Source organism: Bradyrhizobium sp. (genome assembly GCF_004799405.1).
Taxonomy (GTDB): Bacteria; Pseudomonadota; Alphaproteobacteria; order Rhizobiales; family Xanthobacteraceae; genus Bradyrhizobium.
The window spans coordinates 1-45334 of the sequence record NZ_SSMW01000026.1 but is presented as its reverse complement, the minus strand read 5'-3'; the positions used below and the strand labels follow the sequence as shown (position 1 = coordinate 45334).

The window sequence follows — 45334 nt, the reverse complement described above, 5'->3', positions numbered from 1 at the left end:
TCCGCCGCGGCGCGTGCGGCAGGCCGAGCGTGGTGACCAGCCCCTGCAGCAGCCGGCTTTGGGTCGCGGTATCGGCCAGTTTGCGCCCCAGCGCCTCGCGCGCATTGGTCAGCGCATGGGCGATCAACTCCTTCTTTTCGCCGCGCCGGGGTGTCGCGACCTCGACCTTGAACCCGGCCTTGATGGAAAGCGCGTTGGCCAGCAATTCGGCTTCCTCGATCGCATGTGAAAGCAGGATCAGCTTCGGCGGCGGCTTGTCGTCGTAGAATTGCGCCAGGAACGAGCCCAGCACTTCCTCCGGGGTGAACGACTTCTCCGCCCGCGGAAAATAGGCGCGGTTGCCCCAGTTCTGCCCGGTGCGGAAGAAGAACACCTCGACGCAGGAATAGCCGCCCTCCTGGTGGATGGCGAACACGTCGGCTTCCTCCACGGTGTGCGGGTTGATGCCCTGCTGCGACTGGATCGCCGACAGTGCCGCGAGGCGGTCGCGGTAAAGTGCTGCGGTCTCGAACGCGAGCTCGGCGGAGGCCTTCTCCATTTCGCCGGCCAATTCCTGCTTCACCAGGCGGCTGCGGCCGGACAGGAAATCCGTCGCCTCGCGCACCAGTTCGGTATAGCCGGGAAAATCGATCTCGCCGGTGCAGGGCCCCGAGCAGCGCCGGATTTGATAGAGCAGGCAGGGTCGGCTGCGGCTTTCGAAAAACGAATCGGTGCAGGAGCGCACCAGAAAGGCGCGTTGCAGCGCCGTGATGGTGCGGTTGACCGCGCCCGCCGAGGCGAACGGCCCGAAATACCTTCCGGGCCGCGACTGTGCGCCGCGATGCTTGAGGATCTGCGGCGCCCAGTGATCGCCGGTGATCAGGATATAGGGAAACGACTTGTCGTCGCGCAGCTGGACGTTGAAGCGCGGGCGCAACTGCTTGATCAGGTTGGCCTCGAGCAGCAGCGCCTCGGTTTCGGTCGTGGTGGACACGATCTCGACCGCCACCGTGGCCGCGATCATGCGCATGATGCGCGCCGGCTGGACCGCGGTAATCCGGGCATAGGACGACAGCCGCTTGCGGACGTTCTTGGCCTTGCCGACGTAAAGCACGTCGTTGGCCGCGTTGAGCATGCGATAGACGCCGGGCGAGGTCGGGGCGAGCCGCACCGCGCGTTCGATCGCGGCATGGCCGATCGCCAGCGGCCCTTCCGCTACCGCCTCGCCGGCTTCCTCGGGGAGTTCGGGCAGACGTGCCTCGTCATCCTCCTCGGCGCCTGAGGTCGCGGGGTCGATATCCGGCGAACCTGGCTCTGGCGCCTGATCCTGCGGCGGCAGGTCCGGCTGCAGGGAACCCGGCCCGGAACCGCGCCGCGCCATTGGCGCGGACGGCTTCGGGCTATCGGTAGAATCGTGGTCCATGGGCCAAACTTAAGCGCTGGCATCGCGCCTCGCCAGCGCGGCGCAGTGACGGGGCCGGCGAGGGCGGGATGCGCCCGCAACGTGCCGGGTTTTCCTTGGTAACACTTTCTTAAGAACGCGCAGCGGCAGGCGGAAGGTCTTAAGAAGCCCTTAACTTAAAAGTCTCGATAAATCCTACCGGTAAAAAGTGGAATTCCGTAACCATGCGGGTTCGCGCCACGCTCGAAGCGCGGACCGGCGGTCGCGGCAGTTGCGTCGGGAGAGTAGCGATGAGCAGGATCGTTTTGGGTGCGGTGGCGTTGATCGCCGCAGGCTGGACGCAGGCCACGCAGGCCGCCGACCTTCCTTACAAATCGCCCGCTCCCTACACCGTCAATCAACCGCTCAATGCCTATAGCTGGGCCGGCCCCTATCTCGGCGCCAATCTCGGTTATGACTGGGGTTCCGTCGCCAACAACCCGGCCAAGCCGTCGGGTTTCGAAGGCGGCGTCCAGGCCGGCTACAACTGGCAGTCGGGTCCGTGGGTGTTCGGCGTCGAAGGCGACATCGAGGCCACCGCCGCCGACGATACCTTTGCGCCCTGGAAGTTCTCCAATCCGTGGTTCGGCACCGCGCGCGGCCGGGTCGGCTATGCCCTCAACAACATCTTGTTCTATGGCACCGGCGGTCTGGCGTTCGGCGAATTGCGCGGCGAGACCTTCGGCCTGTCGGAATCCCATACCACCGTGGGCTGGACCGCCGGGGTCGGCACCGAGTTCGGCCTCACTCAGAACCTGAGCGCCAAAGTCGAATATCTCTATGTCGATCTTTCCGACAGCCACTTTGTCGTCACCGGCGCCTCGAACGGCTATCGCTTCGGACTGGTGCGCGCCGGCCTGAACTATCACTTCTAGAATCAACAAGAAAACATCCTGCCGCAACCTTCCGGCCGCGATCTGCGGCCGGAATTTTTTTATGTCAGGATGAAATCACGAGGTTGACCGCCTTGGGGCCCTTGCCCTTCTTGTCCGGTTCGACCTCGAATGTGATGCGCTGTCCTTCCGTCAGGTCCTTCAATCCGGCCCGCTCCACCGCGGTGATATGAACGAACACGTCGCGGCCGCCGTCATCCGGTTTGATGAAGCCGTAGCCACGTTCCGCGTTGAAGAACTTGATCGTCCCAGTCATGGCCATCGGGAAACCCCCGTGCTTTCGCCGCTACGCCCCCTGCGTATCGGCCGACCGGACATTCGCTGCCGGAAAGCATGGCCACCACAGCGGACGAGGCAGGCTGCCGATCCGCTTTCAAACTATTCGAGGCCTTGTCACTCCGCCGCTACCATTCGCGGAAGCGGAACGTAAAGCCAGTCCCAATGGGCTGAGCATAATACGGTTCCCGGCAAATTGACTACGGCCGAAATCGGACTTTTCGCTGTTAGCCTAGGGTTTAGGCGTCTCGAGCCTGAACCGGCCGGCGCCGCCCTGGCCGAGCGGCTTTTCGAGTTCGGGAAGGATGCTTCGCAGTTCGCCCGCCAGCGTCCATGGCGGATTGACCATCAGCAGGCCCGCCGAGGTCAGGCCGTCCCCGGTGACTTGCGGCGCTACGCTGAATTCCAGCCGCAGGCATTTCGCCGCCGGCGTGCCGGTGCCGGCCACCGTCGCGACATGCCGCGCCAGGCCGTCGGTGGCCCGGCGGCTTTTCACCGGATACCACAGCAGGTAGCTGCCGGTCGGCCATTTCGCGAAGGCCTGCGCAAAGCCGTCGGCCAACCGGTCGAACTCGTCTTTCCGCTCGTAAGGCGGATCGATCAGGACCAGGCCGCGCCGCTCGTTCGGCGGCACAAAGGCCCGCAGCGCCATCCAGCCGTCGAGGTCGACCACGCGGGCCTGGGTGTCACGGCGCAGCGCCTCGATCAGGCGCTTGCGGGCTTGCGGTTCGACCTCGCACGCCGTCAGCCGGTCCTGCGGCCGCAACAGCGCTCGCGCAATCAGCGGCGAGCCGGGATAGGCGTGCAGTTCTGGTTGTGGATTGAAGGCCCTGACGATGTCGAGATAGGGCGCAACCAGCGGCAAGGTCTTTTCCGAAAGACGCGCCTGCATCAGCCGCGCGATGCCGGTGAGCCACTCGCCGCCGCGGCGCGCTTCATCCGACGTCAGATCGTAAACCCCGGCGCCGGCATGGGTGTCGATGAAACGAAACGCCGCCGGCTTGTCCTGCAGATAGACGAGAATGCGCACCAGCACGATGTGCTTGATGACGTCGGCAAAGCCGCCGGCGTGAAAGGCGTGACGGTAGTTCATGGCTTCAGCACTACGCTACGGTGACCTATTGAGCAAAGTGTGCTGGGGTTGCGTGTCCCGGACGCGGTGCAGCGTCCTTCACGCTGCTCCGCAGAGCCGGGACCCAGATGTTGTGCGACCGTGGGCCCCGGATCAGCAGCGCACCACGCCGCAAGGGCGGCGCGTTGCACTGCATTCGGGGCACGCGACGTCGCGCTACCCGCCACGCATGGGCGGCATCGTCACTTGGTCGCGCCGGCAGCCGCGGCGGTCGAGTTCCTCGCAGGCGCGGAACTGCAGATCCTTGCTGAGGCAGATGCGGACTTCGCTCAGCCGCGTCCTGTTGCAGGTCACCGAGATCGCTGAGTTGCTGAGGCCCGGATTGACCTTGATGAAGGCGTCCTCGATGTCGCCGGGCGCAATGGTTTTCGGATCCGCCAGTTCGAGAAATTCGGGGGGAATCTTCACCGCCGCGCGCGCCTTGCGGATGGTTTCGAAATAACCCCGCGCGCCCAGTCCCGAGCAGGTACCGTGCTTGTCCCACTCGTTGTAGATCAGCCCGGGCGCCGGCATCACATCCAGCATCGAGGTCATGATCCGGTGATCGAGGCGGGGCGAGGGCCGCTGGCAATATTCGGGAAAGCCGTGCTCGTATTGGGGCCACAAGCCGTGGACCACGAAGGAAAACGGCCGCCCGCCGCACTGGGCCTGCGAACGTCCGCCGCTGCCGCGTTCCGATGCCGCTTCGCAGAACGACGGCGACCATGACAGCGACAGCACGTAAAAATCGAATTCACCGGGCGCGCTCTGCCGGCCATCTTGTGCTGACGCCGTCGCGATGCCGGTCAGTGCGGTGAAACCGAGCACGCCCAGCGGCATCAAGAACCGCAAAATCCAAGATCGAAAACCAGACATCGACGCCCCCCAAACCGAGAATGCCCGGAAACCTATCAGGCGACCGGAACATTTCAAGAACAAAAAGCCGGACAAGCTAGAAGGGGCTGACGGAGCCCCAACATCGCGTGCCAAAACCTGTTCGGAAAATCAGGGCCGGGCGGCCTTGCAGCCGGGATTATAAGCCCAGTTGCGGTCGAGCCCGGTCACGCACCATTCCACGCCCTGGCCGAAACCGGCAAAACCGGCGTCCTCGATGATCGAGTAATGCACGGTGCGCTGCACGCCGTCGTTCAGCATCACGTCGGCGCTGCAATAGCGGCGCGGGATGTTGTCGGATTCCCAGGGCCGGAACGCGGTTTCATGGACGTCGCTATAGGCCGTGATCTTCAGCCTCGAATTCCAGTAGGTGCTCTCTTTGTCCTGGAACTGCGCGGTGATGGTCCCCAGCGCCGCTTCGCAAGGCTTCACCCGCCCGTCATAGCGCGGGCCGGACAGCCAGAAGTTCAGCTCCCACGGATAGGCCGCCTCGGCCGGCTGGCCAAATGCGAGCAGGCCGAGCACGACGCCGAGCGCCGTGCCAAGAGTTGCGCCATTTTTCAACGAGGTAGAGGGGTGACGCATGGGCGATCCGCCGGATAATCCAACGCGTGGACGGTGCCGCGAAGCCCGGACGAGGTCAAGTGCAACGCGGCAACACTTGCCAACCAGTTGGCGATAAGTCCGCGCCGGACCGCCGACCGTTCTTTTCATGGCGGCGGATGCGCTTTAAGGTGCCCCAGCCAAAGGGAGTCCAGCGATGCGAATGATTGGGGCCGCGAGCCTGGTTGCGATATGCGGAATGCTGGCGTGCGCGCCGGCCCGGGCCGACAGCGTGCGGTCGTTCAAGGGCAACGACACCGGCGGCATCATCGCCTGGTCGCTGACGGCCGAGACCGATATCCGCTCCATGGCGATCGATCATTGTGCAAGGTACGGCAAGGTGGTGAAATTCCTGGCCGTGGAGCCTCATGAAGGCGGCTACATTTCCTTTGCCTGCCGCTGGGTGCCCTACAATCAGCCGGTGGTGCGGGCTGATTACTGAGCGGACTCGCCTGTCTTGAGCAGGAGATGGCGGGACTGCGGCGCATGACGCGACGGCTTCTCTCAGTTGGTTTGGCGTGTTGTCTGCTGGCGTTGCTGCCGGCGCCGGCATCCCGTGCCGACGAACTGCCGCTCCGCAAGGCCGGGCTTTGGGAGATAAAGGTCGTAAGGGTCGGCTCGCTGCTACCGCAGATGACGATGCAGCACTGCACCGACGAGACCACCGACAAGGAAATGAGCACGCTGTTTGCGCCGATGTCGAAGGAGGTCTGCTCCAGGCGCGACACCCGCAAGACCGAGACCGGTTACGTCAGCGATTCCGTGTGCAGCGTCGGCGGCTTGTCGCTGGCGTCGCATTCCGACATCACGGGCGATTTCAATTCCGCCTTTACGGTCAAGTCCACCTCGCATGCCGAGTACGGTTCGGGCGGCGCGCCGCATGACAATGTCGTGACTTTCGAGGCGAAGTGGCTGGGGGACTGCAAACCCGATCAGAAGCCCGGCGACGTAGTGATGCCGGGCGGCTTCAAGATCAACGTCAAGGACGCCCAGAAGCTGAAAAGCTTGCTGCCGAAATAGCCGGGCGCATCCGCGCCGGACGGGCCTACACCGGTATCCGCACCGTGGCGCGAAGTCCGCCCATCGGGCTGTCGCCCAGCGTGATGTCGCCTCCATGCGAGCGCGCGATGTCGCGGGCAATCGCAAGCCCGAGGCCGGTGCCGCCCTCATCCTGGTTGCGGGCGTCGTCGAGCCGCAGGAACGGCCTGAACACTTCCTCGCGCATATCTTGCGGAATCCCCGGCCCGTCGTCGTCGACCGTCACCGTCAGATAGCGGTGATCGCGGTGGCCGGTGATCGAAATAGCATTGGCGTGCCTTGCGGCGTTCGACACCAGATTGGCGAGGCAGCGCTTGAACGATGCCGGCTTCACCGTCACGACAGGCAATCCGTGGAACGTCACGGTCGCGGCGTGGCCGTTGCGCTCGGCGTCGCTGCGCAGTTCCTCCAGCGCCTGCGCCATGTCGGTCGGCTGCGCCTGCTCGCCGGTGTCGCCGCGCGCGAAGGCGAGATAGTCCTCCAGCATGCCGGACATCTCGTCGACGTCCCGGCGCATGCCCTCGACCTCCGGACTGTCGCCGATCAGGGCCAGTTCGAGCTTGAAGCGGGTCAGGATGGTGCGCAGGTCGTGCGACACGCCGGCGAGCATCGCGGTGCGCTGCTCGATGGAGCGCTCGATGCGCGACTTCATCTCCAGGAAGGCGTGCGCGGCGCGGCGTACCTCGCGGGCGCCGCGCGGCCGGAAGTTCGGCGCTTCGCGGCCCTTGCCGAAACTATCCGCGGCATCGGCGAGGCGCAGGATCGGCTTGATCTGGTTGCGCAGAAACAGCACCGAGACGATCAGCAGGATCGACGAGGTGCCCACCATCCAGAAGATGAAGATCTCCGAATTGGACGCATAGGCCGCACTGCGCTGGGCGAAAATCCGCATCACGGCGTCGTCAAGCTGAATCCGGATTTCCACCAGGTTGGAGCGGCCGACGGTATCGATCCAGAACGGCTTGCCGATCTGGCGGCTCAACTGCACCGACAGCGTCTGGTCGAGCAGCGAGAAGAACGGCTTGGGGCCGGGCGGCGGCATGTCGCCGACCGGGAGGAAATCCACCACCAGCTGCAGCCGGTCCTGGGCGATGCGGCGCAATTGCGCCCGGTCCTTGTCCTGCGGATATCCCTTGTAGACGTCGATCAGGCCGGCGATGTCCTGCACCACCGACTGCGAGAGCCGGCGCGTCACCGTGTTCCAGTGCCGCTCCATGAACACGAAGGCGACCACCGACTGCAGCACCACCATCGGCACGATCATGATCAGCAGCGCGCGGGCGTAAAGCCCCGTCGGCATCCAGTCCTTGAACGCGTTGCCCATCCAGCTATTGACCGCGGAGACGCGGCCGGCGGCGGAGCGGATCAGCGTGAGGCCGGTGTCGAGGGTGCTCATGAAGACCGGCTCAAGGCGATGCCACCAGGCGATAACCGATGCCGCGCACCGCCTGCAGGAACAAAGGATTGGCCGGATCGCGCTCGATCTTGCGCCGCAGGCGGTTGATCTGCACGTCGACCGCGCGCTCGTTGGCGGTGCCGTCGCCGCCGGTCAGCGCAGCCCGCGGCACGGTCTCGCCCGGGGTTGCGGCGAGGACGCGCAGCATGTCGCGCTCGCGATCGGTGAGATGGATCACCTCGTCGCCCTGGCGCAACTCGCCGCGCGCCAGATGAAAGACGTAAGGCCCGAACCCGATCGACTCCAGCGCCTCGACCGGCGGCGGCGCGGTGCGCTTGAGGATGTTGCCGATTCTCAGCACCAGTTCGCGCGGCTCGAACGGCTTGGCGACATAATCGTCGGCGCCGATCTGCAGGCCTTCGATGCGGCTGTCCGCTTCATGGCGCGCGGTCAGCATGATGATCGGCACCGACGACGAGGCGCGGATGAAGCGGGCGAGGTCGAACCCGGTCTCGCCGGGCATCATCACGTCGAGGATCAGCAGGTCGAAATGCAGCCCGAGCAGCTTGGCGCGGGCGTCCTTCGCGCTCATCGCCGTGGTGACGCGGTAGCCTTCGCCGCCGAGGAAGCGCGATAGCAGATCGCGGATGCGGCGGTCGTCGTCGACCAGCAACAGATGCGGGGCGTCGTCGGCCGGTTGCGGCGGGGTTCGGGCGAGGGTTGCAGCCTGGGCCACGATCATTCCTTTGCCGTTGCGGTTGACCCTCTGGTGTCCAGGATGGTTTCCAGCACCTTATCGGGATCGTCGTGGTCGATCATCGCGCGCAGGAACTGCCGGACCGCCTCCGTGCCGGATGGACCGAGCTCGCGCAGCGCGCGGTTGATGCGGTCGGTCTGCAGGCCTGCGAGTTTCGCCACCAGCGCCTCGCCCTTCGCGGTGGCGAAAAGAAGGCGCTGCCGGCGGTCGCTGTCGCCGGCTTTCTGCACGATATACCCTTCGCCGAGCAATTGCTTGAGAACCCGTCCCAGCGACTGCTTGGTGATGCGCAGCACGTCGAGCAGGTCGGCCACCTTCAGGCCGGGATAGCGGTGGACGAAATGCATGACGCGGTGATGCGCCCGTCCGAAGCCGAACGCCTCCAGTTCATGATCGGCGTCGCCGACGAAGTCCCGATAGGCAAAGAACAACAGCTCGATGATGTCCCAGCGTGATTCGCCGGCCCGCGGGGCAGGCGAGCGCAACTCGGTCGGCTTCGAATCCGGACTGGTGGCCGGACGAGAAAAATTTATGTCAGTCATATTGACATATCTTGGGTTCAATGTTACAAAACTGACGCTCGCCGCGAAATATTAGGTCGTTTCGCTGGCGATCACGTACCGAACGGCGGAACAGCCCAGCCAGGCCAGAGGCCGCCGCCAGGAGTGCGAATTCTACGACCGTGCGATTGTCGAGCGGCATTTCGGCAAACATACTGGACTTCGCGCATTCCGCCAAAGCGGAAACCGGCCTAAAACACCGGCGTGAGCGAGGGTCAGGCGTCAAATCATCAACGCCGCCGCGCGGGACGCGGACGACGTCAATCCGGGGAGATAGGCGATGGGAGTTTCGTTCGACAAAATCGATGGCGTCTCCTGGTTGAAATTCGAGATCCAGCCGGCGGCCAATCCGGCGTCCGAGAAAGATCGCGCGGCCAAGCTCAAGGACCCCGGCTTCGGCCGGGTTTTCACGGATCACATGGCGGTGGTCCGCTACAACCAGACCGAGGGCTGGCATGGCGCGCGGATCGAATCCCGCGCCAATTTCCCGCTCGATCCGGCGGCGGCCGTTCTGCACTATGCGCAGGAGATTTTCGAAGGCCTCAAGGCCTACAAGCGCGACGACGGCGGGGTGAACCTGTTCCGCCCCGACGCCAATGCCCGGCGCTTCCGAAATTCGGCCGAACGCATGGCGATGGCGCCGCTGCCCGAGCCCGTGTTCATCGAAGCGGTCGAGCAGCTCGTGCGCATCGACCGCGCCTGGATCCCGGGCGGCGAGGGCAGTCTTTATCTGCGGCCCTTCATGGTCGCGAGCGAGATCTTCCTCGGCGTCAAGCCTTCCGCCGAATATATCTTCGCGGTCATTGCCTCGCCGGTCGGCTCCTACTTCAAGGGCGGGCCTGCGCCGGTGTCGATCTGGGTGTCGGAGAATTACACGCGCGCCGCGATCGGCGGCACCGGTGCGGTCAAATGCGGCGGCAACTACGCCGCCAGCCTGCGCGCGCAGGCCGAGGCCATCGACCACGGCTGCGACCAGGTGGTTTTCCTCGATGCGGTCGAGCGCCGCTACATCGAGGAACTCGGCGGCATGAACATCTTTTTCGTGTTCGACGATGGCTCGCTCTCGACGCCGCCGCTCGGCACCATCCTGCCCGGCATCACCCGCGATTCGATCATCGCGCTGGCAAGGGATTCCGGCACGCGGGTGCGCGAGGAGCCCTACACCGTCGGCCAGTGGCGCGCGGATGCCGCCAGCGGCAAGCTGAAGGAGGCGTTCGCCTGCGGCACCGCGGCCGTGATCTCGCCGATCGGCAAGGTGTGTTCGGCGAGCGGCGATTTTCTCGTCAGCGGCGGTGCTGCCGGCCCGATCGCGATGGGGATGCGCAAGAAGCTGGTCGACATCCAGTACGGCCGCGCGCCCGATCCGCACGACTGGATCAGAAAGGTGCTGTGAGCGGCGGCGGAGTTTCCTCCATCGCGCAAGTTGCACTGCTCTAGCGCTCCCTCGCCCCGCTTGCGAGCAGACTCGCCGAGAGTCCCCCTCACCCGAAATTCGCTGGCACGAATTTCGACCTCTCCCCGCAAGCGGGGCGAGGTTAAGTAGAGATTGCCGCGTCGCGCCTGCGCTGATACCAACGCGCCACCATGGCCGACAAACCCAAAAAACCGCAGAAACTGAAGGCCCGGCTGCCGCGCGGGCTCGCCGATCGCGGCCCGGCCGAGATCGCGGCGACGCGGGCGATGGTCGAAAAAATCCGCGAGGTATTCGAGCGCTACGGCTTTGAGCCGGTGGAAACCCCGGCGATGGAATTCACCGACGCGCTCGGCAAATTCCTGCCCGACCAGGACCGCCCCAACGAGGGTGTGTTCTCGTTCCAGGACGACGACGAGCAGTGGATCAGCCTGCGCTACGACCTGACCGCGCCGCTGGCGCGCTATGTCGCGGAGAATTTCGATCACCTGCCGAAACCCTATCGCAGCTACCGCGCCGGCTACGTCTACCGCAACGAGAAGCCGGGACCTGGACGCTTCAGGCAGTTCATGCAGTTCGACGCCGACACCGTAGGCTCGGCTTCGCCCGCGGCCGATGCCGAGATGTGCATGATGGCGGCGGACACGATGGAAGACCTCGGGATTAGACGAGGTCAGTACGTGGTGAAGGTTAGTAGTCGCAAGATTCTCGACGGCTTGCTTGAGTCCGCTGGAATTGAAGAAGGCAAGCGGTTGGTCGTTTTGCGCGCTATCGATAAGCACGATCGATTGGGTGACGGCGGAGTTCGAGCGCTACTTAGTAAGGGACGCAAGGACGATAGCGGAGATTTCACGCCAGGCGCTGATTTGCCTGACACCGCCATAGACAAGATTATCGACTTCATTACAGGCGAAGGCGAAACTTGGGCGGATGTAAATCAGTATCATCCGCCGACAGACGATGAGTGGTTCAGAACCGCGGCGGAAATGGCCGCTGTCACTGGGTTGCCAGAGAAATCAGGCAGATTTTTCTATTGGAATTCACGTTTGCTTACCCACTGGTCTGAGATTCTATCTACGTCGGAGATAGGAATCGAAGGCCTTGCTGAACTGAGGCAGGTGCTCACGTTGATGGAATCTGCTGGCTACGGCTCTATGCGATTCCGCATATCTGCGGAGACTGTCCGCGGTCTCGAATACTACACCGGCCCGGTCTACGAAGTTGAATTGCTCCTCGATACCAAAGACGATAAAGGTCGCCCCGTTCGCTTCGGCTCGGTCGGCGGCGGCGGACGCTACGATGGCCTCGTCTCGCGCTTTCGCGGCGAGCCGGTGCCGGCGACAGGTTTCTCCATCGGCGTGTCGCGGTTGCAGGCGGCACTCACGATGCTCGGCAAGCTCGACACCACGCCGGCATTCGGCCCCGTGGTCGTCACCGTGTTCGATCGCGACCGCGTCGCCGATTACCAGAAGATGGTCGCCGCCCTTCGTAACGCCGACATCCGGGCCGAGCTCTATCTCGGCAACCCCAAGAACATGGGCAACCAGCTCAAATACGCCGACCGCCGCAACTCGCCTTGCGTGATCATCCAGGGCTCGGATGAGAAAGACGATCCGGCGGGGCCGCAGGTTCTGCTCAAGGACCTCATTCTCGGCGCCGAGCTTTCAAAGCTCGAAAAGGACCGTGACGAATATCTGCAGAAACAGGGCGAGGCACAGACCAAAGTGCCGCAGGCGTCCCTGGTCGATGAAGTACGCAAGATACTTTATAAGCACGGGGTGAAGTGGAAAGACTGATTTCGTCATAGGCGGGCTTGACCCCGCATATCCATCTTCCAGATGATGGATTGCCGGATCAAGTCCGGCAATGACGGTTCGGTGAGCAACAAGAGCAAAGGGAGAGACCCAAATGCCCGAGATTACCATCAGCATGGCCGCCGGCCGCACCGATGACCAGAAGGCCGGCATGATGCGCGACATCACGCAGGCGCTGGTGAAGAACCTCGGCGTCGACGCCGACGCCGTCGTGATCCAGATCAACGAGGCGCCGCTGGCCCACAAGATGAAGGGCGGCAAGACTTTCGTGGAGCGCGCCGCGAAGAAGTAGCGCGGGTCTGTCGTCCCTGCGAACGCAGGGACCCATAACCCCAGATCTTTCCAATGAAACACGGGGCGGGCCACAAGCGCTTTGCCCTAACGTTGGCATCACGCGGTATGGGTCCCGGCGTTCGCCGGGACGACGCCGTGATTTAGTCTCGGACGATCCCCATGGATGCACGCGACGTCATCAAGGTCGGCATGAGCGCCGAGCGCACGCTGGTGGTGACGCCCGACCGCACGGTCCGGCATGTGATCCCGACCATGCCGGCGGTGTTCGGCACGCCGATGATGATCTTGGAAATGGAGATGACGTCAGCCGACGCCGTCAACCGCTATCTCGAGCCGGGCTGGGTCACGGTCGGCACCGAGGTCGATATCCGCCATCTCGGGGCGTCGCCCGTCGGCGCGGTGGTGCGGACCACGGCGAAGGTGGTCGCGGTGGAGCGCCGGGTGATCCGCTACGAGGTCGAGACCTTCGAGGGCGAGCGCCGCATCGGCGAAGGCCGTCATGCCCGCGGGCTGGTCAATCTCGAGAGTTTCAACAGGCGGCTCTCATCGTCCTCAGGATGAGGAGATCGGATTACTTCGCCAGCTCCTTCGATCGCTTCGTTGCCGCGGCGACCGCGCGGGTCAGCAGCGATTGCATGCCGTCCGGTCCCATCAGCACTGCCAGCGCCGCGGCAGTGGTGCCGCCGGGCGAAGTCACGTTCTGGCGCAGCGTGGCGGAAGGTGCATCCGAGCGATGCAGCAATTCGCCGGAGCCTGCGACCGTCTCGCGCGCCAGTTTGGTCGCAAGCTCGGCCGGCAGGCCGGCTTCAACGCCGGCGCGCGCCAGTTCCTCGGCGAGCAGGAAGATATAGGCGGGGCCCGAGCCGGAGACGGCGGTCACCGCGTCCATCAGGATCTCGTCGTCGACCCACTCCACCGATCCGGTGGCGCGCAGTAGCGCATCGGCGACCGCGCGCTGCGAAGCGTCGACGTTCCTGGCGGCCACCGCAACCGTGATGCCGCGGCCGATCGCGGCCGGCGTGTTGGGCATGGCGCGAACCACGCTGCCGCCGCAGACCTGTTCGATCGAGGCAATGGTCGCGCCCGCCATGATCGAGACCACCAGGGTGGAAGCCCCGGTGAACGATTTCAGCATCGCGCCGGCGTCGCGAAACGACTGCGGCTTCAGCGCGACCACCAGTGTGGCGACCCCGCCGAGTTGTTTCGGCGATGGGTTGAGGCGAATGCCTCTTGTGACCAGCGCGCTGATCTCGGGCGACGGATGCGGCTCGATCACGCCGACGCGCCCGGCATCGAGCCCCTGCGCCAGCCAGCCCGACAGCATCGCCCCGCCCATCTTCCCCGCGCCGGCGAGGACGATGGTGCCCGTGATGTTTTGCAAGGCGTTAGTCGTGCTAGAGGCTGTCACCGCAAATACTCTCGTCGTCCCTGCGAACGCAGGGACCCATAACCACCAATGCTTCTAGTGAAGCACGCAAAGGGCGACAAGCATTTTGCTTGAACACTGGTATTGCGCGGTATGGGTCCCTGCGTTCGCAGGGACGACACCAACCCTACGCCTCGCCCTCGGTGTCGAACATCGCCGCACTCATGGCTTGCTCCGCGGTCTTGCCGGCCCAGACCACGAACTGGAACGCCGGATAATAGCGTTCGCAGCCGTGGATGGCGCCGACCAGCATGGTCTCGCATTGCGCGGTCGAGGCATTGAGGCCGCCGGGCAGCACCAGCGCCTGCCGGTACATGATCATGCCGGTGTGGGTCCAGATGTCGAAATGCCCGACCCATAACTGCTCGTTGATCGCCGCGATCAGCCGCTGCACCTCGGCGCGGCGCGGTGCGGGAATCTTCATGTCGAAGGCGCAGGCCAGATGCAGCGCCTCGATCTCGGCCATCCAGGTGAAGGACAGTTGGTAATCGGTCCAGTCGCCCTTGGAGACGATCGTCACTTCGTCTTCGCCGGAGCGTTCGAACGACCAGTTATGATCGGCGGCGACGTCCTCGACCACCGCGAGCGGGTTGTTCCGGGAATCGATGATGCCTTCGAGCAGGGACATGCCGTCTCGACCCTCGCCTTTTTCATTGTGTTGATACGCACGTGGGGACCGGCACACGCTGGTCTGGTGCGTCCGCCGGCTGCAATCCCTTGGTTACCTTTGGGTCCCCCCGGGGCCTGCCGGGATCAAGTGATGTGATTTGCGGAATCCGCGCAACCGCGTCACGAGTCCGTCCACAGCGAAACCACCCGCAAAACACGCTCGTCCACAGTTCATCGCGTGTCACAATTATTAATTTGAGAACAAACCGGAATCGGACTCGCGCCGCACGAGTCCGATGCCTCGAATTCGTCCACCGCGCGTCCAAAAGTTAACGATTAAGGCGCCGGTTCCGGGCCGCTTTTTCCGAACTCCGGCGCTGCGGGTCCGCGCCGGAGTCCGGCTTCAAAGTCATTGGGGACATGCAGATTCTGCTGGCGAAGGTGCTTGCTGAGGCCCCGTCCCTTGGTCATAGTTGTCCGCAGGCCGTTCATGTCGGGCGGCCGATGTTCTCAGGGCGGGGTGAAAGTCCCCACCGGCGGTAAGGGTGAGATAGCCCAAGCCCGCGAGCGCCTTCTTCTCATCGGATTCCCTTCGCCGGGTTCCCTTGGAAGAAGGGTCAGCAGATTCGGTGTGATTCCGAAGCCGACGGTTAAAGTCCGGATGAAAGAGAACGGTTGCGACAGCCGCACCCAGGTAGCACTTGGCGGCGCGTCGTTCCGTATGCCCTGATTCTGGTCCTGAAAGAGGAAAGCCATGAATCAGATGCTGCAAGACTCCGAAATAGGAGCCTCCGAAATAAAAGCCTCCGAAGCCAAAGACCCTCCCGAAACCATCGATCGTCCGCCTGTTCCTGCCTATCCGCGATTCGCCAAGCCGCAGCGGGTGGCGTTCGTGCAGTCGTCCTGGCATCGCGAGGTGGTGGAAGAATGCCGCATTGCCTTCCTCGAGGAGATCGGGGTGCGCGGCATTGCGCGCGCGCACATCGACCTGTTCGAGGTGCCGGGGTCGTTCGAAATCCCGCTGCATGCGCAACTGCTCGCCAAAACCCGGCGCTACACCGCGATCGTGGCAGCGGGGCTCGTGGTCGATGGCGGCATCTATCGCCATGAATTCGTCGCCGACACGGTGATCAAGGCGCTGATGGACGTGCAGTTGCGCACCGAAGTGCCGGTATTCTCGGCGGTGCTGACGCCGCAGCAGTTTCACGAGAGCGCCGTGCACGTCGATTTCTTCCGCAAGCATTTTGCGATCAAGGGCATCGAGGTCGCGGAAGCCTGCGCCAACACCCTGCTCAGCCTCGAGCGGCTGCGCGGCCAGGTCGCGGCGGGGATCGTGTAGACAGAAGCGAGGGTCGCGCGAACTGCTTCACCTCGCCCCGCCTGCGGGGAGAGGTCGAAATTCGCGACTGCGAATTTCGGGTGAGGGGGAATCTCGACGAGTCCGCCTGTCGAGATAGCCCCTCACCCCGCAAGAGCGGAGAGGGAGAAGTTCGCTGCCGCGATTCAAACTCTGCCTCATGACCTCCCCAAAGGCAGAGCGGTTGTCATTTCCGCCGCCGCGCCTGTAAACTCGGCGGCGGGAGGAGGCACGCCCGTGGTGACGGGCGGCCGAGACGATCATGTTCGCAGGACACGATCCCTATCTCGTCGCGCTCTCGGTGGTGATCGCGATTCTGGGTGGTTACACCGGCTTCGGCCTCGCCGCGCGAATCCGCGGGACGCCGGGCGTTGGCCGTCGCGTGCTCTTGGCCGGCGCCGCGGTGTTCCTGGCGGTCGGCATCTGGACCATGCATTTCGTCGGCATGCTGGCCGCGCCGATCCCGTCGGACACAGTGTATCTCGTGCTTCCCACCATCATCTCGTTCCTGATCTGCGCCTTGGTGGTCGGCATATCGCTGTTCTTTGTCAGCATCGGCGAGCCCTCGCTGTGGCGCGTGGTCTCCTCGGCGGTCCTGCTCGGGGTCGGCATCGTCAGCATGCACTATGTCGGCATCCACGGCCTTGCCGGCAATTTCGCCATCCAGCACGACGATTCGATGGTGTTGCTGTCGGTTCTGGTCGCGATCGTCGCCGCCTATGGCGGGTTGCGGGCATTCCTCGCCCGGCAGGGCGGCGTCCGCCTGATCGCAAGCTCGATCGCATTCGGCGTCGCGGTGTCGGGCATGCACTACACCGCGATGTACGGCATGCACTTCATGCCCTTGTCGGGGGAAGCGCATCACCATGGCGGAGGGTTGGCGGCCTCTCAGCAAGTGCTCGCGCTGGTGGTCACGCTGCTCTGTTTTGTGATAGCGGCCGGCTTCCTGCTGTCTCTGGTGCCCGATCCGCGGCGGCAAACATCTTTGGCGGCAGCCGAACTGGTTGATGTTCCGGAAACGGCCACCGGCAGCCTGCTCGCTTTATGGCGCGAACCGGCGGCAGGCCCTCGGGCGATATCGGCGCCGCTCGGCGGAGTGGGCCAGCCGCCCCGCGCCGCGCCGGTTGTTCGTCTGCCGGTCGAGGGCGCCGACGGCACCCATTTCATCGACACCGCCGATGTCCGCAGCGTCCGGGCCGATGCCCATTACACAAGGGTGCATGACGGCACCCGCGAGCGGATGTGCCCATGGTCGATTTCGGAAGCCGAAGCGCAGCTCGATCCCGGCCTGTTCGTCCGGGTCCACCGCAGCCACATCGTGGCCATTCCCCATGTCAGCTTCGTCCGCAAGGAAGGCGACGGGGCCGTCATCGAGCTTGACGGCCCGGCGCCGCATCGCGTGCCGGTCAGCCGTGCCAAGATCGCGGAGGTCAAGGCCCGGCTGGGGCTAGCCCGGCGGCACGCTTAAGCAGGCTCTCGGTTTACCTCTCCCCGCGCGCGGGGAGAGGGAGTGGAAGTCCGGATTAGGTCGCTAGGCCTGACGCATTTCGTGCGGACGCCTACGCATTTCGTGCGAATTCCCGGACCTTGTGACGCGGCGGGCGCCGCTGCCTTGCGCGCGTAAAATTGCAGGAACAGCCTGCCCCTCAATAGTTGCGTCAAAAAATGCGCAATACGAGGGAGGAAAGCATGATTCCTGGACCATTCAGCTATCACCGGCCTGCGACCGTGGCCGATGCGGTCAAACTACTGTCCACATTAGGCGACGAAGCGCGTCCCCTCGCCGGCGGTCACAGCCTGCTTCCGATGATGAAGCTTCGGCTCGCCACCCCCGACCACCTAGTCGACCTGCACGGCATCGGCACGCTGAAGGGCATCCGCCGCGACGGCAACAAGGTCGTGATCGGCGCGATGACCACCCAGCACGAGTTGCTGGCCTCCGACGAGATCGCAAAATCGCTGCCGATCCTGCACGAGACGGCACTTTTGATCGCTGATCCGCAGGTGCGCTACCGCGGCACCCTCGGCGGCAACGTCGCCAATGGCGATCCCGGCAATGACATGCCGGCGCTGATGCTGACGCTGGGCGCCAGCTACCGGCTCGAAGGATCCGGCGGCGGACGCGACATCGCGGCGTCGGAATTCTACCAGGGCGCCTATTTCACCGCACTCGAGCCTGGCGAAATCCTGACCGCGATTTCAATTCCGGTGCCGGCCGCCGGCGCCGGTTACGCCTATGAGAAACTGAAACGCAAGATCGGCGATTACGCCACCGCTGCCGCGGCGGTCGTGCTGACGATGTCGGGCGGCAAGGTCGCCAGTTGCGCGATCGGCCTCACCAACCTGCACGAAACGCCGCTGCTCGCGACCGACGCGGCAAAGGCCGTGATGGGAACCAGCCTCGACGATGCGGCGCTCAAGAAAGCCGCCGCGGCCGCGGTGGCGATCATGTCGCCGGCCGCAGATGCCCGCGGGCCGGTCGAATACCGCAAGCATGTCGGCGGCATCATGGTGATGCGGGCGCTGACCCGCGCCGCCGCGCGCGCAAAGTAACGGGGAGGGACCAATAATGGCAAAGACCCAAAAGACCCATGTGACCATGAAGGTGAACGGCGCCGAGGTCGAAGGCCTGGTCGAGCCGCGCACGCTGCTGGTGCATTTCATCCGCGAGAACCTGCAGCTCACCGGCACCCATATCGGCTGCGAGACCACGCATTGCGGCGCCTGCACCGTCGACATCGACGGCATGTCGGTGAAAAGCTGCACCATGTTTGCGGTGCAGGCCGCCGGCTCCGAGATCACCACCATCGAAGGTGTCGCCAATGCCGACGGTTCGCTGTCGGCGCTGCAGGAAGGTTTCCGGATGATGCACGGGCTGCAATGCGGCTTCTGCACGCCGGGCATGATTTTGCGCGCGCAGCGGCTGCTGCAGGAAAATCCCTCGCCGACGGAGGCGGAAATCCGGATGGGCATTTCAGGCAATATCTGCCGCTGCACCGGCTATCAGAACATCGTCAAGGCAATCCAGTACGCCGCCGCCAAGATCAATGGCGTCGAATTCCAGGAGGCTGCGGAATGAACGACATGACTCCCACGCGGGAACAACGCGAAGCCAAACTTGAAGGCATGGGCTGCAAGCGCAAGCGGGTCGAAGACGCCCGCTTCACCCAGGGCAAAGGCAATTATGTAGACGATCTGAAGCTGCCGGGCATGCTGCACGGCGATTTCGTTCGCTCGCCGCATGCGCATGCGCGGGTCAAATCGATCAACGGCGACGAGGCGCTGAAGGTGCCGGGCGTGCTGGCGGTGATCACCGCCGAGACGCTGAAGACCGTCAACCTCGCCTGGATGCCGACCCTGGCCGGCGACGTGCAGATGGTGCTGGCCGACGGCAAGGTGCTGTTCCAGAACCAGGAGGTCGCCTTCGTGGTCGCCACCGACCGCTATGCCGCGGACGACGGCATCAACAAGGTTCAGGTCGAATACGAACCGCTCCCGGTCGTGATCGATCCGTTCAAGGCGATGGACGCCGACGCCCCGGTGCTGCGCGAGGACCTCGCGGGCAAAACCACCGGCGCGCACGGCCCGCGCAAGCACCACAACCACATCTTCGAATGGACCGTCGGCGACAAGGATCTGACCGATGCCGCCTTCAAGAAGGCGGATGTCACGATCAAGGAGATGATCTCCTATCATCGCACCCATCCCTCGCCGCTGGAGACCTGCCAGTGCGTGTGCTCGTTCGACAAGATCAAGGGCGAACTCTCGATCTGGGGCACCTTCCAGGCGCCGCATGTGATCCGCACCGTGGTGGCGCTGATCGCCAAGATTCCGGAGCACAAGATCCATGTCATCTCGCCCGACGTCGGCGGCGGCTTCGGCAACAAGGTCGGCGCCTATCCGGGCTATATCTGCGCCGCGGTCGCCTCCATCGTCACCGGCAAGCCGGTGAAGTGGGTCGAGGACCGCATCGAGAATCTGACCGCGACCTCGTTCGCGCGCGACTATCACATGACCACCGAAATTGCCTCCACCAAGGACGGCAAGGTCACCGGGCTTCGCGTCCATGTGCTGGCCGATCACGGCGCGTTCGACGCCTGCGCCGATCCGTCGAAATGGCCGGCCGGCTTCTTCAACATCGTCACCGGGTCGTACGATTTCCCGGTCGCGCATCTGTCGGTCGATGGCATCTACACCAACAAGGCGCCGGGCGGCGTCGCCTATCGCTGCTCGTTCCGGGTCACGGAAGCGGCCTATTGCATCGAGCGCGGCATGGACATCCTGGCGCAAAAGCTCGGCATGGATCCGGCGGAATTGCGCCTGAAGAACTTCATCAAGAAGGAGCAGTTTCCCTATCACTCGGCATTGGGCTGGGAATACGATTCCGGCGACTATCACACCGCCATGCGCAAGATGATGGAGAGCGTCGACTACGCCGGCCTGCGCAAGGAGCAGGCGGCGAAACGCTTAGCCTTCAAGCGCGGCGAGACCCGCGAGATCATGGGGCTCGGCGTCTCCTTCTTCACCGAGATCGTCGGCGCTGGCCCGTCGAAGAACTGCGACATCCTGGGAATCGCGATGTTCGATTCCTGCGAGATTCGCCTGCACCCCACCGGCGCCGGCATTGCCCGGGTCGGCACCAAGAGCACCGGCCAGGGCCACGAGACCACCTGGGCGCAGATCATCGCCACCGAGATCGGCATTCCCGCCGACGACATCATGGTCGAGGAGGGCAATACCGACACCGCGCCCTACGGGCTCGGCACCTACGGCTCGCGCTCGACTCCGGTGGCGGGGGCAGCGATCGCCATGGCCGCGCGCAAGATCAAGGCCAAGGCGCAGATGATCGCCGCCTACAAGCTCGAGGTCCACGAGGACGATCTCGAATGGGATATCGACGGCTTCCGGGTCAAGGGCCTGCCGGAGAAGACCATGTCGATGAAGGATATCTGCTGGGCGGCCTATAATTCGGTGCCGCCGGGCATGGAGCCGGGGCTGGAGGCGGTGAGCTATTACGATCCGCCCAACATGACCTATCCGTTCGGCGCCTATATCTGCGTGATGAACATCGACGTCGATACCGGGGTCTACAAGATCAGGCGCTTCTATGCGCTCGACGATTGCGGCACCCGCATCAACCCGATGATCATCGAGGGCCAGGTCCATGGCGGGCTGACCGAAGCCTTTGCCATCGCGATGGGCCAGGAGATTCGTTACGACCCCGAGGGCAACGTGGTGACCGGCTCGTTCATGGATTTCTTCATGCCGACCGCGGTCGAGACCCCGCATTGGGAGACCGACTTCACCGTGACGCCGTCGCCGCATCATCCGATCGGCGCCAAGGGCGTCGGCGAAAGCCCGAATGTCGGCGGCGTGCCGGCGTTCTCCAACGCCGTCAACGACGCCTTCTCGTTCCTGGGCTCCACCCACATCCAGATGCCGCACGACTACTGGCGCAACTGGAAGGCGGCCAAAAGTCTGGGAGTGTTCGCGTAGTAGCGGTTCCCCTCCCTCCACGCGCATCGCGCATGGCGGAAGGGGAGAATGATCAGAGCGAAGAGGAAAACACTCTGACGATGAAAACCCGGGACGAGATCGCGCAAGCGCTGGCAGCCAGCGGCTATATCGCCGATAGCGAGCTTGCGACCGCGATCTCGCTGATGCAATTGCTCAAGCGGCCGCTGCTGCTGGAAGGCGAAGCCGGCGTCGGCAAGACCGAGGTGGCGAAAGCGCTGGCCAGCGTTTACGGCGCCGAGCTGATCCGGCTGCAATGCTATGAGGGCCTCGATCAATCGGCCGCGCTCTATGAGTGGAACTACCAGCGGCAATTGCTGGCGATCCAGGCGCATCGCGGCGACAATGCCGGCGCCATCGAAGAGCAGATTTTCTCCGAAAAATACCTGCTGGAACGGCCGCTACTGGCCGCGATCCGCCGCAGCAAGCCGCCGGTGCTGTTGATCGACGAAATCGATCGCTCCGACGACGAGTTCGAGGCGTTCCTGCTCGAGCTATTGTCGGATTTCCAGGTCTCGATCCCCGAACTCGGGACCATCGCCGCAACCACGATCCCGCATGTGATCCTGACCTCGAACGGCACCCGCGAACTCTCCGACGCGCTGCGCCGCCGCTGCCTCTATCACTACGTCGATTATCCCGACGTCGACCGCGAGGCGCGCATCATCATGGCGCGGATCGAGGGCGCCGGCACCTCGCTGTCGCTGCAGATCGCGCGCATGGTCGAGAACATCCGAAAAGAGGAACTGCGCAAGGTCCCCGGGGTCGCCGAGACGCTGGACTGGGCGGCGGCGCTGGTCGGGCTAGGCGTGCCCGATCTGCACGATACGCCCGAGCTGGTGCACGAGACGCTGATGTGCCTGCTCAAGACCCATGAGGACAAGTCGCGGATGACGCGCGAGGTGACGGAACGGCTGTTGGGGAAGGTCGCATGAGCTGCTGCGGCGTCGATCCCGGTTACGAAGAGATCGACGAGGTCTCGCGCCTGGTCTCGGCCAGGCTCGCGGCGTTTCTCAGGACCCTGCGCGACAATGCCTTTGCGGTCGGCCTGCACGAAGGCCGCGATGCCGCCGCCTTGATGGCGGCAGGCTATGCGGCGCGGCCCGGTCTGTTGCGGTCCGCCTTAAAGCACCTGTTCTCGGCGCGGAAATCCGACTGGGACCGGTTCGATGGGTTGTTCGATGCGTTCTGGCTCGGCAAGCGGGTGCGATCGCGCTCGACGACGATGGGTTCGGCCAGGAGCGCCAACAGCCCGTCGCTCAAGAGCCTGCAGAATAACAAACCCGAGCGAGGCGGCAGCGAAGCCGCCTCCGACCAGATTCCATCCGCCGACGATGCGCCGGACGAGCGCGCCGGCGAGGGCCGCATGGAAGGGGCTTCACGCGCCGATAATCTTTCGGAGATCGATTTCCGCAAGATGGCCGACCCTGACCAGATCGCGCAAGCCCACGCGGTCGCGGCGCAACTTGCCAGGACCATGCGCACGCGGCTGACGAGGCGAGACCTCGCGCGGCGTCGCGGCTACCGGCTCGATTTGCGACGGACGATCCACAAGAACATCAGCCATGGCGGCGTGCCGATCAGCCTGGTCAAGCGCCGGCGCAAGGAAAAGCCGCTGCGTCTGGTGATGCTGCTCGACGCCTCCGGCTCGATGAGCATGTATACCGGCGTGTTCCTGCGCTTCATCCACGGCGTGCTGGACGAGTTTCGCGAGGCCGAGGCGTTTTTGTTTCACACCCGGCTGGCCTACGTGTCCGATGCGATGAAGGAAAAGGATGCGGGCCGTGCGCTCGACCGCCTGTCGATCATGGCGCAGGGCGCCGGCGGCGGCACCAGGATCGGCGAGTCCCTGCAGACCTTCAACCGCTGGCACGCCGCGCGCGTGCTGCACTCGCGCAGCTGCGTGATGATCGTGTCCGACGGTTACGAGACCGGCGACGCCGCGTTGCTCGGCCGCGAGATGGCGGCACTCGGCCGCCGCTGCCGCCGCATCGTCTGGCTCAATCCGATGATGGCGTGGGAGGGCTATGCGCCCGAGGCCGCCGGCATCAAGGCCGCGCTGCCGCACGTCGATCTCTACGCGCCCGGCAACACGCTGAAAAGCCTGACCGAGCTTGAACCCTATCTGGCGAAGCTGTGAGGATTAACGGGATTGAGCTTTTCGCGACAACGAAAGTGCACTCCCTCTTCCGCTTGCGGGGGAGGGTTGGGGTGGGGGTCTCTCCGCGGGCACCGTGCTTGCGGAGGCGGTTCCCCCACCCGCCGTGCTCTGGCGCGCAAGTGCGCTGCCGAGCGCGTCGACCTTCCCCGCAAGCGGGAGAGGTGAAGTAACGTGTGTCCGAAGGAAACGGCCATGACCAAGCATGTCGAAGTGATGGAGCTGGTGGCCCGGCTCAAGGCCGCCGAGGAAACCTTCGTTCTCGCCACTGTCGTGCGCACGGTGTCGGTGACCGCGGCGAAGGCGGGCGCCAAGGCCATCATCCGCCCCGACGGCACCATCGTGGCGGGGTGGATCGGTGGCGGCTGCGCCCGCGGCGCGGTGCTCAAGGCCGCGCGCGAGTCTCTCGTCGACGGCGAGCCGCGCATGGTTTCGGTGCAGCCGGAAAATCTGCTGGCCGAGCTTGGCGTCAAGCCCGGCGAGAATCGCGACGGCGTGCGCTTTGCGGAAAACATGTGCCCGAGCAAAGGCACCATGGATATTTTCGTCGAGCCGGTGCTGCCGCATCCCTCGCTGGTCATTCTCGGCGCGAGCCCGGTGGCGCTGTCGCTGGCGACACAGGCGCGGCAACTCGGCTATCACGTCACCGTCGCAGCCCCCGTCGCCGACCTGCCGGGCGCGCCCGACGCCGATATGCTGATCGACGGCTACGCGCTCGGCGAGCTCCACGAGGCGCGGCGCTTCATCGTGGTGTCGACCCAGGGCAAGGGCGATGAAGCCGCCCTGCGCGCGGCCGCGTCGACCGAGGCCGCCTATCACGCCTTTGTCGGCAGCCGGCGCAAGATGGCGGCATTGCGCGAGAAACTGATAGCGCAAGGCATCGACGCCCCGGCACTGGATCGCATCAAGGCGCCGGCCGGTCTCGACCTCGGCGCGATCACGCCGGAGGAAATTGCGATGTCGATCCTGGCGGAGATCACGGTGGAGCGCCGGCGCGGGCAGCGTGCCCGAGCACCGACGTAATCCGCCATTCGCCGATCAGTTCGCCGAGGCCAGAGAGGCGGGTTATGCCTGCGGCTAACCCACCCCACTTCACGGCGCCGATACCGATCAGGGGGCCGTACCCTCGACGGCGAAGGTGCGGAATTTGGCGTACTTTTCGCCGATGGTCTGCGCGTCCTGGTAGGCCTGGGAGGTAAACACCGCCTGCGCCTTGTCCATATTTTCAAAAACCGACACAACGACTCGGGATTTTGGCGGATCGCCGGCTATCGCCAGCGTATTGCCGCCCGATACGATCCGTTTCTCGCCGCTGCCGGCAAGCGCTTTTTTGACGAGCGGGATGTAGTCATTGGAGTAACCGCTCTCGTCGACCACGTCGATCTCCGAGATGACATAGGCCGGCGGCGAGGCTTGCGCATGAAGTTCATGGACTGCGCCTGCGCCAAGTCCGAAGCCGGCGACCATCGCCAGGCCTAATTTGACGTGCGTCTTCATTGGTTTCCTCCCCTAGATGTCGGCGTACGAATACTATGACAGACTAGTATCATATTCCCTAGAGGGTCGCGCGCCACTGCAATGACCGCTTGGCGACCCCGGCAGTAATCTGGAATAGTGCCGACGCCATCAGCCGGAGCAACATCGATGCAATTGCGGGTGTTTGGACGCACGGGAATGCAGCTCTCGGTGCTGGGCTTCGGCTGCGGCGCGGTGGGCGGCTTCATGGTGCGCGGCGATCCTGCCGACCAGGAACACGTCGTCGCGCGGGCGATCGCCGCCGGCGTGAACTACTTCGACACCGCGGTGCAGTACGGCGACGGCGAATCGGAAAACAACCTCGGCCGGGTTTTGCAAAAGCTGAAACCGGCCGATGTGGTGGTCGGTACCAAGGTCCGCGTGCCGCCGAGCGAATTTGGCCGCATCGCCGATACTGTGACGACCTCGCTCGAAGGCAGCCTGGCGCGGCTGCGCCTTGACCGGGTCGACATCTTTCACCTGCACAATCCGATTACCAAGGCAGGCGGCGGATCGGCGCTGAGCGTCGCCCAGGTGCTCGACGAGGTGGTGCCGGCGTTCGAGCGCCTGCGTGGGCAGGGCAAGATTCGTTTTCTCGGGATCACGGCGCTGGGCGATGCGGCCGCGGTGAACCAGGCGATCGATACGCGCGCCTTCGACAGCGCTCAGGTCGTCTACAACATGCTCAATCCATCTGCGGCGGTGGAATTGCCGGCGAACTATCCGGCGCAGGATTATGGACGAATGTTTGATCACACCGTCGCGGCCGGCGTCGGCGTCGTGGGCATCCGCGTGCTGGCCGGCGGCGCATTGTCGGGTTCGGCCGAGCGTCATCCGATCGCGGGTCCGGCGCCCGAGCCGATCGGTTCGGCCCTGAGCTACGATGCCGATGTCGATCGCGCCCGCCGCCTGATGCCGCTGGTCAGGGAAGGCTTCGCCGCCAGCCTGACCGAAGCCGCCACGCGGTTCGCGCTGTCTCACCCGGCGATGGGGACGATCCTGGTCGGCATGGCGACGCCGCAACAGTTCGAGGACGCCCTCGCCGCCGTCCGGAAAGGCCCGTTGCCGCAAGAAGCACTCGACCGGCTGGCAGCGCTGCGGCAGGCATTTTCCGGCGAACCGCGGTGATCGTGGAGGGTGCCCATCCAAGAACGCATCGAGTGCCGCGAGAAAGCGGAGCTTTGGCTGCTTGAAGTTACGAAGAGCGGTGCAATGCGCTCGGTGCCACCTCTCCCACAAGGGGAGAGGGAGCTCACCGTCATCGCTGAAACATCAATGTGTCGGTCCCTGCGAAAGCAGGGCCCCATAATCACGAGAGTTAGTGGTTACGCGAAAGCCGTTGAACAACGTCTTTCACAAAATAAGCGACACGGCGTATGGGTCCCCGCTTTCGCGGGGAACGACGGCCGATAGCTGCAAAACCGCGAAAACCTTACCCCGGCTGCCGCGCGCGGGAGGCGTGGGACTGCAGCGCGCGGATGCGGTCGGCGAGGGTGCCGCTCCCCGCAGCAACGGGCGTTGCGCCGTTGGCTGCCGGTCCATTGGCGTTGGCCGGCCGCACCGCGCTGGGCGGCGTCGCCGGTTCTGCGGCCAGCATCGCCTCGATCGGCGAATCCGGCCCTTCGAGCTGCATCGCGAGCTTGGCGACTTCGGCGGCGATGTCGTTGATGCGTTCGCGCAGCAGCGCGTTCTCCATGCGCTCGGTCGCCCACGAGCTTTCGGCCTGCTGCTGGATCGCATTGATGTCACGCTGCAGCTTGGCGCGTTCGTCGCGCGCGACACCAAGCTGCGCCTCGAGCGCGGCCTTCTCGGTCCGCAGCTTTTCGAGCGCCGGCGATTTGCCGCCGCTCAGCCCGGCGATTTCATCGCGCAATTCCTTCATCGTGCGTTCCGCGGCCTGGTTGGCCTGGCGCAACTGGTTGTTTTCGTAGTCGCGCTCGGCGAGCAATTTGCCCTGGGTGGAAAGCCGCGTTTCCAGATCCTGCACCCGGTTGCCGAGCATCTCGGCTTCCTTGACCTGGATGATCAGCTGCCGGTCAAGATCGGTGACGCGCTGGCTGAGGTTCTCGACGCGGCCGCGCGCCTCGGTCAGTTCGCGGGTCGCCGCATCGGATTCGCCGCGCTGCTGTTCAAGCCGGGTTTGGGTCGCGGCGAATTCCCTTTCGGCGTCGCTGACGCGGCTCTTGAGCTCGTCGATCTGGGCGCGCACCGCCACCAGTTCGACCTGGCGGCTCTCCGCCATCATCGAACGGCTGGACAATTCGCTGTTGAGCTTGCCGAGCTCGCTCTGCTTGTCGGTGAGGTTCTGTTCGGCGAGGCGCAGCGCTTCGGTCTTGGCGGCGAATTCCTCTTCGGTCGCGCGCAACTGTTCTTTCACCGCCTTCTCGCGCGCCTCGAGCGCAAAGATCGTGGCGTTCTTTTCGCCGAGCTCGAGCTTCATGCGATTGATCGCGTCGGATTTCTTGCCGAGTTCGGCAAGCTGGCTGGTGGTCTTGTTCTTGAGCTGGTCGACGCTCATCTCGAGCCGACGCGCCGACATCGCGAATTCCGCGCGCAACTGATCCTTGTCGGCCTGGATTTCGGCCATCGACAGCGGCGTCGCCGCTTCCAGCCGCTTGGTGGTCAGCCGCACTGCGCGGTTATGCACCAGCGGCACGATCATCAGCCCGAACAGCATCGAGACCAGAAAACCGATCGCCAGATACATGATCGGTTCGACCATAAACCTTACTCCTCACAGGAAAACGCCGGATCACCTACGCTACAATGCCATGGCGGGCGGGGAAAAGGCCAGCCCAATGCCGCGTTAACGTGAATCTGTGACCGGCAGCACGATCAGGGAAAAGCGGGCCCCGGTTGCTCAAACGAAAGGCGGATCAAAACGGGTTCCAGGTCGCGCGCGGGGTATATTTGAGGTAGCCGATATTGGCCCCAAGGCGCAGGCCGATGCCGGAACGGATCGGCACCAGCACGATGTTGTTGGCGGTCAGCGCGGTCATCCCGAAGCCGCCGATAATATAGGCGGAACCGTCGATGCCGACGAAGCGCTGGTAGATCGCACTGGTGGCGGGAAGGTTGTAGACCAGCGTCATGGTGCGGGCGCCGTCGCCGCCCCAGTCGAAGCCGACCGACGGACCCTGCCAGTAGACCCGCAAATCGCCGGCATTCTTGGTGTAGAGGGTGCCTTCGCCGTATCGCAAGCCGGCCACGAACGCGCCCGAGCCTTCTTCGCCGAGGACGTAACCGTTCGGCAGGCCCCATTGGCTGACCGCGCGCTCGATCACCGAAGCAAGGCCGCGCGAGACGTTGCCGAAGAACCGGTGTCCGGCGTTGGTCAACTCGTCCGGGCCGAAGGTGCTGGCGCTGGGCTGGCGTTGCGGCGGAGGAGGCTGTGGCGCCGGCTGTATTTGCGGCTGCATTTGCGGCTGCGGTGGCATGGGCGGCGGCTGCGTCGGCGGCGGTTGCTGCGCGAGCGCGGGCACGGTCCCGCACGTCAGCGCGACGAGCGTCACCGCTGCAAGGCGTGAGGCGAAAATCATGAAAGTACCCCTGGGTATTAAAATCCTGGCCGCCCGCCTTAACCGGATGCCAACAAGCACGGTTGTAAGTTAGCGGCCATCGTCCCCGACTCGGATGTTATCCGCATCAACTATGACGGCACAACGGCAGGAAAGAAACGGCGGCCGCGATCGAATCGGCGTTCGCCCCGGAATAGCCTTGATCGCGCCGTGGGCAAGGCTGTTGGCGAGCCTTGGATGGGTAAGTCTTGCAGCAGCAGGCTTGGGTCTGCTGGCCTGCCCCGAGGTTGCGGCCGAGGCCTCGACCACCGAGCGGGTGGTGGTCAACCACTCCTCGGGCCTGGCCATCGAGGGCTTCGATCCCGTCGCCTATTTCACCGACGGCCGCCCGATGCTCGGACTGCCGGACCTCGAGGCGTCGCAGGCCGGAGCGGTCTGGCGCTTCCGCAACGCCAGCAACCGCGATGCCTTTGTCGCCCATCCCGATATTTACGGCCCGCAGTTCGGCGGCTACGACCCGATCGACCTGGCGCGTGGCGTCGCCTTTGCCGGCAACCCCCGGTTCTGGCTGGTGTCGGGCGAGCGGCTGTATCTGTTCGGCCGCGAACAGAACCGCGATGCCTTTGCCGCCGATCCGGTCGCCGCGTTGCGGGAAGCCAGGCAGCGCTGGCCGGAACTGGAGCAAACGCTGGCGCAGTAGGCCCAAGCGTTCAGCCCGCCGCCGCTGGATCACCCCAGGCGATGAATTCCGGGACGATAAAATCCTTTCGCCCCGAGCCAAAATGCAATGGCGCGCCGTGGCTGTCGGTGACCTTGCCGCCGGCGGCGGTGACGATGGCGTGGCCCGCGGCGATGTCCCATTCGCAAGTGGGCGCGAGGCGGGGATAGATATCGGCACGGCCTTCGGCCACCCGGCCGAATTTCAACGCCGAGCCGAGCGTCTGCCTGACGGCGCCGGGCCGCTCTTCGATGAAGGCTTCGGTCCTGGCATCGCCATGCGAGCGGCTGACGGCTGCGATCCAGGGATCGCCGCGCGGCGGGATAGTGCGGGTATGGATCGGCTCGGGTTTTCCCGCCGCAAGCCGTTCCGCCCCGCGGCCGACCAGCCCGCGCCATATCAATCCGAGCGCCGGCGCGCCGATGATGCCGAGCAGCGGCGCGCCGTTCACCACTAGCGCCAGGTTGACCGTGAATTCGCCGCGGCCGGCGACAAACTCCTTGGTACCGTCGAGCGGATCGATCAGAAAGAAACCGCCGTCGTAAGGCGGTTTCGCCAGGTGAACGCGCTCCTCGGAGATGGCCGGGATGTTTGGAACGAGCCGCGCCAGAGCTTCGGCGATGATCCGGTCGGCGGCCAGGTCCGCTTCCGTCACCGGAGAGCCGTCGACCTTGCCGTCGACCTGCATGGCGGCGCGGTTGACTGCCAGAATGGCGGCGCCGGCCTGGACCACCAGATCGGTCAGGGGCTCGATCAGCGCGGCCGCGCGATCGCGATCGATCGCCGGTTCCGGCGAACCTGCCTCATTCATCGGCAAGCCTCATATCCACCAAGCCTCATATCCACACCGTCCTTCCGATTGGTGGCCTTTGCGTGTCCCGCCTGTGTTGGCAGTCCATGCGTCCGCAGTGTATCAAGCCAGCCAGCATGCGTGATTCGTCGTGTACGCGCTTTCGCGGATTTCAGGGAACATTTGATGTCTGGCACCTCGTCTCCCGGTCCCGCCCCCGATGCTCTCGAATTGGCGGCGTTGTTGTGTTCGCGGGTTTGCCACGATCTCATCAGTCCGGTCGGCGCCATCGTCAATGGGCTTGAGGTGCTCGACGACAATCCCAAGCCGGACGATCGTGAATTTGCTCTCGATCTGATCCGCAAAAGCGCCAAGACCGCCTCGGCCCGATTGCAGTTCTGCCGGCTGGCGTTCGGGGCGGCGGGCTCATCCGGCGCGCAGATCGACCTCGGCGATGCGCAGACCATGGCGCGCGGTCATATCGAGGACGGCAAGACCACGATCGTGTGGAATTTGCCGCGGGTGCTGCTGGCGAAAAACCGGGTCAAGCTGCTCCTGAACATGCTGGTGATCGCGCAGCAGACCATACCGCGCGGCGGCGTGCTCACGGTCGATCCGATCGGCGAGGGCGAAGCGCTCGGCTTTCGCGTCACCGCCAGCGGGCTCAACGCCCGCCTGCCGCAAAATATCGCCGATCTCCTGAGCGAGGCTCACGGCGGAGGGGTCGATGCCCATGCGGTGCAGCCTTATTACACGCGGCTTTTGGCCCAGGCCTGCGGGTTGCAGGTGGCGCTGGCGTCCGACGGCGATGCGGTGGTGGTGACCGCTTCCTGACCGCGCGGGGCTTTCCCACAAAACATGGTTAAGCAACGGTTTATTGCAGGCTCCCGGATTCGGTGAAGCCGTCTTATCTCTTTGTTGAGACCGTTCTTTTCCAATTACTCAACCATTATTAAACCCTTTGCGGAGATGCTGGCCGAACTCGAAAAGGCGCGTCGAAGTCGCGTGCCCCTCGCGTTCGAAGGCCTGGTTCATGGATGATCTGTTACGGGAGTTCCTGACGGAAACCAGCGAGAGCCTGGATACGGTCGACAATCAGCTGGTACGGTTCGAGCAGGATCCGAACAACGCCAGGATTCTCGACAATATCTTTCGCCTGGTTCACACCATCAAGGGCACCTGCGGCTTCCTCGGCCTGCCGCGTCTTGAGGCGCTGGCGCATGCCGCCGAAACGCTGATGGGCAAATTTCGCGACGGCATGCCGGTGACCGGCGAAGCGGTCACGCTGATCCTGAACAGCATCGACCGCATCAAGGAAATTCTCGCAGGGCTTGAGGCAACCCAGGCCGAACCCGATGGCACCGATCAGGACCTGATCGTCGAGCTGCATCAAACGGTCGAGCGCGGGATGCAGGCGATGGCCGCGGCGCCCGTTCAGCCCGCGATCGAGCAGGGCACCTTGGTGCCGCAGGTACTGGAGCGGCGATTGCGCCCCGGCGAAGTGTCGCTGGATGAACTGGAGCACGCGTTTCGCGCGACCGCGAGCGAGGTGGCGCCGCCGCCGGCGCCGAAAGCGGCAAAGCCGGCTGCGAAGAAAGCCTTTGCCGAGCCGGAGACCTCCGATGCCGACCGCGTCGCCAACCAGTCGATCCGGGTCAATGTGGATACGCTGGAACACCTGATGACGATGGTGTCGGAGCTGGTTCTGACCCGCAATCAGCTTCTCGAAATCAGCCGCCGCAACGAGGACACCGAATTCAAGGTGCCGCTGCAGCGGTTGTCGAACGTCACCGCCGAGTTGCAGGAAGGCGTCATGAAGACGCGGATGCAGCCGATCGGCAACGCCTGGCAGAAGCTGCCGCGGATCGTGCGCGACCTCTCCGGCGAACTCGGCAAGCAGATCGAACTGGAGATGCACGGCGCCGACACTGAGCTCGACCGCCAGGTGCTCGACCTGATCAAGGATCCCTTGACGCATATGGTGCGCAACTCGGCCGATCACGGGCTGGAGACGCCGGCCGAACGGCTGGCCGCCGGCAAGTCCGAGCAGGGCACCATCCGGCTCTCTGCCTATCATGAGGGCGGCCACATCATCATCTGCATCGCCGACAACGGCCGCGGGATGAATACCGAGCGCATCAAGGCCAAGGCGCTCGCCAACGGTCTGGTCAGCGAGGCCGAACTCGAGAAGATGACGGAAGCGCAGATCCACAAATTCATCTTCGCGCCGGGCTTTTCGACGGCGGCCGCCGTCACCAGCGTATCCGGCCGCGGCGTCGGCATGGACGTGGTGCGCACCAATATCGACCAGATCGGCGGCACCATCGACGTCAAGTCCGTGGCCGGCGAAGGCTCCAGCGTCACCGTCAAGATCCCGCTGACGCTTGCCATCGTCTCGGCGCTGATTGTGGAAGCCGGCGGCGACCGCTTTGCGATCCCCCAACTGGCGGTGGTCGAACTGGTGCGGGCGCGCGCCAACTCCGAACACCGGATCGAGCGCATCAAGGACACTGCGGTATTGCGCCTGCGCAACAAGCTGCTGCCGCTGATGCACCTGAAGAAGCTGCTCAAGATCGGCGACGGCACCTCCACCGATCCGGAGAACGGCTTCATCGTGGTGACGCAGGTCGGCAGCCAGACCTTCGGCATCGTGGTCGACGGCGTGTTCCACACCGAGGAAATCGTGGTCAAGCCGATGTCGACCAAGCTGCGTCACATCGAGATGTTCTCCGGCAGCACCATCCTCGGCGACGGCGCCGTCATCATGATCATCGATCCCAACGGCATTGCGAAAGCGCTCGGGACCTCGGTCGCCGTCAGTCACGAAATCGCCGATGAGAACGCGGCGATGCGCGCCGGCGCCGCCGAACAATTGACCTCGCTGCTGGTGTTCCGCGCCGGCAGCGAACAACCCAAGGCGGTGCCGTTGGGACTGGTGACGCGGCTGGAAGAGATCGCCACCGACAAGATCGAGCTCTCCAACGGCCGCTACATGGTGCAATACCGCGATCGGCTGATGCCGCTGGTGCAGATGAACGGCGTCAGCGTCGGCGCCTCGGATACCCAGCCGATCCTGGTGTTCGCCGATGACGGCCGTTCGATGGGGCTGGTGGTCGACGAGATCATCGACATCGTCGAGGAACGGCTCGACATCGAGGTCGCAGGCACCAGTGACGGCATTCTCGGCTCCGCCGTGATCAAGGGCCAGGCCACCGAAGTGATCGACGTCGGCCACTTCCTCCCGATGGCATTCGCCGACTGGTTCAGCCGCAAGGAGATGCGGCCCTCGCTATCGGCGCAATCGGTGCTGCTGGTCGACGACTCCGCGTTCTTCCGCAACATGCTGGCGCCGGTCCTGAAGGCGGCGGGCTATCGGGTGCGGGTCGCCCCCAGCGCGCAAGAAGGCCTGCTGGCGCTGCGGTCGGGCCAGGCGTTCGACGTGGTGCTGACCGACATCGAAATGCCCGACATGGACGGCTTCGAATTTGCCGAGACCATCCGCGCCGATCAGCACCTGAGCGCGATGCCGATCATCGCATTGTCCTCGATGGTATCGCCGGCGGCGATCGAGCGCGGACGGCTTGCGGGCTTCCACGACTACGTCGCCAAGTTCGACCGTCCCGGCCTGATCGCCGCGCTGAAGGAGCAGACCGCCGAGATCAGCCGGGTGGCGGCATGACGGAGGCCGGCATGACCAGCACGACAGTTCAGGTCCTCGAGGGCGCCGTTTCCGAGTATGTCACCGCGGTGATCGGCGGACAGTTGTTCGGCTTGCCGATCTCGCGCGTGCAGGACGTGTTCATGCCGGAGCGCCTGACCCGGGTGCCGCTGTCGCCGGGGGAGATCGCCGGAGTTCTCAACCTGCGCGGCCGCATCGTCACGGTGGTGGATATGCGCGCGCGTCTCGGTTTGCCGAAAAACGACGCCGGCAGGCCGCCGATGGCGATCGGCGTCGACCTGCGCGGCGAATCCTATGGCCTCCTGATCGATCAGATCGGCGAGGTGCTCAAGCTTGCCGACGACGGCCGCGAGGACAATCCGGTCAACCTCGATCCCCGCATGGCCAGGCTCGCCGGCGGCGTGCATCGGCTCGAAGGTCAGCTGATGGTGGTGCTCGACGTCGACCGCGTTCTCGAAATCATGCCCGACATGCCGGCGGCGGCATGAGGATCGGTCGAACGCTGTGCATTGAAACTGGAAATCGAAACGTTCCTTTCGGGAAGAAGCAGAGGCTAAAATGAAAACATGTCTGGTTGTCGATGACTCAAGCGTCATTCGAAAAGTCGCACGGCGCATCCTGGAAGGCCTGGATTTCCAGATCGTCGAAGCCGAGGACGGCGAGAAGGCGCTCGAGGTCTGCAAGCGCGGCCTGCCCGAAGCGATCCTGCTCGACTGGAACATGCCGATCATGGACGGCTATGAATTCCTCGGCAACCTGCGCCGCATGCCCGGCGGGGACCAGCCCAAGGTAGTGTTCTGCACCACCGAGAACGACGTCGCGCACATCGCGCGCGCGCTTCATGCCGGCGCCAACGAATACATCATGAAGCCGTTCGACAAGGACATCGTCACGGCGAAATTCCAGGAAGTCGGTCTGATCTGACCGTCGTTGCGGGTCGGTCGGCTCGACAGCCGCCGGCGTCGTCGTTGCAATAGTGTGCCGCCTTGAGCCGTGTCCGGTGAGTAATGAGTATTGCGTTGGCAGGTTCTTCCACTTCGAATTCGACGCGGCACGAACCGCTGCGGGTGATGGTGGTCGATGATTCCGCCGTCATCCGCGGATTGATCTCGCGCTGGATCGAAGCCGAGCCGGACATGGTGGTCGCGGCATCGCTGCGCACCGGCCTCGACGCCGTCAACCGGATCGAGCGCGTCGATCCCGATGTCGCCGTGCTCGATATCGAAATGCCGGAACTCGACGGTATTTCCGCGCTGCCGCTGCTGCTGGCAAAGAAACGCAACCTCATCATCATCATGGTCTCGACCCTGACCCGCCGCAACGCCGAGATCAGCTTCAAGGCGCTGTCGCTCGGCGCGGCGGACTACATCCCGAAGCCCGAAAGCACCCGCGAACCGGCCGCCGCCGAAACCTTCCGCCACGATCTCATCCAGAAAATCCGCGACCTCGGCGCCAAGGTCCGCCGTGCCGTCCCGGTCTCATCGAGCCCTCCGCTGGCGCCTGTGCTCGATCGGCCGCGGCAGCCTTCGGTCCGGCCGGCGCTGGCTCCGGTGGCGCATCCGCAACTGCTGCGCCGCGCGTTCGGCACGCAGCCGCCGCGCGCGCTGCTGATCGGCTCGTCGACCGGTGGTCCGCAGGCGCTGATGGCGCTGGTCGCCGAGATCGGCGCCGTGATCGATCGCTTTCCGGTGCTCATCACCCAGCACATGCCGCCCACCTTCACGACGATCCTCGCCGAGCATCTGGCGCGCTCGAGCCAGCGGCCCGTGCACGAAGCCGTTGACGGCGAGCCCGTCAAAGCCGGGCAGGTCTATCTCGCGCCGGGCGGCCGCCACATGCGCGTGGTGCGGCACGGCACCGAGGCGGCGATCGCGCTCGACGACGGACCGCCGGTCAATTTCTGCAGGCCCGCGGTCGACCCCTTGTTCGCCTCCGCGATCGAGGTCTGGCAGGGCGGCATCCTCGCGGTGCTGCTGACCGGCATGGGCTCGGACGGCATGCGCGGAGGCAAGGAAATCGTGGCGGCCGGCGGCAGCGTCATCGCCCAGGACGAAGCCTCCAGCGTGGTGTGGGGGATGCCGGGCGCCGCCGCCAATGCGGGCATTTGCGCGGCCGTTCTGCCGCTTAATCAGATCGCACCGAAACTGGTTCGGTTGTTTTCGGGAGATCGCGCGTGACGCCGCTGGACTACGAGTTTCTGCGCAAGCTGTTGCAGGAGCGCTCCGGACTGGACCTGTCTTCCGACAAGCAATATCTGGTGGAAAGCCGGTTGATCCCGCTGGCCCGCCGGGTCGGCCTGTCCGGAATCACCGAGTTAGTGACCAAAATAAAAGCCGGCTCCGAAGCGCTGACATCCGAGATGGTCGAGGCGATGACCACCAACGAGACGTTCTTTTTCCGCGACAAGGTTCCGTTCGATCATCTGCGGGAGACGATCCTGCCTTCACTGCTGAAGGCGCGTGCCAGCCGCCGCAGCCTGCGGATCTGGTCGGCGGCGTCTTCCACCGGGCAGGAGCCTTACTCGATCGCGATGTGCCTGAAGGAAATCGCACCCGCGCTGGCGGGATGGCGGGTAGAAATTCTCGCGACCGACCTGTCGCACGGCGTGCTCGAAAAGGCCAGGACCGGCATCTTCAGCCAGTTCGAGGTGCAGCGCGGCTTGCCGATCCAGATGCTGGTCAAGCACTTCACGCAAGTCGGCGAGCTATGGCAGCTCAATGCCGATATCCGCGCCATGGTCCAGCACCGGCACCTGAACCTGATGCAGGACTTTTCCCACCTCGGAACCTTCGATGCGATCTTCTGCCGGAACGTCCTGATCTATTTCGACCCGGAGACCAAGGCCGCCATCTTCGATCGCCTCGCCAGGGCCATCGAGCCCGACGGCATGCTGGTGCTGGGTGCTGCCGAATCCGTGGTCGGAATCTCCGACGTCTTCAAGCCCTATCCCGAGCGGCGCGGGCTTTATCGCCCGAACGAGCGCCCGAACGCCGCGCGGCCGGCGCGCGCCGGCGCCGCGGCGGTGCTGAAAGCGGTGGCCGCGCGCTGAAGCAGCCGTGCACCCGCACGCGCTTTGCCGGATTCTGCGCTATACTCGTGATCTGCCCGCGATATCGTCGTTGATCCGGGCAGCGTCGGATCAAATAAAATCACGGGGATGAGCGATGTCCAGGAGCCAGGTTTCACGCCGCGCGCTATTGGCTGCAATCGCCGCCGTGCCGTTCGCCCGCGGCGCCAGCGCGCAAGGCTCCTGGCCGAACCGTCCGGTGTCGGTGATGGTGCCCTATCCGCCGGCCGGCGGCGCCGACACCACCGCACGCATACTCTACGCCAAGGTCAGCACGATTCTGGGCCAGCAGTTCGTCATCGAAAATCGCGGCGGGGCCGGCGGCACCATCGGTGAAGCGCTGGTCGCGAAGGCCGCCCCCGACGGCTACACCGTCCTGCATGACGGCACCGCCTATTCGATCAACGGCGCGCTCTATGCCAACCTTCCGTTCGACTACGGCAGGGATTTCGACCCGGTGGCGCTGGTGTCGCTGGTGCCGAATATCCTGGTGGTGACGCCGTCGGTGCCGGTGAGCACGATGGCCGACGTCATCGCCTATGCCAAAGCAGCACCCGGCGGCATCGACATGGCGTCCTCGGGCAACGGCACGCTGCAGCATCTGTCGCTCGAAATGTTCCGCTTCATGACCGGAGCCAAGGTGAACCACGTGCCCTATCGCGGCGGCGGCGTCGCGCTCAACGATGTCATCGCCGGGCAGGTGAAGTTTTTCTTTTCCAACGGATCGTCGGTGGTCGGCCTGATCCAGGGCGGCAAGCTCAAGGCCATCGCCCACACCGGCAACGGCCGGCTGAAAAGCCTGCCCGATATTCCGCCGGTGTCGGATACGTTGCCCGGCTTCGAGGCCTATGAATGGAACGGCGTGTTCGTGCCGCATGGCACGCCGCCGGAAATCGTGCGCAGCCTCAACGGCGCGATCAACCAGGCGATCGCGGCGCCCGACGTCAAACAGCGCTTCGAGCAGCTCAACATCGACAGCCGGCCGAACACGCCGGACGAATTCCGCGCCTTCGTCGCGGACCAGGTGGAGCGCTGGAGCAAGGTGGTGAAGGAAGCCAACATCAAGATCGGTTGAGCCGGATGGCCTGGCAACCAGCCCGGTCGATGCGAAGCATATCCCTACAGGATGACGTGGGGCAGGAATCGCGAGGTATTGCCGGTGATCGGATTGGCATCCTCGCGAATCGATAGCCCGCACGGCGTGTGGTCGACCAGCCAGCTTCCAAGCACCGGATATTGACCGGAGAAATCCGGCAGCGGTGCAAAGGCCTGGCGAATAAAACCTTCCGCGCCATACGGACCTTCCTGCTCCACGACCGTAACGCCGTCGCGAACCAGCGCGACATTGGCGCCTTCGCGCGAATAAAGCGGCTTGCGCACAAACGACGTACCGAGCCGCGCGGCGTTCGGGTCGTCCTCGAAATAGGCCGGCAACAAATTGGGGTGATCCGGAAACATCTCCCACAGCAGCGGCAGGATGCCCTTGTTGGAAAGGATCGCCTTCCACGGCGGTTCGATCCAGCGCGTCGGCGCCTGGGCAAGCCGCGCGCCGAACGCATCGTGGAACATCCATTCCCAGGGATAGAGCTTGAATGCGAGTTCGATCGCGCGACCGTCGAGATCGACGAAGCGGCCGTCGGCGCTCAATCCGACTTGCTCGATATCGAGCAGGGTGGTTTCGAGGCCGGCCTGCCTTGCGGTGTCCTCGAGATAGGCCAGCGTGCCGGCATCCTCGGTGTTTCCGGTTGTCCCGGTAAGATGAAGGTGGCGTCCGGCGCCAACCTTCTTCCACGCCTCGATCAGGCGCTCGTGGATCGAATTGAACTGGTCGGCATCCGGGGGAATGATGCCCCGCTCGATCGCCTGCTCGAGCCAGGTCCATTGGAACACCGCGGCCTCGAAGATCGAGGTCGGGGTGTCCGCGTTGTATTCCAGCAGTTTGGCATGGCCCTGTCCGTCGAAGCTGAGGTCGAGCCGGCCATAGAGGCTCAGTTCGTCGCGATGCCAGCTCTCGGAGATCAGCGGCCAGAACGCTTGCGGGATCTTCAGCCGGCGCAGGGTGAATTCGTCGTCGACCGCGCGGCCGACCAGTTCAAGGCACATCGCGTCGATTTCACCGGTCGGGATCTCGATCCGGCGTTCGATTTCATCGAGCGTGAAGGCATAACAGGCGCGTTCGTCCCAGTAGCGCTCGCCGTCGATGGTGTGGAAATCGAACCCGCATTGCTCGGCTGTTGCGCGCCAGTCGTCGCGCTCGGGGGCAGGCGATGCGCCGCATCGAGGCCCGCTAGCCGCCGCCGTAAAAATGGCCGCCGCGGTGGAAATACGGCCCGCCGCCGAAGCCGCCATAGGTCACGCCATCGTCATATCCATATGTCGTGCCGCAGGTCGGGATCGGCACGCCGTCCGGCCCGGGAACCAGGATCGGGACATATCCGGGAGGACAATACAGTCGCGGCACAAATCCCATCGATACCGTGCCGACGGCGGCGGTGCCCATCATGGTCAGAACGACGCGGCGCGAACGTTTCATGGTGTGGCCCCGGGCTCTTAGAGGACTGATCTGGAACGACCGATAGTCTCTTACGCCGGAGGCAATCAGGCAAGCGAAAGCGGTCAGTTCACGGCATCGTGCGGCACAAGAGTTCGTCTGTCGGCGCACGCGCCTCGCTAGTTCAATCCACACAAACAAAAACCCCGCCATTTGCGGCGGGGTCCAGTCAGGGAGGAGTGAGCCTACGGGCTCGCACTAAACTTTCGATCAGGCGGGAATGCGCTCTTCGACCTCGTGCGGCTCGCGCAGCACGTAGCCGCGGCCCCACACGGTTTCGATGAAGTTGCGGCCTTCGGAGGCATTCGCCAACTTCTTGCGCAGCTTGCAGATGAAGACGTCGATGATCTTGAGTTCCGGCTCGTCCATACCGCCATAGAGATGGTTGAGGAACATTTCCTTGGTCAGCGTGGTGCCCTTGCGCAAGCTGAGCAGCTCCAGCATCTGGTATTCCTTGCCGGTCAGGTGCACGCGCTGGCCGCCGACCTCGACCGTCTTGGTGTCGAGGTTGACCACGAGATCGCCGGTCTGGATCACCGACTGGGCGTGGCCCTTGGAGCGGCGCACGATCGCATGGATGCGCGCAACCAGTTCGTCCTTGTGGAAGGGCTTGGTCATGTAGTCGTCGGCGCCGACGCCGAGACCCTTGACCTTGTCCTCGATGCCGGCGAGGCCGGAGAGGATCAGAATGGGGGTCTTGATCTTGGATACCCGAAGCTGCTTGAGCACGTCATAGCCGGACATGTCGGGCAGGTTAAGGTCGAGCAGGATAATGTCGTAATCGTAAAGCTTTCCGAGATCGACGCCTTCTTCTCCAAGATCGGTCGTATAGACGTTGAAACTCTCGGATTTGAGCATCAGCTCGATCGACTGCGCGACGGCGCTGTCATCTTCTATCAGCAATACGCGCATGCCAGTCCCCTATAGTCGCCGCTGCGGGCGTCAGGTCGGCCGCACTTGCGGCACTCAAAACGCCTTTCAACAACTGATTCGGATCCTGACGACATATGGTTAACAAAATCTGATTCTGATCCGCAAGCTCTATCCGTGCAATTTTTATCGAATCGCCGTAAGATATTGCGTGGAAGCGAGTTTTTGTATCCGTACTCGTTCAAGTTCCACATTAAGAGGCGGGCCTAACCGACTCTCGCGACTCGTCCTTCCTTCTGAAGGCCGAGCGCTCTCAGTTACCAAAGACAGTGACGTAATGATTAACGATGCGGGTAAACACGAGGTTAAGGGCCGGGCGATAAAGCGCGGAAACTTAAGGTTTTCGCAATGAAAGCGCTCGCCGAGCAGATCAGTGACGTCGACGGCGTCAACATGTATGGCCGCGTCGTCGGCGTGCGCGGCCTGATGGTCGAGATCGCCGGACCCATTCACGCGATGTCGGTCGGCGCCCGCATCGTGATCGAGACCGGCGGCAATCGCTTCATCCCTTCCGAAGTCATCGGCTTCACCGGCAGCAACGCGGTGGTGATGCCGTTCGCCGGCCTCGAAGGTGTGCGGCGCGGATGCCGCGCCGTGATCGCCAACGCCGCAAGCCAGGTGCGGCCGTCGCCGTTGTGGCTCGGCCGGGTGCTCAACGCCATGTGCGAGCCGATCGACGGCAAGGGGCCGTTGCCGCAGGGGCCGTCGCCGATGCCCTATCGCAACTCGCCGCCGCCGGCCCATTCGCGCAAGCGGGTCGGCGCGCCGCTCGATCTCGGGGTGAGGGCGCTCAATACCTTCCTGACCTGCTGCCGCGGCCAGCGGCTCGGCATCTTCGCCGGCTCCGGCGTCGGCAAGTCGGTGCTGTTGTCGATGCTGGCGCGCAACGTCGACGCCGATATCACGGTGATCGGCCTGGTCGGCGAACGCGGCCGCGAGGTGCAGGAATTCCTACAGGACGACCTTGGCGAAGAAGGGCTGGCGCGATCGGTGGTGGTGGTGGCGACCTCGGACGAGCCGGCCTTGATGCGGCGGCAGGCGGCTTATTTGACGCTCGCGATCGCCGAATACTTCCGCGACGATGAAAAGGACGTGCTGTGCCTGATGGATTCGGTCACGCGCTTTGCGATGTCGCAGCGTGAAATCGGCCTGTCGGCCGGCGAGCCGCCGACCGCCAAGGGCTACACGCCTACGGTGTTCACCGAATTGCCGAAGCTCCTGGAGCGCGCCGGGCCGGGCACCGGCGAGGGCACCATCACCGGCATCTTCACCGTGCTGGTGGACGGCGACGACCACAATGAGCCGATCGCGGATGCGGTCAGAGGCATCCTCGACGGCCACGTGGTGATGGAGCGGACCATCGCCGAGCGCGGACGTTTTCCGGCCATCAACGTCCTCAAATCGGTGTCCCGCACCATGCCGAAATCGGCCGATCCGGCCTTCCTGCCGGTCATCACCCGGGGGCGCCAGGTCATGGCAACCTATGCCGACATGGAGGAACTGATCCGACTCGGGGCCTATCGCCCGGGCTCCAGCCCGGAGGTCGATGAGGCGATCCGGCTGCATGAGCCGCTGGAGGCCTTCCTGCGCCAGGCCAAGGAGGAAGTGACCGGTCTCGGCGAAGGTTACCGGCAACTCGAGCAAATCTTGGCCAGCTTGGAAACGGAACGCTAACTTTGTCAGGCCATCATCCGCGCCACACAAGTTGCAGCCGGTGGGGTTCCTGTGAGCCCATTTGGGGAGCCGGTCCCGTCCCGCGTTCAGATCGGGACTTCTGGGGAGTATGAGTCGATGAAGTCACGTGAAACGCTGATCCGCCTGAAGAAGTTTCAGGTCGATGAAAAGCGCCGAAGAGTAGCCCAGATCGAGGGCATGATCGCCGATTTCCAGCGCATGTCGGTCGACCTCGAGCGCGAAATCAATTCCGAGCAGGAGCGCGCCGGGATCAACGATCCGTCGCACTTCGCCTATCCGACCTATGCCAAGGCGGCGATCCAGCGGCGCGAAAACCTGACCCGGTCCGCCGACGAACTGCGCATCCAGCTCGAAGACGCCAAGAGCCTGCTGACCGAGGCTTTCGAGGAACTCAAGAAAGTCGAGCTTCTGGACGAGCGCGACCAGGCCCGCGAGCGCGCCGAAGAGAACGCCCGCGAACAGGCCGATCTCGACAGCATCGGCCTGATGCGCGCGCGCATCGGGGCGGTTGCCTGACGCTTTCCACCTCGCTTGAGACAACAGCATCGACCCGGGCCGCGAGGTCCGGGTTTTTCCTTTGCCGTCCACAGGCCGGCGGCCCCCGACTTGGGGTCCGATTTGCCGCAAGGTATGCTACCACACGTCGGGAATGCCGCTTTGGTATGTACGAAAGCGAATGGGCATCGCGAGCTTTGGGGACGCTGAATGCTGACGCCAGCTGAGCTGGTCTGGCTGATTGCCGCGGTTGCGAAGGGGGATGAGGCCGCTTTTGAGCGGCTCTACGTCGCCACGCGGGCGAAACTCTTTGGCGTGGTTCTGCGTATCTTGCGGCGACAGGATCTCGCCGAGGAGGTCATCCAGGAGGCCTACGTCAAGATCTGGAACAGCGCCGGACAGTTCAATCCCGGCGTGTCGTCGCCGATCACGTGGATGGTGTCGATTGCGCGAAATCGCGCCATCGACGTCGTGCGCAAACGCAGCGAAGTGTCGATCGAGGAGGAGCCGGCGGCGATGGAGGTCGCGGCCGATTCGCCGGATCCGCTGGCGCGCCGGGAGATGACCGAGGAATTGAAGCGGTTGCTGGAGTGCGTCGGCCGGCTCGAGCCCGACCGGCAAAAGCTGGTGCTGCTGGCCTACTACAACGGCTGGAGCCGCGAACAGCTGGCGGCGAAGTTCGAGACGCCGGTCAATACGGTGAAGACGTGGCTGCGCCGCAGCATGATGGATATCCGGGAGTGCCTCGGACTTTAGAAGTGCTCTTTGGGAGTCTCTGGACTTAGATGATGGCCTACAGCGAAGACCATATCGCGCTCGCCGCGGAATATGCCCTCGGCACCCTCGATGCCGGCGAGCGGGCGCAGGTCGAGACCATGATGGCCGTCGACAAGGAGTTCACGGCGATCGTCGAGGCGTGGGAGTTCAAGCTCGCCGCCTTGAACCAGATGGTCGGATCGGTCGAGCCGCGGCCTTACGTCTGGGACAATATCAGGATCGCGGTGGGGCATGCCGAACCGCAGGCGCCGCTGATGTTGCCGAAGGCGCCGCCGGTGGCCGCGCCTGGGGTCATCAGGCCTGCCGCGGCCGTCGAGCCTTCCGCCGATGCTTCCAGTGTCATCCAGATGTCCGGACGGATCAGGCGCTGGCGCAATGTCGCAACGTTCACGAGCGCGCTCGCGGCGGCGCTGGTCGCCATGATCGGAATCCAGGTGCTTGCACCGGGGATGCTTCCCGAGGGCATGCGCCCGGCACCGCGGACGCAGGTGGTCGAGGTCAAGACCCCTTCCGCGCCGACGGCGCCGTCGGCGCAATATGTCGCGGTACTGCAGAAGGATGGCGGCTCGCCCGCGTTCATTCTGACGGTGGACGGCGCGACCAGGAATTTCACCATTCGCAAGGTCGGCGCCACCGCGCCCGATCCCGGCAAGAGCTTTGAGCTTTGGCTGATCTCCGACCGGCTGCCGCAGCCGCGCTCGCTGGGCGTGATCGGCGGCGGCGACTTCACCGCGCGCCCGGTGCTGGCCTCTTACGACGCCGGCATCGTCAACGGGGCGACCTATGCGGTGACGGTGGAGCAGGCCGGAGGATCGCCCAGCGGCAAGCCGACCTCGGCGCCGGTCTATACCGGCAAGCTCATCGAGACCGTGCCGGCGACTGCGCCGAAGTAGAACTCGATCTTTCATTCAGATTTTGCGCGAAAGCGTTCGCAGCGCACGCAACTCTGCTCTCTCCCCCCTTGTGGGGGAGAGCTGGAGAGAGGGGTAAGCCGCGGGTTCGGTGCTTGTGGCTTACCCCTCTCCCTAACCCTCCCCCCACAAGGGGGAGGGACGAGATTTCGGTCGGCACAAAAAGAAAACGCCCGTGGGGGGCGGGCGTTTTCGGTCGTCAACTTGGGGTAGTTGGGGTCTTCTATTATCCACGTGGCGACTTTGGGGGGCTGTTAAAGAGCCGCGTGAATTCACAAAACTTTTAGCGGACAACCATCATGTCCGAACTGGTGATCGTTACCGGCTTGCCGGCCTTGATGACGCGTGCAGTCTGGGTATAGCCGTCGTCCGAATTGATGCGCGCCGAGATGCCGAAGCCAGCCACCGCGATACCCGCAACGAGCGCCACGACCACGATCTTGAGATGGGTCGAGCGATCTGCGCTGTAGATCGAATGGTTCATGGAAGCCTCCTGCCGCCTTCCTGCCCCTTAGCGGATTTGTCTGTTCCATCCGCCGGCAGGTTCAACATCTCATGGCTAGAAACGTAGGGATTCGGGTTTCGGTCCATCAGAGGCGATCACAAGGCGGTGAAAAGACTTGAACGGCCGCGATCAGGGGTGCGCTGCCCAGCCTTCGGTATGACAGATAAGCAAGTAACCACAGCAGGTTATGCTTCGGGAACATCCCGCAACGCAAACGGGGCGCGAATTGGCACCGGCCAAAAAACCATTTGCGTGTGGCCGAAAAGCCCCTTGCGCCATCCTGATTTGCCGCCCGGGGCGACCGCCATGATTATTTTTCCGAATTTCAGAATTTAACTTGACCGAATCGGATTTTCGGAATATTGAGGTGGCGTCCCGTTCCTTCCAAGGGGGCGGCTCGCGATCGTCACGGACGCGGAACGGGATGCGGTGGACGCGGATGGCGCTTTGACGAACGCGCTTGAGGCGGACGGCGAAGTCGTGTGGTCCTGACACCCCGACGCTGGTGTCAAGTCGGCGGAGTTATCCGCCGATGACGGTGGCAACAAAGCCCGGTCACCGGGGAGAGCGCGAAATAAGCCGTAAAACCATTGTGCGGGGAATGCCGGGTGATTTCCGGTGTGACCGTGGTGACTTTGCTGGCATGGCTTGT

General features: G+C 64.2%; 46 protein-coding genes and 1 riboswitch. Of the genes, 28 read left to right on the top strand and 18 right to left on the bottom strand.

Annotated elements, in window-relative coordinates:
• Window positions 1-1402: excinuclease ABC subunit UvrC (uvrC, locus tag E7813_RS04645; RefSeq protein ID WP_291571349.1), on the bottom strand; the 1402-nt coding region annotated here is incomplete at its 3' end.
• Between the two features lie 269 nt (window positions 1403-1671).
• On the opposite strand from uvrC, the gene E7813_RS04640 reads away from it, so the two are divergent.
• Window positions 1672-2295, top strand: a complete 624-nt coding sequence (locus E7813_RS04640; RefSeq protein WP_291571346.1) for an outer membrane protein — start codon at window positions 1672-1674, stop codon at window positions 2293-2295.
• Between the two features lie 64 nt (window positions 2296-2359).
• Here the strand turns inward: E7813_RS04640 and E7813_RS04635 are convergent, their stop codons facing one another.
• The 4 genes from E7813_RS04635 to E7813_RS04620 form a co-directional block, all read right to left on the bottom strand.
• Complete coding sequence (locus tag E7813_RS04635; RefSeq protein ID WP_291571342.1) at window positions 2360-2575, bottom strand: cold-shock protein; 216 nt, start codon at window positions 2573-2575, stop codon at window positions 2360-2362.
• Between the two features lie 246 nt (window positions 2576-2821).
• Window positions 2822-3682, bottom strand: coding sequence for a 23S rRNA (adenine(2030)-N(6))-methyltransferase RlmJ (gene rlmJ / locus E7813_RS04630; protein WP_291571339.1), 861 nt, complete (start codon window positions 3680-3682; stop codon window positions 2822-2824).
• A gap of 195 nt (window positions 3683-3877) precedes the next feature.
• Window positions 3878-4540 carry a ribonuclease T2 gene (locus tag E7813_RS04625; RefSeq protein ID WP_291571353.1) on the bottom strand — a complete coding sequence of 221 codons (663 nt, stop codon included), beginning with the start codon at window positions 4538-4540 and terminating at the stop codon, window positions 3878-3880.
• 165 nt (window positions 4541-4705) lie between these two features.
• Window positions 4706-5179 carry a hypothetical protein gene (locus E7813_RS04620; RefSeq protein ID WP_291571336.1) on the bottom strand — a complete coding sequence of 158 codons (474 nt, stop codon included), beginning with the start codon at window positions 5177-5179 and terminating at the stop codon, window positions 4706-4708.
• A gap of 175 nt (window positions 5180-5354) precedes the next feature.
• On the opposite strand from E7813_RS04620, the gene E7813_RS04615 reads away from it, so the two are divergent.
• Window positions 5355-5639 (top strand): hypothetical protein, encoded by a 285-nt coding sequence (locus E7813_RS04615; RefSeq protein WP_291571333.1) that lies wholly within the window; start codon window positions 5355-5357, stop codon window positions 5637-5639.
• A 44-nt stretch (window positions 5640-5683) separates the two neighbouring features.
• Entirely contained in the window at window positions 5684-6217 is a 534-nt protein-coding gene (locus E7813_RS04610) for a DUF3617 family protein (RefSeq protein WP_291571331.1), read from the top strand.
• 25 nt (window positions 6218-6242) lie between these two features.
• On the opposite strand, the gene E7813_RS04605 is transcribed toward E7813_RS04610, so the two are convergent.
• From E7813_RS04605 to E7813_RS04595, 3 genes are read right to left on the bottom strand one after another with little or no spacing between them, the layout of a single operon-like run.
• A complete protein-coding gene (locus E7813_RS04605; protein WP_291571329.1) occupies window positions 6243-7631 on the bottom strand; it encodes an ATP-binding protein in 1389 nt (462 codons plus the stop codon).
• Between the two features lie 10 nt (window positions 7632-7641).
• Window positions 7642-8373 carry a response regulator transcription factor gene (locus E7813_RS04600; protein WP_291571328.1) on the bottom strand — a complete coding sequence of 244 codons (732 nt, stop codon included), beginning with the start codon at window positions 8371-8373 and terminating at the stop codon, window positions 7642-7644.
• Window positions 8370-8930: a MarR family transcriptional regulator gene (locus tag E7813_RS04595; RefSeq protein WP_291571327.1), complete on the bottom strand. Its 561-nt coding sequence runs from the start codon at window positions 8928-8930 to the stop codon at window positions 8370-8372. Before E7813_RS04595 ends, E7813_RS04600 begins: the two co-directional genes overlap by 4 nt.
• A 298-nt stretch (window positions 8931-9228) precedes the next feature.
• Here E7813_RS04595 and E7813_RS04590 point away from each other — a divergent pair, with 298 nt between their 5' ends.
• From E7813_RS04590 to E7813_RS04575, 4 genes are all read left to right on the top strand, one after another.
• Window positions 9229-10341, top strand: a complete 1113-nt coding sequence (locus E7813_RS04590) for a branched-chain amino acid aminotransferase (protein WP_291571325.1) — start codon at window positions 9229-9231, stop codon at window positions 10339-10341.
• Window positions 10342-10532: 191 nt separating this feature from the next.
• Window positions 10533-12155: a histidine--tRNA ligase gene (gene hisS / locus E7813_RS04585; protein WP_291571324.1), complete on the top strand. Its 1623-nt coding sequence runs from the start codon at window positions 10533-10535 to the stop codon at window positions 12153-12155.
• Window positions 12156-12267: 112 nt separating this feature from the next.
• The gene (locus E7813_RS04580; RefSeq protein ID WP_291571322.1) at window positions 12268-12465 is read left to right on the top strand and encodes a tautomerase family protein; all 198 of its coding nucleotides are present in this window, start codon (window positions 12268-12270) and stop codon (window positions 12463-12465) included.
• 161 nt (window positions 12466-12626) lie between these two features.
• Window positions 12627-13028, top strand: coding sequence for a hotdog domain-containing protein (locus E7813_RS04575; protein WP_291571320.1), 402 nt, complete (start codon window positions 12627-12629; stop codon window positions 13026-13028).
• 10 nt (window positions 13029-13038) lie between these two features.
• Here E7813_RS04575 and proC read toward each other — a convergent pair whose 3' ends face one another.
• Together proC and E7813_RS04565 are read right to left on the bottom strand one after the other, a co-directional pair.
• Entirely contained in the window at window positions 13039-13803 is a 765-nt protein-coding gene (proC, locus tag E7813_RS04570) for a pyrroline-5-carboxylate reductase (protein ID WP_291571351.1), read from the bottom strand.
• Between the two features lie 217 nt (window positions 13804-14020).
• Window positions 14021-14521, bottom strand: coding sequence for a YbjN domain-containing protein (locus E7813_RS04565; RefSeq protein ID WP_291571317.1), 501 nt, complete (start codon window positions 14519-14521; stop codon window positions 14021-14023).
• Window positions 14522-15004: 483 nt separating this feature from the next.
• A riboswitch (FMN riboswitch) is annotated at window positions 15005-15179 on the top strand.
• A gap of 77 nt (window positions 15180-15256) precedes the next feature.
• Here E7813_RS04565 and E7813_RS04560 point away from each other — a divergent pair.
• From E7813_RS04560 to E7813_RS04525, 8 genes are all read left to right on the top strand, one after another.
• Window positions 15257-15841 (top strand): 6,7-dimethyl-8-ribityllumazine synthase, encoded by a 585-nt coding sequence (locus tag E7813_RS04560; protein ID WP_291571316.1) that lies wholly within the window; start codon window positions 15257-15259, stop codon window positions 15839-15841.
• Window positions 15842-16121: 280 nt separating this feature from the next.
• Window positions 16122-17327: an MHYT domain-containing protein gene (locus E7813_RS04555; protein WP_291571313.1), complete on the top strand. Its 1206-nt coding sequence runs from the start codon at window positions 16122-16124 to the stop codon at window positions 17325-17327.
• Window positions 17328-17548: 221 nt separating this feature from the next.
• Complete coding sequence (locus E7813_RS04550; RefSeq protein WP_291571311.1) at window positions 17549-18412, top strand: xanthine dehydrogenase family protein subunit M; 864 nt, start codon at window positions 17549-17551, stop codon at window positions 18410-18412.
• A 16-nt stretch (window positions 18413-18428) separates the two neighbouring features.
• Window positions 18429-18938: a (2Fe-2S)-binding protein gene (locus tag E7813_RS04545; RefSeq protein WP_291571309.1), complete on the top strand. Its 510-nt coding sequence runs from the start codon at window positions 18429-18431 to the stop codon at window positions 18936-18938.
• Window positions 18935-21355 (top strand): aerobic carbon-monoxide dehydrogenase large subunit, encoded by a 2421-nt coding sequence (locus E7813_RS04540; protein ID WP_291571307.1) that lies wholly within the window; start codon window positions 18935-18937, stop codon window positions 21353-21355. Before E7813_RS04545 ends, E7813_RS04540 begins: the two co-directional genes overlap by 4 nt.
• Window positions 21356-21435: 80 nt before the next feature.
• Complete coding sequence (locus E7813_RS04535; protein WP_291571305.1) at window positions 21436-22308, top strand: MoxR family ATPase; 873 nt, start codon at window positions 21436-21438, stop codon at window positions 22306-22308.
• Complete coding sequence (locus tag E7813_RS04530) at window positions 22305-23513, top strand: VWA domain-containing protein (protein WP_291571303.1); 1209 nt, start codon at window positions 22305-22307, stop codon at window positions 23511-23513. Before E7813_RS04535 ends, E7813_RS04530 begins: the two co-directional genes overlap by 4 nt.
• A 213-nt stretch (window positions 23514-23726) precedes the next feature.
• A complete protein-coding gene (locus E7813_RS04525) occupies window positions 23727-24554 on the top strand; it encodes an XdhC/CoxI family protein (protein WP_291571301.1) in 828 nt (275 codons plus the stop codon).
• A gap of 87 nt (window positions 24555-24641) precedes the next feature.
• Here the strand turns inward: E7813_RS04525 and E7813_RS04520 are convergent, their stop codons facing one another.
• Window positions 24642-25028: a DUF1330 domain-containing protein gene (locus E7813_RS04520; protein WP_291571299.1), complete on the bottom strand. Its 387-nt coding sequence runs from the start codon at window positions 25026-25028 to the stop codon at window positions 24642-24644.
• A 147-nt stretch (window positions 25029-25175) separates the two neighbouring features.
• Here E7813_RS04520 and E7813_RS04515 point away from each other — a divergent pair, with 147 nt between their 5' ends.
• The gene (locus tag E7813_RS04515; RefSeq protein WP_291571297.1) at window positions 25176-26174 is read left to right on the top strand and encodes an aldo/keto reductase; all 999 of its coding nucleotides are present in this window, start codon (window positions 25176-25178) and stop codon (window positions 26172-26174) included.
• 304 nt (window positions 26175-26478) lie between these two features.
• Here the strand turns inward: E7813_RS04515 and E7813_RS04510 are convergent, their stop codons facing one another.
• Together E7813_RS04510 and E7813_RS04505 are read right to left on the bottom strand one after the other, a co-directional pair.
• Window positions 26479-27768 (bottom strand): hypothetical protein, encoded by a 1290-nt coding sequence (locus tag E7813_RS04510; protein ID WP_291571295.1) that lies wholly within the window; start codon window positions 27766-27768, stop codon window positions 26479-26481.
• A 154-nt stretch (window positions 27769-27922) separates the two neighbouring features.
• On the bottom strand, window positions 27923-28585 hold the full coding sequence (locus E7813_RS04505; protein WP_291571294.1) for a DUF1134 domain-containing protein: 663 nt from the start codon (window positions 28583-28585) through the stop codon (window positions 27923-27925).
• A 112-nt stretch (window positions 28586-28697) separates the two neighbouring features.
• On the opposite strand from E7813_RS04505, the gene E7813_RS04500 reads away from it, so the two are divergent.
• Window positions 28698-29264 carry a YHS domain-containing (seleno)protein gene (locus E7813_RS04500; protein WP_291571290.1) on the top strand — a complete coding sequence of 189 codons (567 nt, stop codon included), beginning with the start codon at window positions 28698-28700 and terminating at the stop codon, window positions 29262-29264.
• A 10-nt stretch (window positions 29265-29274) separates the two neighbouring features.
• Here E7813_RS04500 and cysQ read toward each other — a convergent pair whose 3' ends face one another.
• Complete coding sequence (gene cysQ / locus E7813_RS04495) at window positions 29275-30093, bottom strand: 3'(2'),5'-bisphosphate nucleotidase CysQ (RefSeq protein WP_291571288.1); 819 nt, start codon at window positions 30091-30093, stop codon at window positions 29275-29277.
• Between the two features lie 165 nt (window positions 30094-30258).
• Here cysQ and chpT point away from each other — a divergent pair, with 165 nt between their 5' ends.
• The 7 genes from chpT to E7813_RS04460 all read left to right on the top strand — a co-directional run bounded on the left by chpT (window position 30259) and on the right by E7813_RS04460 (window position 37893).
• On the top strand, window positions 30259-30906 hold the full coding sequence (chpT, locus tag E7813_RS04490; RefSeq protein WP_291571285.1) for a histidine phosphotransferase ChpT: 648 nt from the start codon (window positions 30259-30261) through the stop codon (window positions 30904-30906).
• Between the two features lie 199 nt (window positions 30907-31105).
• Entirely contained in the window at window positions 31106-33751 is a 2646-nt protein-coding gene (locus tag E7813_RS04485; protein WP_291571284.1) for a hybrid sensor histidine kinase/response regulator, read from the top strand.
• Between the two features lie 11 nt (window positions 33752-33762).
• Window positions 33763-34239 carry a chemotaxis protein CheW gene (locus E7813_RS04480; protein WP_291571282.1) on the top strand — a complete coding sequence of 159 codons (477 nt, stop codon included), beginning with the start codon at window positions 33763-33765 and terminating at the stop codon, window positions 34237-34239.
• Between the two features lie 70 nt (window positions 34240-34309).
• The gene (locus E7813_RS04475) at window positions 34310-34675 is read left to right on the top strand and encodes a response regulator (RefSeq protein ID WP_291571280.1); all 366 of its coding nucleotides are present in this window, start codon (window positions 34310-34312) and stop codon (window positions 34673-34675) included.
• Window positions 34676-34758: 83 nt separating this feature from the next.
• A complete protein-coding gene (locus E7813_RS04470; RefSeq protein WP_291571278.1) occupies window positions 34759-35928 on the top strand; it encodes a chemotaxis response regulator protein-glutamate methylesterase in 1170 nt (389 codons plus the stop codon).
• The gene (locus tag E7813_RS04465; RefSeq protein ID WP_291571277.1) at window positions 35925-36800 is read left to right on the top strand and encodes a protein-glutamate O-methyltransferase CheR; all 876 of its coding nucleotides are present in this window, start codon (window positions 35925-35927) and stop codon (window positions 36798-36800) included. The genes E7813_RS04470 and E7813_RS04465 overlap by 4 nt, the downstream gene beginning before the upstream one ends.
• A gap of 115 nt (window positions 36801-36915) precedes the next feature.
• Window positions 36916-37893: a tripartite tricarboxylate transporter substrate binding protein gene (locus E7813_RS04460; RefSeq protein ID WP_291571275.1), complete on the top strand. Its 978-nt coding sequence runs from the start codon at window positions 36916-36918 to the stop codon at window positions 37891-37893.
• A gap of 44 nt (window positions 37894-37937) precedes the next feature.
• Here E7813_RS04460 and E7813_RS04455 read toward each other — a convergent pair whose 3' ends face one another.
• The 3 genes from E7813_RS04455 to ctrA form a co-directional block, all read right to left on the bottom strand.
• Complete coding sequence (locus E7813_RS04455) at window positions 37938-39167, bottom strand: glutathionylspermidine synthase family protein (protein WP_291571273.1); 1230 nt, start codon at window positions 39165-39167, stop codon at window positions 37938-37940.
• Window positions 39106-39351, bottom strand: a complete 246-nt coding sequence (locus E7813_RS04450) for a hypothetical protein (RefSeq protein WP_291571271.1) — start codon at window positions 39349-39351, stop codon at window positions 39106-39108. The genes E7813_RS04455 and E7813_RS04450 overlap by 62 nt, the downstream gene beginning before the upstream one ends.
• A 228-nt stretch (window positions 39352-39579) precedes the next feature.
• On the bottom strand, window positions 39580-40281 hold the full coding sequence (ctrA, locus tag E7813_RS04445; RefSeq protein ID WP_007600544.1) for a response regulator transcription factor CtrA: 702 nt from the start codon (window positions 40279-40281) through the stop codon (window positions 39580-39582).
• Window positions 40282-40647: 366 nt separating this feature from the next.
• Here ctrA and fliI point away from each other — a divergent pair, with 366 nt between their 5' ends.
• The 4 genes from fliI to E7813_RS04425 all read left to right on the top strand — a co-directional run bounded on the left by fliI (window position 40648) and on the right by E7813_RS04425 (window position 44159).
• Complete coding sequence (gene fliI / locus E7813_RS04440; protein WP_291571269.1) at window positions 40648-41973, top strand: flagellar protein export ATPase FliI; 1326 nt, start codon at window positions 40648-40650, stop codon at window positions 41971-41973.
• 117 nt (window positions 41974-42090) lie between these two features.
• Window positions 42091-42510 carry a flagellar export protein FliJ gene (fliJ, locus tag E7813_RS04435; RefSeq protein ID WP_291571267.1) on the top strand — a complete coding sequence of 140 codons (420 nt, stop codon included), beginning with the start codon at window positions 42091-42093 and terminating at the stop codon, window positions 42508-42510.
• A gap of 189 nt (window positions 42511-42699) precedes the next feature.
• Window positions 42700-43245, top strand: coding sequence for a sigma-70 family RNA polymerase sigma factor (locus E7813_RS04430; protein ID WP_291571266.1), 546 nt, complete (start codon window positions 42700-42702; stop codon window positions 43243-43245).
• Between the two features lie 32 nt (window positions 43246-43277).
• Window positions 43278-44159: an anti-sigma factor gene (locus tag E7813_RS04425; RefSeq protein ID WP_291571264.1), complete on the top strand. Its 882-nt coding sequence runs from the start codon at window positions 43278-43280 to the stop codon at window positions 44157-44159.
• A 301-nt stretch (window positions 44160-44460) separates the two neighbouring features.
• Here the strand turns inward: E7813_RS04425 and E7813_RS04420 are convergent, their stop codons facing one another.
• Window positions 44461-44661 (bottom strand): hypothetical protein, encoded by a 201-nt coding sequence (locus tag E7813_RS04420; protein WP_291571262.1) that lies wholly within the window; start codon window positions 44659-44661, stop codon window positions 44461-44463.
• Window positions 44662-45334: the final 673 nt, after the last annotated feature.

Coding starts and splice junctions, on each gene's coding strand:
- E7813_RS04640 (WP_291571346.1), top strand. CDS start 1,672: ATGAGCAGGATCGTTTTGGGTGCGGTGGCGTTGATCGCCGCAGGCTGG.
- E7813_RS04635 (WP_291571342.1), bottom strand. CDS start 2,575: ATGGCCATGACTGGGACGATCAAGTTCTTCAACGCGGAACGTGGCTAC.
- rlmJ (WP_291571339.1), bottom strand. CDS start 3,682: ATGAACTACCGTCACGCCTTTCACGCCGGCGGCTTTGCCGACGTCATC.
- E7813_RS04625 (WP_291571353.1), bottom strand. CDS start 4,540: ATGCCGCTGGGCGTGCTCGGTTTCACCGCACTGACCGGCATCGCGACG.
- E7813_RS04620 (WP_291571336.1), bottom strand. CDS start 5,179: ATGCGTCACCCCTCTACCTCGTTGAAAAATGGCGCAACTCTTGGCACG.
- E7813_RS04615 (WP_291571333.1), top strand. CDS start 5,355: ATGCGAATGATTGGGGCCGCGAGCCTGGTTGCGATATGCGGAATGCTG.
- E7813_RS04610 (WP_291571331.1), top strand. CDS start 5,684: ATGACGCGACGGCTTCTCTCAGTTGGTTTGGCGTGTTGTCTGCTGGCG.
- E7813_RS04605 (WP_291571329.1), bottom strand. CDS start 7,631: ATGAGCACCCTCGACACCGGCCTCACGCTGATCCGCTCCGCCGCCGGC.
- E7813_RS04600 (WP_291571328.1), bottom strand. CDS start 8,373: ATGATCGTGGCCCAGGCTGCAACCCTCGCCCGAACCCCGCCGCAACCG.
- E7813_RS04595 (WP_291571327.1), bottom strand. CDS start 8,930: ATGACTGACATAAATTTTTCTCGTCCGGCCACCAGTCCGGATTCGAAG.
- E7813_RS04590 (WP_291571325.1), top strand. CDS start 9,229: ATGGGAGTTTCGTTCGACAAAATCGATGGCGTCTCCTGGTTGAAATTC.
- hisS (WP_291571324.1), top strand. CDS start 10,533: ATGGCCGACAAACCCAAAAAACCGCAGAAACTGAAGGCCCGGCTGCCG.
- E7813_RS04580 (WP_291571322.1), top strand. CDS start 12,268: ATGCCCGAGATTACCATCAGCATGGCCGCCGGCCGCACCGATGACCAG.
- E7813_RS04575 (WP_291571320.1), top strand. CDS start 12,627: ATGGATGCACGCGACGTCATCAAGGTCGGCATGAGCGCCGAGCGCACG.
- proC (WP_291571351.1), bottom strand. CDS start 13,803: ATGGGCGGGGCGATGCTGTCGGGCTGGCTGGCGCAGGGGCTCGATGCC.
- E7813_RS04565 (WP_291571317.1), bottom strand. CDS start 14,521: ATGTCCCTGCTCGAAGGCATCATCGATTCCCGGAACAACCCGCTCGCG.
- E7813_RS04560 (WP_291571316.1), top strand. CDS start 15,257: ATGAATCAGATGCTGCAAGACTCCGAAATAGGAGCCTCCGAAATAAAA.
- E7813_RS04555 (WP_291571313.1), top strand. CDS start 16,122: ATGTTCGCAGGACACGATCCCTATCTCGTCGCGCTCTCGGTGGTGATC.
- E7813_RS04550 (WP_291571311.1), top strand. CDS start 17,549: ATGATTCCTGGACCATTCAGCTATCACCGGCCTGCGACCGTGGCCGAT.
- E7813_RS04545 (WP_291571309.1), top strand. CDS start 18,429: ATGGCAAAGACCCAAAAGACCCATGTGACCATGAAGGTGAACGGCGCC.
- E7813_RS04540 (WP_291571307.1), top strand. CDS start 18,935: ATGAACGACATGACTCCCACGCGGGAACAACGCGAAGCCAAACTTGAA.
- E7813_RS04535 (WP_291571305.1), top strand. CDS start 21,436: ATGAAAACCCGGGACGAGATCGCGCAAGCGCTGGCAGCCAGCGGCTAT.
- E7813_RS04530 (WP_291571303.1), top strand. CDS start 22,305: ATGAGCTGCTGCGGCGTCGATCCCGGTTACGAAGAGATCGACGAGGTC.
- E7813_RS04525 (WP_291571301.1), top strand. CDS start 23,727: ATGACCAAGCATGTCGAAGTGATGGAGCTGGTGGCCCGGCTCAAGGCC.
- E7813_RS04520 (WP_291571299.1), bottom strand. CDS start 25,028: ATGAAGACGCACGTCAAATTAGGCCTGGCGATGGTCGCCGGCTTCGGA.
- E7813_RS04515 (WP_291571297.1), top strand. CDS start 25,176: ATGCAATTGCGGGTGTTTGGACGCACGGGAATGCAGCTCTCGGTGCTG.
- E7813_RS04510 (WP_291571295.1), bottom strand. CDS start 27,768: ATGGTCGAACCGATCATGTATCTGGCGATCGGTTTTCTGGTCTCGATG.
- E7813_RS04505 (WP_291571294.1), bottom strand. CDS start 28,585: ATGATTTTCGCCTCACGCCTTGCAGCGGTGACGCTCGTCGCGCTGACG.
- E7813_RS04500 (WP_291571290.1), top strand. CDS start 28,698: ATGACGGCACAACGGCAGGAAAGAAACGGCGGCCGCGATCGAATCGGC.
- cysQ (WP_291571288.1), bottom strand. CDS start 30,093: ATGAATGAGGCAGGTTCGCCGGAACCGGCGATCGATCGCGATCGCGCG.
- chpT (WP_291571285.1), top strand. CDS start 30,259: ATGTCTGGCACCTCGTCTCCCGGTCCCGCCCCCGATGCTCTCGAATTG.
- E7813_RS04485 (WP_291571284.1), top strand. CDS start 31,106: ATGGATGATCTGTTACGGGAGTTCCTGACGGAAACCAGCGAGAGCCTG.
- E7813_RS04480 (WP_291571282.1), top strand. CDS start 33,763: ATGACCAGCACGACAGTTCAGGTCCTCGAGGGCGCCGTTTCCGAGTAT.
- E7813_RS04475 (WP_291571280.1), top strand. CDS start 34,310: ATGAAAACATGTCTGGTTGTCGATGACTCAAGCGTCATTCGAAAAGTC.
- E7813_RS04470 (WP_291571278.1), top strand. CDS start 34,759: ATGAGTATTGCGTTGGCAGGTTCTTCCACTTCGAATTCGACGCGGCAC.
- E7813_RS04460 (WP_291571275.1), top strand. CDS start 36,916: ATGTCCAGGAGCCAGGTTTCACGCCGCGCGCTATTGGCTGCAATCGCC.
- E7813_RS04455 (WP_291571273.1), bottom strand. CDS start 39,167: ATGGCGGCTTCGGCGGCGGGCCGTATTTCCACCGCGGCGGCCATTTTT.
- E7813_RS04450 (WP_291571271.1), bottom strand. CDS start 39,351: ATGAAACGTTCGCGCCGCGTCGTTCTGACCATGATGGGCACCGCCGCC.
- ctrA (WP_007600544.1), bottom strand. CDS start 40,281: ATGCGCGTATTGCTGATAGAAGATGACAGCGCCGTCGCGCAGTCGATC.
- fliI (WP_291571269.1), top strand. CDS start 40,648: ATGAAAGCGCTCGCCGAGCAGATCAGTGACGTCGACGGCGTCAACATG.
- fliJ (WP_291571267.1), top strand. CDS start 42,091: ATGAAGTCACGTGAAACGCTGATCCGCCTGAAGAAGTTTCAGGTCGAT.
- E7813_RS04430 (WP_291571266.1), top strand. CDS start 42,700: ATGCTGACGCCAGCTGAGCTGGTCTGGCTGATTGCCGCGGTTGCGAAG.
- E7813_RS04425 (WP_291571264.1), top strand. CDS start 43,278: ATGGCCTACAGCGAAGACCATATCGCGCTCGCCGCGGAATATGCCCTC.
- E7813_RS04420 (WP_291571262.1), bottom strand. CDS start 44,661: ATGAACCATTCGATCTACAGCGCAGATCGCTCGACCCATCTCAAGATC.